Source organism: Chitinophaga dinghuensis (assembly GCF_003259435.1).
Classification (GTDB): domain Bacteria; phylum Bacteroidota; class Bacteroidia; order Chitinophagales; family Chitinophagaceae; genus Chitinophaga; species Chitinophaga dinghuensis.
The window spans coordinates 1,211,104-1,268,774 of sequence record NZ_QLMA01000001.1; the positions used below are offsets into that span (position 1 = coordinate 1,211,104).

At 43.2% G+C, this 57,671-nt stretch carries 41 protein-coding genes, 2 tRNA genes and 1 CRISPR repeat array (2 of these 44 only partly in view); of the genes, 27 read left to right on the forward strand and 16 right to left on the reverse strand.

Features of this window, described 5'->3' with window-relative positions; all coding sequences use genetic code 11:
* The 4 genes from CLV59_RS04995 to msrA form a co-directional block, all read right to left on the reverse strand.
* Positions 1-145: the 5' portion of a DsbA family protein gene (locus CLV59_RS04995; protein WP_111590888.1), read on the reverse strand. 500 nt of this gene lie to the left of the window's left edge; 145 of the gene's 645 nt are visible here — the first part of the coding sequence; the start codon lies at positions 143-145; its stop codon lies beyond the left edge, outside the window.
* 54 nt (positions 146-199) lie between these two features.
* A complete protein-coding gene (locus CLV59_RS05000; RefSeq protein ID WP_111590889.1) occupies positions 200-610 on the reverse strand; it encodes an Rrf2 family transcriptional regulator in 411 nt (136 codons plus the stop codon).
* 56 nt (positions 611-666) lie between these two features.
* Positions 667-1,101: a hypothetical protein gene (locus CLV59_RS05005; RefSeq protein WP_111590890.1), complete on the reverse strand. Its 435-nt coding sequence runs from the start codon at positions 1,099-1,101 to the stop codon at positions 667-669.
* A 68-nt stretch (positions 1,102-1,169) separates the two neighbouring features.
* Complete coding sequence (gene msrA, locus CLV59_RS05010) at positions 1,170-1,817, reverse strand: peptide-methionine (S)-S-oxide reductase MsrA (RefSeq protein WP_111590891.1); 648 nt, start codon at positions 1,815-1,817, stop codon at positions 1,170-1,172.
* Between the two features lie 263 nt (positions 1,818-2,080).
* Between msrA and CLV59_RS05015 the strand changes: the two genes are divergently transcribed.
* The 9 genes from CLV59_RS05015 (at position 2,081) to cas2 (ending at position 17,980) form a co-directional block, all read left to right on the forward strand.
* Positions 2,081-4,192 carry an endonuclease MutS2 gene (locus CLV59_RS05015; protein WP_111590892.1) on the forward strand — a complete coding sequence of 704 codons (2,112 nt, stop codon included), beginning with the start codon at positions 2,081-2,083 and terminating at the stop codon, positions 4,190-4,192.
* Between the two features lie 25 nt (positions 4,193-4,217).
* A complete protein-coding gene (locus tag CLV59_RS05020) occupies positions 4,218-5,102 on the forward strand; it encodes a helix-turn-helix domain-containing protein (protein ID WP_111590893.1) in 885 nt (294 codons plus the stop codon).
* 407 nt (positions 5,103-5,509) lie between these two features.
* Positions 5,510-6,688, forward strand: coding sequence for an efflux RND transporter periplasmic adaptor subunit (locus CLV59_RS05025; RefSeq protein ID WP_111590894.1), 1,179 nt, complete (start codon positions 5,510-5,512; stop codon positions 6,686-6,688).
* Between the two features lie 116 nt (positions 6,689-6,804).
* Positions 6,805-9,981 (forward strand): efflux RND transporter permease subunit, encoded by a 3,177-nt coding sequence (locus tag CLV59_RS05030; protein ID WP_111590895.1) that lies wholly within the window; start codon positions 6,805-6,807, stop codon positions 9,979-9,981.
* Between the two features lie 26 nt (positions 9,982-10,007).
* Positions 10,008-11,423: an efflux transporter outer membrane subunit gene (locus CLV59_RS05035; protein ID WP_111590896.1), complete on the forward strand. Its 1,416-nt coding sequence runs from the start codon at positions 10,008-10,010 to the stop codon at positions 11,421-11,423.
* Positions 11,424-11,614: 191 nt separating this feature from the next.
* Positions 11,615-11,699, forward strand: a tRNA-Ser gene (locus tag CLV59_RS05040).
* 698 nt (positions 11,700-12,397) lie between these two features.
* Complete coding sequence (gene cas9 / locus CLV59_RS05045; RefSeq protein ID WP_111590897.1) at positions 12,398-16,735, forward strand: type II CRISPR RNA-guided endonuclease Cas9; 4,338 nt, start codon at positions 12,398-12,400, stop codon at positions 16,733-16,735.
* The gene (gene cas1, locus CLV59_RS05050; protein WP_111590898.1) at positions 16,732-17,652 is read left to right on the forward strand and encodes a type II CRISPR-associated endonuclease Cas1; all 921 of its coding nucleotides are present in this window, start codon (positions 16,732-16,734) and stop codon (positions 17,650-17,652) included. The genes cas9 and cas1 overlap by 4 nt, the downstream gene beginning before the upstream one ends.
* A gap of 22 nt (positions 17,653-17,674) precedes the next feature.
* The gene (gene cas2 / locus CLV59_RS05055) at positions 17,675-17,980 is read left to right on the forward strand and encodes a CRISPR-associated endonuclease Cas2 (protein ID WP_262511894.1); all 306 of its coding nucleotides are present in this window, start codon (positions 17,675-17,677) and stop codon (positions 17,978-17,980) included.
* A gap of 111 nt (positions 17,981-18,091) precedes the next feature.
* Positions 18,092-18,722: a CRISPR direct-repeat array (repeat unit 36 nt; unit sequence GGTAAAGTTAATGAAAGAATGAAAGCAATTCACAAC).
* 48 nt (positions 18,723-18,770) lie between these two features.
* On the opposite strand, the gene CLV59_RS29550 is transcribed toward cas2, so the two are convergent.
* The gene (locus CLV59_RS29550) at positions 18,771-20,075 is read right to left on the reverse strand and encodes a hypothetical protein (RefSeq protein WP_449384896.1); all 1,305 of its coding nucleotides are present in this window, start codon (positions 20,073-20,075) and stop codon (positions 18,771-18,773) included.
* Positions 20,076-20,361: 286 nt separating this feature from the next.
* On the opposite strand from CLV59_RS29550, the gene CLV59_RS05060 reads away from it, so the two are divergent.
* Positions 20,362-21,336 (forward strand): hypothetical protein, encoded by a 975-nt coding sequence (locus CLV59_RS05060; RefSeq protein ID WP_111590900.1) that lies wholly within the window; start codon positions 20,362-20,364, stop codon positions 21,334-21,336.
* Between the two features lie 100 nt (positions 21,337-21,436).
* Here CLV59_RS05060 and nudK read toward each other — a convergent pair whose 3' ends face one another.
* Positions 21,437-22,015 carry a GDP-mannose pyrophosphatase NudK gene (gene nudK, locus CLV59_RS05065; protein WP_111590901.1) on the reverse strand — a complete coding sequence of 193 codons (579 nt, stop codon included), beginning with the start codon at positions 22,013-22,015 and terminating at the stop codon, positions 21,437-21,439.
* A 53-nt stretch (positions 22,016-22,068) separates the two neighbouring features.
* Here nudK and CLV59_RS05070 point away from each other — a divergent pair, with 53 nt between their 5' ends.
* Complete coding sequence (locus CLV59_RS05070) at positions 22,069-22,827, forward strand: DeoR/GlpR family DNA-binding transcription regulator (RefSeq protein ID WP_111590902.1); 759 nt, start codon at positions 22,069-22,071, stop codon at positions 22,825-22,827.
* 3 nt (positions 22,828-22,830) lie between these two features.
* Here CLV59_RS05070 and CLV59_RS05075 read toward each other — a convergent pair whose 3' ends face one another.
* The 3 genes from CLV59_RS05075 to CLV59_RS05085 all read right to left on the reverse strand — a co-directional run bounded on the left by CLV59_RS05075 (position 22,831) and on the right by CLV59_RS05085 (position 24,446).
* Positions 22,831-23,154, reverse strand: a complete 324-nt coding sequence (locus CLV59_RS05075) for an ArsR/SmtB family transcription factor (protein WP_111590903.1) — start codon at positions 23,152-23,154, stop codon at positions 22,831-22,833.
* Complete coding sequence (locus CLV59_RS05080) at positions 23,151-23,585, reverse strand: SRPBCC family protein (protein ID WP_111590904.1); 435 nt, start codon at positions 23,583-23,585, stop codon at positions 23,151-23,153. Before CLV59_RS05080 ends, CLV59_RS05075 begins: the two co-directional genes overlap by 4 nt.
* Positions 23,586-23,741: 156 nt before the next feature.
* Positions 23,742-24,446, reverse strand: coding sequence for a carboxypeptidase-like regulatory domain-containing protein (locus CLV59_RS05085; protein WP_111590905.1), 705 nt, complete (start codon positions 24,444-24,446; stop codon positions 23,742-23,744).
* Between the two features lie 127 nt (positions 24,447-24,573).
* Here CLV59_RS05085 and mqo point away from each other — a divergent pair, with 127 nt between their 5' ends.
* Both mqo and CLV59_RS05095 read left to right on the forward strand, forming a co-directional pair.
* Positions 24,574-26,118: a malate dehydrogenase (quinone) gene (gene mqo / locus CLV59_RS05090; protein WP_111590906.1), complete on the forward strand. Its 1,545-nt coding sequence runs from the start codon at positions 24,574-24,576 to the stop codon at positions 26,116-26,118.
* Complete coding sequence (locus CLV59_RS05095) at positions 26,087-26,935, forward strand: fumarylacetoacetate hydrolase family protein (RefSeq protein WP_111590907.1); 849 nt, start codon at positions 26,087-26,089, stop codon at positions 26,933-26,935. Before mqo ends, CLV59_RS05095 begins: the two co-directional genes overlap by 32 nt.
* A 71-nt stretch (positions 26,936-27,006) precedes the next feature.
* Here the strand turns inward: CLV59_RS05095 and CLV59_RS05100 are convergent, their stop codons facing one another.
* Positions 27,007-27,699 (reverse strand): HAD family hydrolase, encoded by a 693-nt coding sequence (locus CLV59_RS05100; protein ID WP_111590908.1) that lies wholly within the window; start codon positions 27,697-27,699, stop codon positions 27,007-27,009.
* Positions 27,700-27,780: 81 nt separating this feature from the next.
* Between CLV59_RS05100 and CLV59_RS05105 the strand changes: the two genes are divergently transcribed.
* Together CLV59_RS05105 and ligD are read left to right on the forward strand one after the other, a co-directional pair.
* On the forward strand, positions 27,781-28,341 hold the full coding sequence (locus tag CLV59_RS05105; RefSeq protein WP_111590909.1) for a Crp/Fnr family transcriptional regulator: 561 nt from the start codon (positions 27,781-27,783) through the stop codon (positions 28,339-28,341).
* A 67-nt stretch (positions 28,342-28,408) separates the two neighbouring features.
* Positions 28,409-31,096, forward strand: a complete 2,688-nt coding sequence (gene ligD / locus CLV59_RS05110) for a DNA ligase D (protein WP_111590910.1) — start codon at positions 28,409-28,411, stop codon at positions 31,094-31,096.
* A 1-nt stretch (position 31,097) separates the two neighbouring features.
* Here ligD and CLV59_RS05115 read toward each other — a convergent pair whose 3' ends face one another.
* Positions 31,098-31,658 (reverse strand): AAA family ATPase, encoded by a 561-nt coding sequence (locus tag CLV59_RS05115; RefSeq protein WP_111590911.1) that lies wholly within the window; start codon positions 31,656-31,658, stop codon positions 31,098-31,100.
* Between the two features lie 140 nt (positions 31,659-31,798).
* Positions 31,799-32,521 (reverse strand): phytanoyl-CoA dioxygenase family protein, encoded by a 723-nt coding sequence (locus tag CLV59_RS05120; protein ID WP_111590969.1) that lies wholly within the window; start codon positions 32,519-32,521, stop codon positions 31,799-31,801.
* A 79-nt stretch (positions 32,522-32,600) separates the two neighbouring features.
* Between CLV59_RS05120 and CLV59_RS05125 the strand changes: the two genes are divergently transcribed.
* Together CLV59_RS05125 and CLV59_RS05130 are read left to right on the forward strand one after the other, a co-directional pair.
* Positions 32,601-33,860, forward strand: coding sequence for a Na+/H+ antiporter (locus tag CLV59_RS05125; protein ID WP_111590912.1), 1,260 nt, complete (start codon positions 32,601-32,603; stop codon positions 33,858-33,860).
* A gap of 94 nt (positions 33,861-33,954) precedes the next feature.
* A tRNA-Ser gene (locus tag CLV59_RS05130) sits at positions 33,955-34,039 on the forward strand.
* Between the two features lie 223 nt (positions 34,040-34,262).
* Here the strand turns inward: CLV59_RS05130 and CLV59_RS05135 are convergent.
* A complete protein-coding gene (locus CLV59_RS05135) occupies positions 34,263-40,112 on the reverse strand; it encodes an MBG domain-containing protein (protein ID WP_111590913.1) in 5,850 nt (1,949 codons plus the stop codon).
* A gap of 650 nt (positions 40,113-40,762) precedes the next feature.
* Here CLV59_RS05135 and CLV59_RS05140 point away from each other — a divergent pair.
* Positions 40,763-41,689, forward strand: a complete 927-nt coding sequence (locus CLV59_RS05140; RefSeq protein WP_111590914.1) for a polysaccharide deacetylase family protein — start codon at positions 40,763-40,765, stop codon at positions 41,687-41,689.
* Positions 41,690-41,740: 51 nt separating this feature from the next.
* On the opposite strand, the gene CLV59_RS05145 is transcribed toward CLV59_RS05140, so the two are convergent.
* Positions 41,741-42,481 carry an SDR family oxidoreductase gene (locus tag CLV59_RS05145; RefSeq protein WP_245950782.1) on the reverse strand — a complete coding sequence of 247 codons (741 nt, stop codon included), beginning with the start codon at positions 42,479-42,481 and terminating at the stop codon, positions 41,741-41,743.
* Between the two features lie 294 nt (positions 42,482-42,775).
* Here CLV59_RS05145 and CLV59_RS05150 point away from each other — a divergent pair, with 294 nt between their 5' ends.
* Positions 42,776-43,789 (forward strand): hypothetical protein, encoded by a 1,014-nt coding sequence (locus tag CLV59_RS05150; protein WP_111590916.1) that lies wholly within the window; start codon positions 42,776-42,778, stop codon positions 43,787-43,789.
* Between the two features lie 231 nt (positions 43,790-44,020).
* A complete protein-coding gene (locus tag CLV59_RS05155; RefSeq protein WP_111590917.1) occupies positions 44,021-44,263 on the forward strand; it encodes a GlsB/YeaQ/YmgE family stress response membrane protein in 243 nt (80 codons plus the stop codon).
* A gap of 153 nt (positions 44,264-44,416) precedes the next feature.
* Here the strand turns inward: CLV59_RS05155 and bla are convergent, their stop codons facing one another.
* Positions 44,417-45,298, reverse strand: a complete 882-nt coding sequence (bla, locus tag CLV59_RS05160; RefSeq protein ID WP_111590918.1) for a class A beta-lactamase — start codon at positions 45,296-45,298, stop codon at positions 44,417-44,419.
* Positions 45,299-45,306: 8 nt separating this feature from the next.
* Positions 45,307-46,362: a serine hydrolase domain-containing protein gene (locus CLV59_RS05165; RefSeq protein WP_111590919.1), complete on the reverse strand. Its 1,056-nt coding sequence runs from the start codon at positions 46,360-46,362 to the stop codon at positions 45,307-45,309.
* 250 nt (positions 46,363-46,612) lie between these two features.
* On the opposite strand from CLV59_RS05165, the gene CLV59_RS05170 reads away from it, so the two are divergent.
* The 7 genes from CLV59_RS05170 to CLV59_RS05200 form a co-directional block, all read left to right on the forward strand.
* Entirely contained in the window at positions 46,613-47,245 is a 633-nt protein-coding gene (locus CLV59_RS05170; protein WP_111590920.1) for a TetR/AcrR family transcriptional regulator, read from the forward strand.
* Between the two features lie 260 nt (positions 47,246-47,505).
* Positions 47,506-48,264, forward strand: a complete 759-nt coding sequence (locus CLV59_RS05175; protein ID WP_111590921.1) for a hypothetical protein — start codon at positions 47,506-47,508, stop codon at positions 48,262-48,264.
* Positions 48,265-48,524: 260 nt separating this feature from the next.
* Positions 48,525-50,261 (forward strand): hypothetical protein, encoded by a 1,737-nt coding sequence (locus CLV59_RS05180; RefSeq protein ID WP_146616130.1) that lies wholly within the window; start codon positions 48,525-48,527, stop codon positions 50,259-50,261.
* Between the two features lie 9 nt (positions 50,262-50,270).
* Entirely contained in the window at positions 50,271-52,541 is a 2,271-nt protein-coding gene (locus tag CLV59_RS05185) for a fibronectin type III domain-containing protein (RefSeq protein WP_111590923.1), read from the forward strand.
* The gene (locus CLV59_RS05190) at positions 52,538-55,300 is read left to right on the forward strand and encodes a hypothetical protein (RefSeq protein ID WP_111590924.1); all 2,763 of its coding nucleotides are present in this window, start codon (positions 52,538-52,540) and stop codon (positions 55,298-55,300) included. The genes CLV59_RS05185 and CLV59_RS05190 overlap by 4 nt, the downstream gene beginning before the upstream one ends.
* Positions 55,301-55,310: 10 nt before the next feature.
* The gene (locus CLV59_RS05195; protein ID WP_111590925.1) at positions 55,311-55,949 is read left to right on the forward strand and encodes a hypothetical protein; all 639 of its coding nucleotides are present in this window, start codon (positions 55,311-55,313) and stop codon (positions 55,947-55,949) included.
* A 163-nt stretch (positions 55,950-56,112) separates the two neighbouring features.
* A protein-coding gene (locus CLV59_RS05200) for a hypothetical protein (RefSeq protein WP_111590926.1) crosses the window boundary here: on the forward strand, positions 56,113-57,671 show its beginning. Its footprint extends 2,911 nt past the window's final position; only the first 1,559 of its 4,470 coding nucleotides appear in the window; its start codon is at positions 56,113-56,115; its stop codon lies beyond the right edge, outside the window.

A 57,671-nucleotide genomic window follows, 5' to 3' on the forward strand; every position in this document is an offset into this window, starting at 1 on the left:
GTCTTGCATTTGAACCTGCCCACATTCCGGCAGGTAATACTTCCAGTTGGAGTTGATCTCCGTAGTGGGCCGCCAGTTTTTCCACCTGTTCACTGGCGCCATAGCACCATCCACAATAGGGGTCCATTACATAAATCAATTTCATATTTCGATATTTAGAAATGTAATTATTAATATTACAGTTTGGTGTAAAAAATTTTTAACCGAACTGTTGACTGAAATCAGCCAGGGTAACAAGTTGTAATTTACGGATTAAAGTGCCTTCTACCTCGGCATAGAGGTGATCCAGGTGTATATTTATCTGTTTGCCCACTTCGCAATCGGGGTTGGGAGTGTTTCGGCTGTTTCCTAGCAGGGAGGACTGTCGTACGGCCTGGTAGATATCTGACAGGAGGATATTAGCGGCTGGTTTGGCAAGGGTAGCGCCGCCATTTTTGCCTTCTTTACTTTCAATCAGGCCATGGTTGCGGAGATTACTGATTTCCTTGCGTACCAGCACTGGGTTACAGTTGATACTGCCGGCAATATGTTCTGAAGACAGCAATTCCCCTTCTGCCCTGGCCATCAGGGTCAGAATATGTAAAGAGATGGGAAATCTGCCGTTATTCATTCTGTAATTTATGTTGTTACAGTACAAAGGTACAATAAAGTCCTTAGAAAGAAAAATTATCGATGGTGGCTAAGGAAGAAATAGACCACAGAAGCGGCTATCAGCAGCATTACGATCAGCAGGATGACGCATCCGTTTTTATTAGGCTTTTTAATGGCGTGGGTGAGTCCTCTTGAAGCCAGGAGGGTATCTACATCCTGTTTGGCATGGAGGAGGGTCATCTCCTGGCCGCCAAGCTTGTTCATTTCAGTGTGGTAGTACCGGACGCCATGGATGAGGCCGTGGTTCAGACAGAGGTCTACCGCCTGATCGGCGATGGCCTTTTTTGCCTGGATCTGCGTTCTGGTGGAGGGGGAACCGGGCAGGACAGCTCTGTGGCAGTGGTTGCACACTACAATAACGTCGGAGGATTTTTTTTCAGGTACAGTGCGAATTACATCATTGCTGCCGCAAAAAGGGCAGACAGAGGCAAGGTCTTGTACAGTGCTCATTAATGGAATATCAGTTTTTATAACTGATGGAAGATAACAAAACATTTCGGGATTAGCTCCCGAAATGTTTATTGCTTTTTAAGATGGTCCTTGAAAACCTTCTTAAACTTATCCAGTTTGGGCTTGATAACGAAGTAGCAGTAAGGTTGGGAACCATTCTGGTTATAATAGTTCTGGTGATAGTCTTCCGCCTTATAAAATACCTTGAAAGGCGCGATTTCTGTCACGATAGGCTTATCATAAGCGCCAGATTCCTGCAGTTTCTTTTTGTAATATTCCGCTTTTTCTTTTTGTTCTTCGTTGTGATAGAAGATAACCGAACGGTACTGCGTACCAACGTCATTGCCCTGGCGATTCAGCTGGGTAGGGTCGTGGCTGATCCAGAAAGCCTGGAGCAGCTCATCGTAGCTCACTTTGGTGGTATCGTAAGTGACCTGGATAACTTCCGCATGACCGGTGGTGCCTTCACAAACCTGTTCGTAAGTGGGATTGGGAACGGAACCGCCGGAATAACCGGATTCCACTTTTACCACTCCGTCCAGGTATTGAAACTGCGCTTCTGTGCACCAGAAGCAGCCACCACCGAAGGTTGCCACCTGATAATTGCTGTTGTGCGTATTTACATCCATATCTTTTGGAACTTTTTCTTTTTTATTTTGAGCGCAGGCAAACAGCGCTAATGTTATCAGGAAAATAAATATTGAGTATTTTCGCATAAGAATCAGTTTTATCATTGGTATAGCCCGACAGTATTTGTTAGACCTGAATTATGCCCAAAATTTACATCGTCTAATATTATTTACGTGTAAAATGATACAACAGAGCAACAAGTTAAGTAACTTTAACATTCTTTTTTGCCCAGCAGCAGCGTTTTAACTTTAGCAAACAGAGAATTGTAAATGAAATTAGCGGCCATAACCAAACGTATAGCAGCACGTGCGGTGGGTGGCCTGGATTATTATTAAACACAGAAGAGAAATTGAAATATTTTCCTGAATCTGCGGTCATGCAGTTGGAATTTGATAAAGTACAGGAGCTTCTTGGCGAGCACTGTAAAACGGAGCTAGGTAAGCGAATGGCTGCAGAACTCCGTCTGCATACCCACATAGATTATGTAAAAACGGCCCTCCAACAGGCCCACGAATATAAACAGCTAACCCTCTTACAGGAACATTTTCCGAATGATTTTGTCCTGAATCTCAAAAGTGAACTGAGGCTATTAGCCATACAAGGCGCTGTTTTAGCTGGTGATCAGGCGATGCAGCTCCGCAAACTCGCGGAGAGCATGCATAGCATCACCCGTTTCTTTGATCATGACCGTAAAGCGCAGTATCCTGCTCTGCATGAAGTAATCAAAGACACTTATTATGAAAAGAAAATCACCGCTTTAATCGACGAAGTGCTGGATGAATTAGGTCAGGTAAAGGACAATGCCAGTCCTGAACTGTCTAAAATCCGCATGAATCTGTACCGCAAGCGGATGGAACTGCGCAAGGTATTCGAAAGAATCCTGCAGAAGTTACAGAAACTCAATTACCTGGCGGATCAGGAAGAAGCCTTCCTGAATGGTCGCAGGGTAGTGGCCATCTATGCGGAAAACAAGCGAATGGTGAAAGGGATCATTCATGGAGAATCCGATACCGGGAAGACGACCTTCCTCGAGCCGGACGACACCATTGAATTGAACAATGATATACAATCGCTCGAAAGGGAAGAAAGTAGGGAAGTCTATCGTATTCTGCGCCAGCTGACTAGTCAGCTCAGTCAGTACAGCGGGTTGCTCAACAGCTATCACGACGTACTGGGCATATACGATTTTATCCGTGCCAAAGCCAAACTGGCGCTGGACATGGATGGCAACTACCCGATGCTGGTGCCGCATGCGCAGGTGCATCTGGTACAGGCTTACCATCCTTTATTGTTGTTGTATAATCGCAAGAACAGTAAGCCTACCATTCCTGTAAACATTACGCTGGACAACGATAACCATATTCTTGTAATCAGCGGACCAAACGCAGGTGGTAAAACGGTGACCCTGAAAACCGTAGGTCTCATCCAACTGATGTTACAGGCGGGATTGCTGGTGCCGGTGCACCCCACCTCGCAGCTTGGCATCTTTAAACAGTTGATGATTCATATCGGGGATACGCAGTCCCTGGAGTTTGAGTTGAGTACCTACTCCTCTCATCTGAAAAATATGAAGTACTTCATGGAGAATGCCAATGGCAAGACTTTGTTCTTCATCGATGAGCTGGGAAGCGGTTCCGATCCTAACCTGGGTGGGGCCTTTGCAGAAGTCATCATGGAGGAACTGGCGAAGAAACATGCCTTTGGTATTGTAACGACCCACTATCTGAACCTGAAAGTGATGGCCAATAAGGTAAAAGGGATTATCAACGGAGCGATGGGCTTCGACGAACAAACCCTGATGCCGATGTACAAACTGATGGTTGGTAAGCCTGGGTCTTCCTATACCTTCTCTATAGCCCAACGTATAGGGCTGCATCCATCGCTGATTGCCCGTGCCAAGAAATTGGTGGATGAAGGGCATTTTCAGTTGGATAAGCTCCTGAACAAGGCGGAGCAGGATCTCCAGAAAGTGGAAACGGAAAAGAAAGATCTTCATAAACTCCTGAAGGAGAATGAACGGTTGAAGAAGGAATATGAGGAACTGGCTGATAAAGAGCGCAAAAATCAGCAGATAACATTCCTGAAATTGCAGAATAAGATTAAGGAAGACGACCTGCAATATCTGAAGGACATGGAACGTAAGCTCAAGCAAATCGTGGTGGAATGGAAACGTGCCGAGAAAAACGATGAGCGGGAGAAAGTGATGAAGCAGGCAGAGATCCTGCTGTTCCGTCGCAGAGAAAAGCAGGTGAATGAGAAGCTCGATAAAAAAGTAAACGACAAATTCCAGGAAGTGGGCGGCGCTGCCCAGGTAGGCGACCAGGTGAAAATTTTGACGAACCGTCAGGTAGGTAAACTGATTGAAATCCGCGATAAACGTGCGATTGTGCAGTTAGGAAAAGTACCTATCAACGTGAAGCTCAGTGATCTGGTGGTGGTCCAGGAAAAAGTAAACGAATAGTAATTGACGTTTAAAATTGACCCAGATGGAAGTAGCAAGCAAATCACCCATACCTGTATATCGACTGGAAGACTGTGCTGATGGTTTTCCGTTTCTGATAACGCGAATGAAAGGCTGTGAGCCGATGGTGAAGGATTTTGCCATTCCGCACCGGCATACAGGATATAGTATTGATATAGTGGTGAAAGGAAGTATTCATCAGTCGGTCGATTTCCGCCAGCACGAAGTGCAGGCGCCGGCTGTCATGCTGATGGAACCTGACCAGGTACATCTGCATGAGATGGCAGATGATTGTGAGATGATCAGTATTTATTTTACCGATCAGTTCCTGGTATCCGAACTGCAAGGAGTGGTAAGTTGCTGGCGTTGTATTTTTAATTCCGGAGTCATACCCTTAAATAATGACCAGCTGGATGAGTTACTCTCTTACGCACTGCTGATTGAGCGGGAGTATGAGAGTAACCGCATCCGCCGGGAGGAGATTATCCGTAATCTCCTGAATGCCTTTATAATTGCCTGTGGTCGTATATCTGAGCCTGTTACCCGCGATAATATCTGGTTACGTGTGGAGAGCTCACAATATAATATGGCGCGACAGTTCAAGGTCCTGGTGGATCAGCATTATCATGAAAAATCCCAGGTGTCGGATTATGCCGAAATGTTATATGTCACCCCTGGCCACTTGAATGATACGGTAAAAGCCCTGATGGGTAGAAATGCGAAGTTTGTGATTGACGAGAAACGTATCCTCGAAGCAAAACGGCTGCTGTATTGGGGGGAGCATTCTGTAAAACAGATTGCCTCGCACCTGAATTTTGAAGATGATGCTTATTTTAATCGGTTTTTTAAGAAGCATACCGGACAGACGCCGGCAGTGTTTCAACGAGAAAGCCGTGAAAAGTACAATTAAACCCGCAAAAATTTAAATCCATCATAAATAGAATTTTCTATTTTTGCATCGTGAATTTAATCAATGACGCTGCCCGTACGTCATGCTAAAATTGAAAGCCATGAAAATTTGTTAGCGGATAGCCGCACATCTGCTGAATTGCTTTAATTATTTTTTTACAGGAGTAACATATTGCTGCACTTGTACGTATAACATTGCTGAATTAGTTATACATGTGCCAGGTGCAATTCTATGGCTGCATAACACCCGCCCGTAATCGTTATGTAAGTACTTAGCGCACTGCCATGCAATATGGCCCTGTATCCTCACGCCCGAATGCTGTCACTGGAACTATTGCTGCGAAGCGAGATGAGTTGTATTGTCTTCGCACAGGGGATTCTATGCAGTATCACTAAAAACAACAACACATGAAACCATTGAGATCAATTTTTGCAAACCTGCCGTCAGGCTTACTCTATAGTGCAATAGTTCTTTCCGCCATGTATGGCTGTGGTACTTCACAGGCTACTCCAGGCGCAGAGAATCAGGCTGCACCATTACCGGTACTCCAGTTGAGCAATGTGCCAGCTACCACTTACCGGGAATACAACGCCGCCATTGAAGGGCGTGTAAACGTAGAAGTTCGTGCACAAGTGGACGGAATCCTGGAGAAAATATACGTAGATGAAGGAGCTTATGTGAAAGCTGGTCAGCCGTTGTTTAAAATAAACGACCGCTTATATAATGAACAGCTCAGCAATGCCAGTGCTACCCTGCAAGCTGCCCAGGCTAACCTGGAGAAAGCGCAGGTGGAAGTAGATCGCATCTCCCCACTGGTAAAAAATAATGTAGTATCCGATGTACAACTGAAAACGGCTCAATCTAACTACGCTGCCGCCAAAGCCGCTGTGGCACAGGCACAGGCAATGGTAGGTAATGCCCGCATCAACTCCGGATATACTCTCATCTCCGCTCCGGTAAGCGGTTATATCGGAAGGATTCCGTATAAAACCGGCGCCCTCGTTGGACGTGCGGAACCACAACCACTGACGGTACTCTCTGATGTGTCAGAAGTATATGCTTACTTCTCTATGAGTGAGCCCGACTTCCTGAAATTCAAGAACAATACAGAAGGAGCTACCATCGCGGATAAAGTGAAACACCTCCCGCAAGTAGAACTGCAACTGGCGGATAATTCCATCTATCCGCAGAAAGGAAAGATCGAAACCATGGAAGGCCAGTTTGATAAAACAATGGGCGCCGTAAGTTTCAGAGCTACTTTCCCGAATGCATCCGGACTTTTACGCAGTGGTAATACCGGTAAAATCAGGATTCCTGAACAGTTCGAACAGGCAGTGCTGGTTCCCGCAGAAGCAACCTACGAAATCCAGGATAAAGTAATGGTATTCGTGGTGGCCGACAGTAACAAAGTATCAGGCGTGCCTATCACCGTGTCTGGAAAAAGCGGTAACTACTACTTCGTGGAAAAAGGCGTGAAAGCCGGCCAACGTATCGTTTACACTGGTCTGGAACGCCTGCATGAAGGTGCAGTAGTGGCTCCGCAGATGATGTCGCTCGACAGTCTGCTGAAAGTGAAGCCGCTGTAATTAATAACATGTTATAACGGTAATGGATATCCGTAGTCTTTATTCGTATAGCCATTGCCGTAATTACATCTTTTCCCGCGTTGTCCGAATGGATAACACTTAAATTCTATTGCAAAATGTTCAGAAAATTTATAGAACGGCCGGTATTAGCCACCGTTATATCTATCATACTGGTGTTACTGGGTATACTGTCTCTCTTTCAGTTGCCAATGACACAGTTTCCTGATATTGCGCCACCCAGCGTAGCTGTAACTGCTTCCTATCCGGGAGCGAATGCGGAAGTGGTGGCTCGTTCAGTAGCAACGCCTATTGAGGAAGCCGTTAACGGTGTGGAAAACATGACCTACATGACGTCCACTTCCAATAACGACGGTTCCATGACCCTCACTGTTTACTTTAAACTGGGTACTGACCCTGATAAAGCGGCTGTAAACGTACAAAACCGCGTAGCCAAAGCTACTCCGCTGTTACCAGCAGAGGTGGTGCAGGCGGGCGTTAGTACGCAGAAACAGCAGAACAGTATGATCATGGTGGTGAACCTCATGAGCGACAAGGAAGAGTATAATGAGACCTTCCTTCAGAACTACGCCAAGATCAATATCATCCCTGAAATTCAGCGTGTGACCGGGGTAGGTCAGGCAATGGTGTTCGGCGCCAAAGACTACTCCATGCGTATCTGGCTGAAACCTGACCGTCTGGCTGCCTATAATATGGCGCCACAGGAAGTACTGGGCGCTATCCACGACCAGAACCTGGAAGCGGCTCCTGGTCGCTTTGGGGAAGGTAGTAAGGAGTCTTTTGAATATGTGATCAAATACAAAGGAAAGCTGAATAAGAACGATCAGTACGAAGATATCATTCTGCGCGCCAATGCAGATGGTTCTGTGATCCGACTGAAAGATGTGGCCAGAGTAGAATTCGGCTCCTTTAGCTATGGTAGCGATACCCGCGTGAACAGTAAGTATGGTATCGGGATTGCCATCTTCCAGACAGCCGGTTCAAACGCTAATGAAATTCAGGAGAATATCAACAAGCTGATGGCGAAAGCGAAAACTGTTTTCCCAGCAGGCATTGAGACCTTCAATATTTATAGTACTAAAGAATACCTGGACGAGTCGATCGACCAGGTGAAACACACGCTGATAGAGGCATTTATCCTCGTATTCATCGTGGTGTTTATCTTCCTGCAAGATTTCCGTTCTACCTTGATTCCTGCTATCGCAGTGCCGGTAGCAATCATTGGTACGTTCTTCTTCATGCAGTTATTTGGATTCTCTATCAACCTCCTGACCCTGTTCGCACTGATTCTGGCGATTGGTATCGTGGTGGATGACGCCATTGTGGTGGTGGAGGCAGTCCATGCCAAGATGGAGCGAGGTAAAGACCCGAGATCGGCGACGATTACTTCCATGCAGGAGATTTCCGGCGCCATCATTTCCATTACATTGGTGATGTCGGCCGTATTTATTCCGGTTGGTTTCATGCAAGGTCCGGTAGGGGTATTTTACCGTCAGTTTGCATTCACCCTGGCTATCGCGATCCTGATTTCGGCCTTGAACGCATTGACATTGAGTCCTGCACTTTGCGCACTGTTGTTGAAAAACAATCATGCGGGCGGACATGGACATGATGCGCAGGAGAAAGCAGCGCCAAAAGGCTTTGGCAAACGCTTCTTTGCAGCATTCAATACCGGTTTCACCGCAATGACCAATAAATACACCCGCAGCCTGCAATTCCTCATTAAACATAAATGGATCACCATCGGTGGACTCATGATCATCGGCGCCGCTACCTTCTTTATGATGCGTAAAACGCCGACTGGATTCATTCCTACGGAAGATCAGGGATTTGCGGTATATGCGGTAACCATGCCTCCAGGATCTTCTCTGGAACGTACCCGTCAGGTAGTGGATAAGGTGGAAAAGATTATGAAGAATATGGAAGCTACACATAATTACCTGAGCGTATCCGGCTTCAACTTCCTGTCTAACTCCAGCAGTTCCACATCCGGCGTAGGTTTCGTGAAAATGAAACCATATAAAGATCGTGGTAAGGTGAAAGATATGAATGCCATTATGGCGATGATGCAGCAACAGCTGTTTGGTATCCCTGAAGCGAGCGTATTCGTATTCAGTATGCCAACGGTACCAGGTTTCAGTAACGTGGCTGGTTTCGAAATGATCTTGCAGGATCGTAGTAACGGTCCGCTGGACAAACTCGCCACTACTGCATATGGCCTGATTGGAGAGCTGATGAAACGTAAAGAAATCGCATTCGCATTCACTACGTTCAATACAGGGCATCCGCAATATGAAGTGGAAGTAGACGACAGAAAAGCTAAACAGCTGGGTATTTCTGTATCAGATATTCTCCAGACACTCCAGGTGTATTATGGTAGTATGTTTGCGTCCGACTTTAACCGTTTTGGTAAGTACTATCGTGTGATTGTGCAGGCAGACGCGAATCTTCGTAAAGAACCGTCTTCACTGGATGGCGTGTTTGTGAAAAACCAAAGCGGACAGATGGTGCCTATCAATACAGTGGTATCACTGAAACGCGTATACGGTCCAGAAACGGTAACCCGTAATAACCTCTTTAATGCGGTGACCATCAATGGTCAGACTAAACCTGGTTATAGTAGTGGTGATGCGATTAAAGCAGTTCAGGAAGTAGCGGATAAGTATCTGCCAAGAGGATATGCGTACGAGTGGGTAGGTATGTCTAAAGAGGAGATCAGCGCTGGTAGCCAGACTACCGTCATCTTTGTACTGTGTCTGATCTTCGTATACTTCCTGCTTGCCGCACAATATGAAAGTTATATTCTGCCACTGGCGGTTATCTTGTCTATCCCACTGGGTATTTTCGGGGTATTTGCTTTCATCAATATGTTTGGTATCGACAACAACATCTATGTACAGGTAGGTTTGATCATGCTGATTGGATTGTTGGCGAAGAATGCCATCCTTATTGTGGAATATGCCGTACAGCGGCGGAAAGGTGGAATGGGTCTGGTAGCTTCTGCTATACGCGCTGCCAGTCTGCGTTTACGTCCTATTCTGATGACCTCCTTCGCGTTTATTGCGGGGCTGCTGCCGCTGATGCGTGCAACTGGTTCTTCCGCATTGGGTAACAGGTCTATAAGTACAGGCGCTGCCGGCGGTATGTTGACAGGCGTGGTGTTAGGGGTATTTGCTGTCCCTGTGTTATACGTGATTTTCCAGTATCTGCAAGAGAAAGTAGGCCGTAAGAAGCCGGTGGTAGTAGAGGAAGAAGAAGCAGAGCTGGTACATTAATCGACATTCATTGAAAGAATAGAAAAATGAAAAGAAGATATCATACAACTTATTTCATCGTGTTGTCTTTAGTTGTAGGGCTTGCAGCTTGTCGGGTTGGTCGCAATTATGAGCGACCCCCGATGGCGCTGCCCGCCCAGTTCAACAATGCTGCGCCTTCAGACAGCAGTATTGCAGCGATGGAATGGAGAAAGTTTTTTACAGACCCCACTTTACAGCAGCTGATCGATAAAGCCATTACCGGCAATATGGATTTACAGCTGGCCGTTAAGCGTGCCGATGCTGCCCAGCAATACCTGAAACAGGCCAAATTAGCCTGGTTGCCAGGGTTTAATGGTCAGGTGAGCGCTGGTACTACCTTCCCTAGTAAAAACAGTCTGAATGGGATGAATATGAGTCAATTTGGTATGGGAGATCATATCGAAGACTACAATGCATCTATCAGCATGGGTTGGGAAATAGACATCTGGGGTAAGATACGTCGTCAGAAAGAGGCAGCGTTGGCTACTTATTTGCAGACTTACGAAGGCGCACATGCGGTGCAGACTTCCATTGTATCTGCGGTAGCGAACAGCTATTATAACCTCCTGATGCTGGACAACCAGTTAGAGATTGCCCGTAAGAACGTGGCATTGAGCGATACCATTGTACAGGTAATGCGTTTGCAGAAAGCAGCCGGCGAGGTGACCGAACTGGCTATCCAGCAGGCCATTACCCAGCAGCAATCAGCCCAGTTACTGGTGCCGCAGCTGGAACAGGGCATTGCCATCCAGGAAAACGCGCTGCAGATTCTGACAGGCGAATTACCAGGACCAATTGCGCGTCATGCACATCTGCACGACTTTGTGGTAAGCGATAATCTGCCGGTAGGTATTCCTGCGGAGATGGTGAGTCGCCGCCCAGATGTACGCGCAAGCGAAATGGGCTTGGTAGCAGCCAATGCCAAAGTAGGCGTGGCGCAGGCCAGCATGTATCCATCCCTGAATATTACTGCCAGCGGCGGATTGAATTCCTTCAAAGCCAGCAACTGGTTTAATATCCCGGCTTCTTTATTTGGAATGGCAGCAGGAAGTATTGCACAGCCTATATTCCAGAAGAGAGCGCTGAAAACGCAGCTGGAAGTGGCTCGCATTACCAGAGAGGAAGCGGTGATTCAGTTCAGACAATCTACCCTCTATGCCATTGGAGAGGTAAGTGATGCGCTGGTAAAACTGGACAAGCTGAAAACTCGTCAGGAGCTGGCTGGTAAGCAGGTAGCTACTTCCCAGTTGGCCATCCAGCAGGCGCAACTGCTGTTCAAGAGCGGTATGGCCAACTACCTGGAAGTGATCACTGCCCAGAGCAGGTCACTGGAATCAGAGCTGAACCAGGCAAACATCGACAGAGAACGCCTGTCCGCTATGGTAGATCTTTACAGGTCTCTCGGCGGCGGCTGGAAATAAAGATATAGGAAGTACGGACCAGGTAAAGAGAGATGAATCAGCGATATCTATGAAACCATGGCCAACAGACAGGAAAAATAAACGGCCTGGTTCGTACATCCTTCGTTAAACGTAAGCCAGGAGCGGAAAGGGAAGAAATTTTAAATTTATTTTGGAAATTTGAAATCCTTTTATACCTTTGCGCTCCACTAGGAGAGTTGGCAGAGCGGTCGATTGCGGCAGTCTTGAAAACTGTTGACTGTAACAGGTCCCGGGGTTCGAATCCCTGACTCTCCGCACTTTAAGCCTTCGAATATTATTCGAAGGCTTTTTTGTTTTTGGAATATCTAGAAGGTGGCACATACCTTTTGAGCTGTAAAGTGTAATTCCATCCTCAGTAATAATCCTGGTGTCAATTAGCCATTAATATATTTAAGGCGGATTGACACTATGCAAATCTTCTGTTCAAAATCATTGTAACTATTTCTACCTAAGAAGTTAAACGCCTTTAGAAGATTTCTGAAGCTATAATCTCCTTATTTCGAATCCCTAAACGTACTGTTCTTCCTGTTTTTACATTCCTATAGGCATAAGCTCCTCTTCAAATGAATAGAAATGCTATTCAACTTGTCTAGTTTTTCAACTTTTTTATTTTACAATGGTTTATTGTGTTCTAAGAGCGCTGACTTTTAGATATATTTATTAGAAGTAGTTGTATGTTCGCTTGAATGGATTGTACTGTCTGTTGATTTATCGTAAAAGAAGTTTTCCCTGAAAGGGTTCCCCAAATTTTTGAAATATGAGCAAGAAATATCAACCCCAACTTGGTTAAATGGGGCATAAAAATTCCAATGTTATTTAAGGTGCTGGAGAAGGAGAAAAGGAACTGAAATAAAATAAAAAAAGGCGAGTTGCCCCACCTTGAATGTTTTCACAACGGAATAATCCTTATTGTGAATTGCTTTCGTTAACGAATATACTTTTTTTATTCAAACATGAAAAATATTTTAGGTTTAGATCTTGGTCCTAACTCAATCGGTTGGGCTTTACTCCATTTGGACTGTAATTCCAGGTATGGTAACATCGTTGATTGCGGCGTACGTATTATTCCCATGTCCCAGGATATCCTGGGTGACTATAATAAAGGGATTAAGGTGTCTCAGACTGCGGAGCGGACCAAATACAGGAGTATGAGGAGATTACGTGAACGTTATTTGCTCCGGAGAGAACGCCTGCACCGTGTTTTATATCTCCTTAAATTTTTGCCCTCCCATTATGCAGATGAAATAGATTTTCAGAAGCGCTTAGGTAAGTTTAAGGAAGGGAGAGAACCCAAGATTGCTTATGATAAAAATGGGTTCATTTTTATGTCATCCTTCTTAGAAATGATGGAAGACTTTCGAATTCATCAACCCGCATTGCTGATAAATGAAAAAGGAGAACCAAAGTCCATTCCTTATGACTGGACTTTGTACTACCTACGTAAAAAAGCGCTTACAGCCCCAATTAGAAAAGAAGAATTGGCGTGGCTACTCTTGAATTTTAACCAAAAACGCGGTTATTATCAGCTTGGAGGTGACGAGGAAGAAAGTTCCCTGGAGAAGAATACAGCTTTATATACGTTAAAAGTGGTAGATGTAATAGCTGAGGAATCGAAAAAGGGTGGTGATCAGTGGTATTCTCTTACATTGGAGAATGGATGGGTGTACAGGCGTTCCAGCAAATTACCCTTATTTGATTTGAAAGGTAAGATTCGAGATTTTATAGTAACAACAGATTTAAATGCAGATGGGAGTGTAAAGAAAGATAAGAAGGGCGGGGACAAAAGAAGTCTTCGGATTCCTGAGGATAAGGACTGGATTTTGTTGAAAAAGCAAACGGAGCAGGAGATTGGTAAATTTGGAAGTACTGTAGGAGCATATATCTATGAAAATTTATTAAAAGATCCATATCAAAGAATAAATGGAAAGTTGGTAGGGACCATTGAACGTGAATTCTACAAATCAGAGCTGAAGCAAATACTGGAGAAACAGATGGAGTTTCATACGGAATTGCAAAGTGAAGAAATGTATAGTACCTGTATAAGAGAGCTGTATAAACAGAATGATGGACATCATTTGAATTTGAGCAGGAAAGACTTTGTACATTTTTTTGTTGACGATATTATTTTTTACCAACGTCAGGTAAAAAGTCAAAGGTCTATGGTTAGTAATTGCCCCCTGGAATTCCGCTATTACAAAGATAAGGATGGAGTTGTGCAGAAAGTGTATTTGAAAGCAATTCCTAAATCTAATCCTTATTATCAGGAATTCAGGTTATGGCAATGGATACATAACCTTTTTATCTATAGAAAGGAAGATGATGTAGATGTTACAGCAACCTTTCTGAATGATTTTAAGGAACTCGAAAATCTATTCATATTTCTTAATGGAAGGGCAGAAATAGAGCAGCGGCACTTGCTGGGATTTTTGTTAGGCCCAAAAGGATTCAAAGGAAAATTACTGAATAAAGAAGTGGACAAATACCGTTGGAATTACGGAGAGAAGTCATTTCCATGTAATGAAACAAGGACATTGATATGTAAAAGATTAGAAAAGATAAATAATGTGCCAGCCGATTTTCTCACAAAGGAGATTGAAATGCATTTATGGCATATCAATTACTCAGTATCTGATAGAATCGATCGTGAGAAAGCATTTACACGGTTTGCAACGAACAATAATCTGGATGTAAATGAGGTGGTAAATGCTTTTAAAGTGGTTCCTCCTTTAAAAAGCGATTTTGGTGCATTTTCTGAAAAAGCCATAAAAAAGCTGTTACCATTAATGCGGGTCGGTAGTTACTGGAATTGGGAAGCAATGGATGTAAGGACAAGGGAAAGAATCGGAAAAATTATAACCGGGGAGTATGATGAACGTATTGGAGATCGGTTAAGGAAGCAAGCCATCCACCTTAAAAAGGAGACAGATTTTCAGAGAGTACCAGTATGGCTTGCTCAGTATATTATATATGGTTTTCATTCCGAATCCCAAATGGCGGATAAATGGACCTCCATACAGGATCTGGAGAGTTATTTAAAGTGTTTTAAACAGCATTCTTTACGTAACCCAATTGTGGAACAGGTGGTATTGGAAGCGCTGAGATTGGTGAAAGATATCTGGAAAGAACATGGCAAAGGAGCAAATAACTTCTTCGATGAAATTCATATAGAATTAAGTAGAGAGATGAAATCTCCTGCTGAGGAGCGAAAATCTATGTCTCTTAAGGCGTTGCAAAATGAAAACACGAATTTACGAATTAAGGCGTTATTGTCTGAATTGGCAAATGATCAAAATGTTGAAAATGTACGTGCTTATTCTCCATCGCAACAGGAGATATTAAAGATTTATGAAGAAGGCGTATTAAATACTGAAAGTGAAATCGGTGAGGATATACTGAAGATAAGCAAAATGGCGCAACCTTCTCCAGCTGATTTAAGAAAGTATAAACTGTGGTTAGAACAAAAGTACCGATCTCCATATACAGGCGCTATTATACCACTAAACAAACTTTTTACTACCGAATATGAAATTGAGCATATCATACCGCAAAGTCGGTATTTCGATGATGGATTTTCTAATAAGGTAATCTGTGAAGCAGCCGTGAACAAATTGAAAGATAACCAGTTGGGGATGGAGTTTATTAAGAATCATCATGGTGAAATTGTGCAACTGGGATTTGGTAAAACAATACAAATATTAGCAGTTGAACAGTATGAGAAGCTAGTTAAGGAGAATTACGTTAATAATAGCAGCAAGCGAAATAAGTTATTATTAGAAGAAATTCCCGAGAAAATGATAGAACGTCAGTTAAATGATACCCGTTATATCAGTAGCTATATCTCAGGATTATTGTCAAATATTGTTCGCCAGGATACTGATGATAATGGTTTTAACTCAAAGAACCTCATACAAACCAATGGTAGAATAACGGGAATTCTGAGGCAGGACTGGGGGCTGAATGATGTTTGGAACAGTTTGATATTGCCAAGGTTTGAACGAATGAACAAAATTACTAATTCTTCACAATACGTAGCATGGAGCGAAACTCATCAGAAAAATCTTCCGACGGTACCATTGACATTGAAGAACTTTTCCAAAAAACGAATTGATCATCGACACCATGCCTTGGATGCAATAGTGACAGCTTGTGTTACGAGAGATCATATTAATTTGTTGAACAATTTGCATGCTAAATCCCCGATTCGTCATGACTTAAACAGAAAGCTAAGACATCATAAGTCAATCGTTCTGAATCATCATAAAACGGGAGAGAAAATAGAACGGCAAATTCCGGTAGATTTCCGCAAACCCTGGGAGGATTTTACCTTGGATGTGAAATCCTCACTAGAAAATATTATAGTAAGTTTCAAGCTAAACCTCCGTGTTATTAACAAAACAATTAATAACTATTATGTCTGGGAAGTGAAGGATGGGGTGAAGCAAAAGGTGAGAATCAGGCAATCTGGAGAAAATTGGGCTATACGAAAGCCACTACATAAAGAAACTGTATACGGAATAGTGAATTTACCGCATGTCAAAGTCAAAATAGGACAGATTACGACTGCTTCCCGTAAAAATATTGATGTGACTTTTGACTTGAGTGTGATAGAAAATTCTATTACTGATACGGGAATTCAACGAATATTGAAGAATTATCTTGAGTTCAAAAACGGAGATCCAGAAATCGCATTTTCACCTGAAGGGTTGGAAGAGTTAAATCAGAACCTCAGAAAATTTAATGAAGGAAAATTTCATCACCCCATTTATAAGGTAAGAAAATACGAAAAAGGGTATCGGTTTGTTCTAGGGGAAGTAGGTTATAAGTCAACAAAATATGTAGAAGCAGAGCGGGGAACGAATTTATTTTGTGCAATTTATTGTAATACGGCTGGAGCGCGTAGTTATGAGACCATTCCTCTCAATATAATCATAGAGCGGCAAAAGCAAGGTTTGCCTTCTGTGCCTCAGGAAAATAGTAAAGGCGAGAAATTATTATTCCATCTTTCACCCAATGATCTGGTTTATATACCTGACGAAGAAGAGCTTTCCAGCCATTCAGTACCTAAGTTTGAAATTAATAATAAGAAGCATATAGGCAGGATTTATAAGGTAGTGAATTTTAGTGATAACCAAATCTTTTTTATCAAGCATGAAGTTGCCACTAGTATTCTGCATAAGCAGGAGTTTTCTACTTCGAACAAAATGGAGCGATCAATTGATGGCATCATGATAAAGGAACATTGTATAAAGTTGAACATTAGTAGGATAGGGAAATTAATATCTGACAAATGATTAAACGTACACTTTATTTTGGTAATCCTGCTTATCTGAAAACTAGGGACAATCAACTGGTGATTGAACTGCCTGGAACCGGGGAAGTAAAGCAAGCGGTAATAGAGGATATCGGTATTTTGATATTGGATAATCGTCAAATAACGGTTACCCTGTCTGTTCTTGCGAAGTTGTTGGCCAATAATGTTGCGGTTATTACCTGTAATGACGTACATCATCCTGTGGGAATGATGCTAAATTTAGATGGAAATACTTTGCAAAACCAGCGATATCAGTATCAGGTTAATGCTTCTGCACCATTAAAGAAACAATTATGGCAGCAGACAATCGCAGCAAAAATCACAAATCAGGCTAATCTATTCGAACAGAAACGCTTAGTCAATAAATCATTATTGAACTTGGCAACAAGTGTAAAAAGTGGGGATAGTGATAATAATGAGGCCCGGGCTGCAATTTACTATTGGAGGAACCTCTTTCCCAATAATTTGAATTTTAAGCGATCACGAGAGGGAGACCCTCCCAATAATCTACTTAATTATGGATATTCAATTTTAAGGGCCGTAGTAGCGCGGAGTTTAGTTGGCTCTGGATTACTTCCAACTTTGGGTATATTCCATCGGAATCAATACAATGCATACTGCCTGGCTGATGATATCATGGAACCATATCGCCCATATGTCGATATGATAGTTGAAGACATTGTTCGCATGAATGGGAAGTATCTTGATATGACTCCATCTATGAAAGAGCAGTTATTAAACATACCTGCAATGGATGTTATCCTAGATGATGAAAGAAGCCCTTTAATGAATGCCGTGCAGCGAACAACTGCAAGCCTTGCTAAATGCTTTGAAGGGACATCCAGAAAACTACTCTATCCGGTTATGCATACATCATATATAAAACATGAACTTTGAACGTTTAAATGCCTATCGTATTATGTGGGTTATTGTAATGTTCGATTTGCCTACAACTACAAAGGAAGATCGAAGGATATATACGAAGTTTCGTAAAGATATCCTTTCTGATGGGTTTTCTATGTTTCAATTTAGTATGTATTTACGGCATTGCAGCAGTAGTGAAAATGCCAATGTCCATATTCAAAGGGTAAAGAAAATCCTCCCATCCAAAGGACATGTAGGGATATTGAATATAACCGATAAACAATTTGGGATGATTGAGATTTTTAATGGGAGAAGCCAGGTTAAAAGCCCTGAGGCCGTACAACAGTTAGAATTATTTTAGGATCAGGTTTGTATTTTTCCTTAATATAAATAAAAAAACGGGTTTTGAACCCGTTTTTTTATTTTAAGATTGCATGTAAATGCAATGTGGTAAAGAATTCTGTTGGATTCTGGTAAAGTTAATGAAAGAATGAAAGCAATTCACAACTAAAACGTCCAATATATGGCAATTGATCTAGGTAAAGTTAATGAAAGAATGAAAGCAATTCACAACCGCTTGAACGGCTCAACGGTTTTCCAGATGGGTAAAGTTAATGAAAGAATGAAAGCAATTCACAACATTGCTGGATATGATATGGTAAAGGAACGTGGTAAAGTTAATGAAAGAATGAAAGCAATTCACAACTGGTTTGTTTCATTGTTCACCGGTTTTGATGGTAAAGTTAATGAAAGAATGAAAGCAATTCACAACGGGCTCGAAAGAGGAGTTGAAAGAGCAGTTGGGTAAAGTTAATGAAAGAATGAAAGCAATTCACAACTTAATCCCTTCTGATAAACATTCACACTGTGGTAAAGTTAATAAAAGAATGAAAGCAATTCACAACATTCCTTCGGGTCTAGGTATCTGCCACAGGGGTAAAGTTAATGAAAGAATGAAAGCAATTCACAACTAATTAATGATGGCACACTCGCCGGGTGACGGTAAAGTTAATGAAAGAATGAAAGCAATTCACAACACAAATTCTAGCCCATGCATTGCTACTCGCGGTAAAGTTAATGAAAAACTGAAAGCAATTCGCAACAGGATGCCCAATAATGTCAATCAGAAAGGTGGGTAAAGTTAATCCCCTCTAAAAATCCTCTGTCGCATACCGCACCTCCATCTTCGGCACCATCAATACAGGCGTCTGGCCCGGCATCACCAATACCTGATCTATTGGGCGGGCATCGGCAGGCGAATTTGCAAGGAATACTTGCACGAGACGAATACCTGATGCTGGCAGCAGATTGGAAGGAATTGGTGTAGGAGAACGGTGCATTTTCAACATCCAGTCTGGCCGCCCATTTATGAGTTTAAGTGGCGGGTGAACTACCTGTAAATCCACTGCATTCGCTAAAAGTCCGGTGGTGAAAGGCTTTCCTTGCCGGAATAATACCACGGATGTTTTTGATGCCTTCGATGCAGCGATTTTGTACAGGTCTGTGTCGGGCCTGTTCATGGGAATGGACGACAGTCCTGCCTGATCGATCGTTAAAGGATCAATACCTGTTTTCGCTTTAAGGATGGCGGCCATTTTCAGGTAAGGCTTTTCTTCAGTTGCAATGGTGCTCTCCGCTGCATGGCGCTCGCCTACATAAACAAGTATTTTACTGTCAGGGTAGGGTTGCACACCGCGACGAATAAGATTGTCGGCCTGCGCCTGTTCGCGCTCCTGATCTGTATATCCGCGACCAGCTGTTTCATAAGACACCGGGCGGTATCCCATCGCAAGCGATTGCCTGATGAAATCAGCGAATACAGGATCATCAAAATAATATCCACTATAGTAGTCTCCCGCCGCTCTGACAACGCCATCTGCCATTAGTTGTTCCATTTTATGGCTGGCCTCCTGGTCATCTGCAGTTGGTCGGAGCGCTTCCACCGCCAGAATGGTATACCCAAGCGGTTTTAATGCCTGGGCCACTTCAAGGCCGAAGGCACGGCAACGCGGGTCCAAATGATTTTCATTAAGAATAACGATGCGCGTTTTACGTGCACGTCGCACTATTTCCTCGATGGCAGGAACTGCATTGGCCAACTGAAGATCGGCAATCTGCTCTTTGGGAACATGGAAGTCGGCCCCTTTAGCCTTGTTGAAGGTAGGTATGCCAGTCATGGTAGACATCACCTGCGCCCATTGATCTACCACATCAGGATCATCCAACTGATCTGCACTTTCTATACCCAACCTTTTAAGCATACCAAATGAAGCATTCAGATAAAGTCCATGCGATACATCACTGATAGATTGCTTGTAGGCTTCCAGGAGCGTATCATTATCTATCTTCTTTATTGGTAATGCAATACTGGTGGACTGCGCGGAGGCCCTCATGGAAGATGTAGGTGCAATCAAAATTGTAAATACACTGATGGAAAGGAATATGGCAATTTTCATTTAAATCGGTATGAATAATTTTATGTACAATGATAGTCAAAACAATTTATTAATAGTAGCATATTATACGCGTTATTGATTCTACTATTCAGCGCCAATAAACGCAATGGCTTCACTTTTTTCAGATGTTGCAACACTTAACATAAACCGCTCTTATATTGAATACTACAAGATAATTCTACTGCGGCGATTATTAGTTTGGACGACTATATATTTACATCGTAGACCATATTCCGGAATAGGTATGCCACTATATTCATAACATTAACCATCTTATCTCTCAAAAATGAAAAAAACTACTTCTCGGTTCGCTATGATGGCCATAGCGCTAAGCCTCTTTTTTGTTGCTTGTAAGAAAAATGACGTAACCCAGCCATCACATCCTGATGAAAACCTTAAAACATCGTCGCAGAGAATTAAAGAACAATTGGATTCTGTAGTCAAAATTTGGAATACCAATGCTATAGTGGATCTGAAGTTGAAAGGATATACACTCGATGAATCGAATATCACCGACAATAATATTGCTAACATCAGACAGCAACTATTAAATGGGAATAATATTGTCCCATATTTTGATGGAAAAAATGCGGCTTCATTTAGGTTAAATACCTTACAACAAAGCATCGCTTTGCAGAAATCTGCCCAGCCTACCGGTTTGGATAAGCTGGATCAGGATGCAGGCGACCGTTTCTCAAGAACTATTAACAGTGTTATTCAGCCAGGACAACACGTTGCTACCTTGCAATGGCAGGTGAATGGTCAAACGCTTACTTCTACCTGTATTTATGATAATAAAGGGCTGGTATATGATAACGTATTGACTAATATGTTCGTGGTAAACGATAACACACAACCTGAACAGAGCAATTTAAACAAACTATCTGCGCAGAATGTGAGCGCGGCATCTAACCAGGCATACACAGCACAAGTGGTGGATGTTACTATCAAATGGGTTTGGGGCAGTGAAAGAGGCAAGGTGAGAGTCTACCACAGCATTTTAGTTGATTGGAGCAAGTACAAAATTATTAGTAACTGGGGCTCCAGTAATAACTATATGAGCGTGGGTTCTGCTGATTCAAGACAGAGCGACTACGGTAACCATGGCACCTATGCACTGCTTTCCTGGGCCTATGGATGGGCAACGCCTACAGCAGATTTCAGTTTTTCACATGATGGAAATTTCAAATGGTCCGTGTCTTTGAGTGGGGTAGGTTCTAAAGGAGGTGGACAAGGCATACACAACTATTATTTGCAATAGTAAGAGCTGAACTATCAGTGAATCCCCTTTAATGAAAACATACCATCTGTCAACCTACGCCAATATGTTGCCAGATGGTATGTTTTTGAATAGTATCAACTCATAAAATCCCCTTCAGTCTCACCCATTGCAATAACATAATCGTCTTCCCATCTTTAATCTCCCCGGTTTCTACCATTTCCAGCGCCTGGTTAAACGGTACTTCCATCACTTCTATTTCTTCCTGCTCTTGCGCTAATCCGCCGCCATCATTCACTCTCATCTGATGATCGTAGGCGGCTACGAAGAAGTGCAGCATTTCTGTTACAGAGCCGGGCGACATATACACCTCAAATACTTTTTTTACATCCTGGATACGATAACCCGTTTCTTCCTCAGCTTCTCTGCGAATACATTCTTCCGGGTTGTTTTCGTCGAGAAGTCCGGCGCAGGCTTCTATGAGCATGCCGCTGCTGTTCCCATTGATATAAGAGGGGAGACGGAACTGCCGGGTGAGTATCACCTTCCCGGTGATTGGATTATACAGCAATATAACAGCGCCATTCCCTCTGTCGTACGCTTCGCGGGATTGTGTCTGCCAGTCGCCGTTGCGCAGCTTGTACTCATAAGTTACTTTTTTCAAAGTATACCAGTTGTCCGAGAGAATCTCCGTTGACATGATTTTAACTTCCGGTTGCATAGAAATGATTATATTTGATCGAAAATGATAGTTTTGATCAAATATACAGAGAAATGGGATTCCAGGAAAGAAAGCGACAAATATTAAAACTGCTGGATAAGCAGGAAAGTATGGAAGTGCAGGAAATCGCAGACGCACTGGGAATTTCAGCGATCACTATCCGCAGGGATCTGCAGCAGCTGTCGGAAGAAGAGCTCCTCATCCGTACCCATGGAGGGGCTATGAAAGCGCCGCCGAAAAGTCCTTTCACTGCTTTTGCTGATAAGGAGAATGTGGCCGTTGCCAGGAAAAAACAAATAGGTAAACTGGCGGCTACACTGGTGAAACCCGGCGACACTATTTTCATGGACTGTGGCAGCACCGTTTTTACGATGTGTCCTCATCTTAAACATATAACGCCATTGCGCATTATCACGAACTCATTGCCCATTGTGGCGGCATTTATGGAGGTAGAGGATATCCATGTAAACCTGATCGGAGGAGAACTGGATAAACAACGGAAAGCCATACACGGAGAAAGAGCCGTCAAACATATAGAGAGCTACCATGCGGCAAAAGCGTTTATCGGTGCGGATGGATTGTCGGCCAGGAACGGATTGACGGCCTTCAGCGAAACGGAAGCTGGCATCAGCAGGGCGATGATAGCCAGCGCAAATGCCGTGTATCTGCTATGCGATTCTACTAAAATCGGGAAAGACAGCTACCTGAAATTTGCGCCACTATCAGATATTACAGCCCTGGTAACAGACCCGGAATTGCCTGCCACACAAGCTGCGGCATTGAAAAAGAAAGAATTGAAAATCTATTCCTGACGCTTAGGCATTAGCCTTGTTGTTCAGAACAGTCTCCAGTTTCTTCAGTTTATTACTCCAGAATTTATCGAAGTAACTGATCCATTCCTGCAACCGGGTAAACCCATCCTGACTGAGTAAACAGTATCGCTCCCTGCCTATATCCCGAATCGTGATAAACCCTGCCTGATGCAGGATTTTCACATGTTTGGATACGGCAGGGCGACTCATATCAAAATTCTCTGCCAGGGCATTGATCGTCAAACTCTCTTTGGATAACAAATGCAACATTTCCCGGCGACTAGGATCTGCCAGCGTCTGGAAAATATCTAACTGCGCAGTCGTCATGATGCAGGTGCATTTAAAAGATCTGCAATTTTCGTGATGTTCTTTAACCATCCTTCTGTCATGATACCGAAAATCATCGCCTGATTAGCCGAGAAACCGCTGTGCAACAATGAAAGGGCCGTACCATTGCCTTTCTCCTGTAATTCCCAGGTGACAACAGTATCCAGATTAATAACGCCCGGCTCAGGACCGCCTTTCCAACTATATACCAGCTTTTGCATCGGTACAATCTCTAACACCTTACAATAAATTGTACCATCAAAACCGAAGTTAGGCATGGGCCTGGTATGAAACTGGAACTCGTGGCCCACTGCTGCCTTGAAATCATTCGGCATCAACCATTGCGCAATCAACTCAGACTCCGTTAAAAATGCCCATACTTCAGCCACCGGCTGCTGATAAAAGTAATTGTGTTGAATCTTGTCTTGCATGATATGTAACTTTTAAGTTACCCAAAAGTATATGTAACTTTTGAGTTACCCAAATTAATTTTTAGGGAGACGACAACTGCACTGCACAGTCATCCCTCACCAAGCGAAGCTCCAAGAGGCGCTGTTGTGCCGACGGCTGGCTGTCTCCCTAAAAAATCATTTGGAAATAAAATCCTGGTAACGCTGTTTGATATATACATATACATCATATGTGGAAGCGTCTTGCAGAAACGCTTTCCCAGGACGGTACCGCTGCATAAACAAGGTAAGGCTGTCTCCCCGCAGCGGTATTACCTGACTTACCATATCCGCGGTAAAATGTTGGTCAATATAATTCTCCGTTTCCTTTGCCAGCAAGACTTTCCGAAACTGCTTTTTCTTGTGAATCGTTTTGAACTGCGTTGCCTTAAAGAGATTGTTGACGTTGACGGCGAAAGGCATCAGCTCTTTGATTTTCCAGACTTCATCCAAACGCGGAGGATGATAAGTAAACTCGCGGGCATATTCCTGCCGCAATCGTAGCGAATCGCGCTGAAAATTATAACGGATAATATTAATGCCGTTCAGTTCTACGATATCTCTTTTCATGTAACGTACAATCCTCTCCTGACGACGATCGCAGAGATACATCAATGGAAGATACCCCAGCATTTTTATCAAGATGGTGTCTCCTTGTCGGACATTAATGGTGAAAGCGCCGCTGGCATCGGTAATTGTGCCGGAATTACTTCTCTTATTGAGGATAGTTGCACCTGGTAATGGCAAACTATCGGCGTCCATAATTTGCCCCTGTAGCGGATGCTGGGCGAAAGCTGGTAATCCATACCAGCAGAAAAGGATAATAACAATCATTTGGCGCATGCCGAAAGATAAATATGGAATTCAATGATTCGTCGCATACAATTTGTTAAATTTATAGGATAACCCTCCCCAATAAACTTTTTCTAAACAAACGCATTTATATAGCGTGATCACAAACTGAATATTTATGCAAAAGGAGAAAATTCATACGGATGTACTACTGATAGGTGCTGGTATCATGAGCGCTACACTGGGCACTTTTCTGAAATATCTCAACCCGGACTGGTCCATTCATATCTACGAAAGACTGGACCGCGTGGCAGGAGAAAGCTCTGATGCCTGGAATAATGCAGGTACCGGACACTCCGCGCTCTGTGAACTGAATTATACTCCTGAACTGGAAGATGGCACCATCGATACCAGTAAAGCCCTGCATATTATTGAGGAATTTGAAGCTACCAAACAGTTCTGGTCTACATTGGTGGAAAAAGGCATCATCCCGGACCCTGCTGCATTCATCCGCAGTGTTCCTCATATGAGCTTCGTTCATGGCGAAACGGATGTTACCTATCTCCAAAAACGTTTTAACGCATTACAGCAATATCAACTCTACCAGGGAATGGAATATTCCGAAGATCCGGATGTACTGAAACAATGGATTCCCTTAGTGATGGAAGGACGCGATCTGTCGGAAAAAGCAGCGGCTACTCATATGGAATTGGGAACGGACGTGAATTATGGCGAACTAACACGCATCTTCATACAGCATCTGCAAAATCAACCTGGTGTAAAGTTACATCTGCAACATGACGTCAAAGACCTGAAACAGTTGACAGACGGACGTTGGGAAGCCAGGATCAAAAATGCTAAAGTAAAAGATTCCTTCTATGTGACGGCGGATTTCGTATTCATCGGCGCCGGTGGAGGAGCCCTGGAATTATTACAAGGTTCCAATATTCCTGAAGCGCGTGCCTATGGCGGATTTCCTGTAGGCGGCGAATGGCTGATATGCCGTAATCCAGATGTGGTAAACCGCCATCATGCAAAGGTCTACGGACAAGCATCTGTTGGCGCTCCGCCAATGAGCGTCCCGCATTTGGATACCCGTATCATCAACGGCGAAAAAGCGATTCTTTTCGGGCCTTTCGCCACTTTTTCCACCAAATTCCTGAAAGAAGGGTCTCACCTGGACCTCTTCGAATCTATTAAATACTGGAATATCCTGCCCATGCTGGAAGTGGGATTGAAAAACTTTGACCTGGAAAAATACCTGGTGCAGCAACTTCGTTTATCCTTCCAGGATCGCATTGACGCACTACGCGTATTCTATCCGAATGTCTATGATAAGGATTGGATATTGCAGGAAGCGGGGCAGCGGGTACAAGTGATTTACAATAATCCTGGGAAAGGAGGCGAACTGCGCTTCGGCACGGAAACGGTTACCAGCAAAGACGGTACGGTCGCGGCATTGCTGGGAGCTTCTCCTGGCGCATCTACAGCAGTTTCCATCATGCTGACCATCATGGAAAAATGTTTTCCGGATAAGATGTCCGGCGAATGGCGGGAAGACCTGCTGGAACTGATTCCTACTTATGGTACCTTACTGGAAGGGAACACAGAACTTTGCTATAAAATCAGGAACTGGACCAGTAAAACACTTAAATTGGACTGGAAACAACCTGCGATTAAAAAGACAGTAGATGAAACTAATTCGATACGGAAATCCCGGTGAAGAGAAACCGGGGATCATGCTGAATGACACTTATTACGATACTGCTGCACTCGGAGAAGATTATACCAATGATTTTCTCAGTAATGGCGGTCTGGAAAGACTCGCCACATTTATCAGAAAAGAGCAGCTACAACCAATTCCTGCGGACGCCAGACTAGGCGTGCCACTGGCGAATCCTGGCAAAATCGTTTGCGTAGGATTAAATTACAGGGACCATATTGCAGAAACAGGATTTATTCCGGAATCAGAGCCTATTCTGTTTCTGAAAGCTATGAGTGCATTGAATGGCCCATTTGACGGCGTTACAATTCCTAAGAACAGTCAGGAAACAGACTGGGAAACGGAACTGGGCGTGGTGATTGGTAAGAAAGGAACGAATATCAACCCGGAAGAATCGATGGATTATATCGCGGGTTATATTTTACATAACGATATCAGCGAACGTGCCTATATGAAAAAACGCGGAGGTACCTGGGATAAGGGAAAAGGTTGCAACACCTTTGCGCCGCTGGGGCCTTGGTTCGTGACCAAAGATGAAATCCCTGATCCTGGTCAGTTAAGCATATGGCTGAAATTGAACGGAGAACTAATGCAGAATGGACATACCTCTGACCTGATATGCAATGTACCCAATCTGATAGCGTACATCAGCGAATTTTTCGGATTGTTTCCGGGAGATATCATCTCCACCGGATCGCCGGCCGGAAGCGGTACGGGACGTATGCCGCAACGCTTTTTGCAACCGGGAGATATCATTGAATACGGCATTGACGGCCTGGGCACTGCCCGGCAACAGATGCGGGAATATCAGTCCTGAACGACGGCTGGCCTGCGATTATCCCGGAAGGATATACGCAGGCCTCAGCCGCCGGTTTTGTACATACTATGCTAATCCAGATGTCCCAGGATTTCTTTGATAGTTGTCAGTTTGATATAGTTGGGATGTTGTGGCTCCTCTTCATGTACTTCATGTAACCAGGTGGTATGATAAGGAATATGGGAAGCATATCCCTGTAATTCCAATACTGGCAATACATCTGATTTCATGGAGTTGCCCAGCATCAGGAAGTTGTCCGGGTTGCAGTTGAGTTTCTTCAGCAGGTGGGAGTAATCAGCCGCTTTCTTGTCGCTCATAATCTCAACGTGCTGGAAATAGGCTTCCAGGCCTGAAATTTTCACTTTCCGCTGTTGGTCCAGCAAATCCCCTTTAGTGGCTACAACCAGCTGGAATTTTCCTTGCAGGCGCTGTAATACTTCTTCAACGCCGTCCAGTAATTCCACTGGTTTCTGTAATTGTGCCTGACCCAGTGCAATGATATTGTTGATCAGCGCTGCACTGGCTTGGCCGTTGGTGATCAGATTCGCCGCTTCAATCATGCTGAGCATAAAACCCTTTACGCCATAACCATAGAGCTGTAGATTCTTCATCTCTGTAGCAAATAAGGTTTTCAGGATTTCATCTTTGGGCATATAATCGGCCAGTAAATCGGCAAATAACAACTCATTTTCACGGAAATAGGGCTCATTTACCCATAATGTATCATCAGCGTCAAAAGCAATGACTTTTAATTTGTCTTTCATCTTATTTTTGTTTTTCAACAGGGCACAAAATTCCTGATTACTATTTATTCAAAAAAGGACAATTGTCCCGGATTCCGATTTATGTTCCGAACGAATGAATCTTTTTACGACTTCATTGAAGATCTCTACAGCCAGGAGACCCTGAGAGATCAAATTTCCCTGAAGGTATACGAAAAGGGCGATTTCCTATTGCAGCAGGGAGAGAACCTTGCAAGAGTACTGATTATCAGAGACGGAATCGCCAAATGTTTTATCAATGAAGATAATGGGAAAGACTTCATTCTCCAGTTTATGGGCAGAGGGCAGTTGTTTGGGGAACTGGAAGTGATCAAAGGAATTAAATGCCTCAATAATATCCAGGCCATTACTCCTTTGACAGCCTTTGCAGTGGCGGTTCCGTACTTCCGGCATTTGATGACTACCAATGCCAGATTCAATGGTATTCTGATGGAAGAACTGGCCGACAGACTCATTGTCACCAGTACCCGCGCGTCTTTGCAACAACTCTATACGCTGGAGCACAGTCTGCGGAAACTGCAGGAATTAATGGAAATACAACAATTAAAGATCTCCAAAGAAGATATGGCATCTTACCTGGGCATTTCTGTTCGCAGTCTTAACCGAATCCTGAAAACCCTTTAGCTGACAGGGTCTGCCGCGTGAACTATTCTACTTGTTCGTGTATTATACCTAATAAACGATTAGTGGAATGAGCCTTGCGAAATACCGTCAGAAAAGGACTTTTGCCCATACGCCTGAGCCTGAAGGCGGAAAGAATCGCACCAAATCCCTGCATTTTGTGGTGCAAAAGCATGATGCGTCCCATTTGCATTATGATTTCAGACTGGAAATGGAGGGTGTATTGAAAAGCTGGGCGGTACCTAAAGGGCCATCCCTGGACCCCAATGTGAAACGACTGGCCATGATGGTAGAAGACCATCCCTATGACTACCGCCAATTTGAAGGCATCATTCCTGAAGGCAATTATGGCGCCGGCACCGTGATCGTTTGGGACGAAGGCGGCTATGAACCCGAAGAACTGCCAGCAGCCAGGAAGTCCGCCGAAAAAGAACTGTTACATGAACTGCATAGTGGAAAGATCAAATTTGTACTGCATGGCCACAAGCTGAAAGGCGTATTTTTCCTCGTGAAAGCGCCCGGCCGTGGAGAAAATGCCTGGCTCCTGATGAAAGGTAAAGATAAATATGCCAGGACAACCGATATTACCACCCGCAATAAATCCGTTATTTCCGGCAAGACCATTGAGCAAGTTGCTAAAAAACCGGATAAAGTGTGGAAGAGCAACAAAGCAAGCAAAGTAACAGTATCGGATATACGTAAAAAAAAGAATGTCAGGGAGACGAAAGGCACACCGGCCACCACGGCTACACCTGGCAAAAAGGCGCCCATGCCGAGTAAAGTTTCCCCCATGTTGGCCACCCTCACCAAAGGTCCCTTTGATAACCCCGAATGGCTATACGAAATCAAATGGGATGGCTACAGAGCCGTTGGCTATCTTAATAAAAATAAGGTAGAGCTCCTTTCCCGAAACCAGATCAGTTTCAATGATAAATTCGGAATAATTGTTGACGCCCTGAAAAAGTGGAACATAAAAGCCGTCACCGATGGGGAAATTGTAGCCCTGGATGAACACGGCGATCCCGATTTTCAGCAACTACAGAACTTCCTGAAAGAGGGCAGGAGTGCACACCTGGCGTACTATATTTTTGATTTGCTATGGTATGAAGGTAAAGACTTAAGGCGCCTGCCGCTCATTGAAAGAAAGGAGTTACTCCAACAGATCATGCCATCGGATCATTCCTTGTTACGTTATAGCGATCATATCACGGAAGCCGGGACAGCCTTTTATAAAGTGGCAGTGGAACGTGGACTGGAAGGCATTATGGCTAAGAAGATGGATAGTGTTTATAGTACAGGAAGAAGATCAGATACCTGGCTGAAAGTGAAGAATAATCATCAGACAGAAGCTATCATCTGCGGCTATACGAAAGGACGTAACAGCAGAAAATATTTCGGGGCAGTAGTGCTGGGGAAATACATTGGCGGTAAGCTGACTTATATTGGTCATACCGGAGGCGGCTTTAATGAAGAACTGTTGAAGCAGCTGTATGGAATGTTTCAGCCACTGGTATCGGCTGTCTCCCCATTTCATCCTGTTCCCAAAACGAACATGCCTGTTACCTGGTTAAAACCTGCATTGGTATGTACGGTTAAATATGCACAGATAACGGCAGAAGGGATACTGCGACAGCCCATATTTCTGGGACTGCGGGAAGATAAAAAAGGGCCCAAAGAAAAACAGGAGAAAGTAGTAGCCCAACCTGCGGATAAACTCACCTCAAAAACGACAGCTATGACCTCAGCAGCTAAGAGTACTACGAGGAAGAATGTGGCCGCCACCAATGCGAAGAAGGCTACAGGTGGCAAAAAGAAAGCGATGGCCAGCGGTTTTCTGCCAGCTGATGAACCGGAAGTAGAAATCAAGGTAGATGGACAATTGCTGAAATTTACCAATTTGGATAAAGTGTATTGGCCGGTAGAGAAAATCACGAAACGAGATATGATCAATTACTATGCGGCCGTCTCGGAGGTGATCCTGCCCTATTTGAAAGACCGGCCACAGTCGCTCAACCGCTTCCCGGAAGGAATTGATGGTTTCCACTTTTACCAGAAAAATGTAGAGGATAAGGTGGCCGACTGGATACCTACTTTCCCTTATAAGAGTGAATCGGATGGTGAAACGAAAATGTTTTTAGTCTGTAAGAATAAGGCTACGCTGTTGTATATGGCTAATCTGGGTTGTATAGAATTGAATCCCTGGCATAGCCGGATCAGTAAGCCGGATTATCCGGATTATTGTCTGATAGACCTTGATCCGGATACGAATCCTTTTAGTCAGGTAGTGGAAACAGCGTTGGTGGTAAAAGAGGTATTGGATGAGATTGGAGCGGATGGATTTGTAAAGACTTCCGGGTCTACGGGAATGCATATATTAATTCCTCTGGGTGGGAAATATGATTATGATCAGTCGCGCATGCTGGCTGAATTAATTGTGGGCATTGTGAACAAGCGTTTGCCAAAAACGACCAGCGTGGTGCGTACGCCGGCGAAGCGGAAAGGCTTGATATACCTGGATTTTCTGCAAAACAGGCAGATACAGACGATGGCATCTGCTTATTCGCTGCGGCCTAAGCCTGGCGCCACTGTTTCAGCGCCATTGGAATGGAGTGAGCTGAAGAAAGGGGTGAACATGAAAGATTTTAATATTTACACTATGCCAGAACGCATGGCCGCTAAGGGCGATCTGCTGAAAGGCGTGCTGGGTAAAGGTATTAATCTGCGTGTGGTGTTGGAAAAACTGAAAGCGTTGTTATAGTTTAATAGTTGGCATTCTTCTCGTAGAGATAATTTAAAATCCAGGTGGATCTGGCGGTTACGACATCTTTTGGTACTTTAATAATTTCATAACCCAGGCTGGTATAGGTTTCTTGCATTTGATGATAGGTATCTACGGCTAATTGAAAATCCTGTTTTCTTTCCGCATCTGTTGCATAAATTTCTTCCCATGGCGGTAGCATGAAAACGTCCGTATTGTAGCGGTAAGTAGCTGCTGCTTGTTGGTAAATTTCGATAGAAGGACCTTTGATCAATGATACGTAGCCTAATACGTCTGGTACTCCTCTGTCAAAAAAACAAGTATTCGTTGACGTTAGGTAGTGTTGATAGTCTTTAACCGACTGTTGTAGCATCAGGCGGGAATAGGCATCAGTGTCGTCCCAGGGGAGGGCATTCCCATGATGTTTTAATTGTTCCTGGATTATTTTTCTGCCGGCTTCCGGAACCGCATTGTATCCGCGCTGTTGCAGATCGGCTAGTAGCGTACTTTTTCCTGAACCTGGACCACCTGTCAGGATATAGAAATTATATTTATGAAACATACTGCAAGAATTTTAGGTTTTGGGTTAATATGGTTTGGGAAAAGGGAGTAGTTTATAAAATGGAGGCCTCGTTGGCTTTACCAAAGATAAGCAATCCGGCGGAAATTGGAGCAGTTCGCTAAAAAATCCGCCGTCATTGCTTACTGTATAGATAGTCGTTCTGCCCATTGGAGCGGGGTGGGAAGTTCCATGTTGGCCAGTTCTATATGAATCACTCTTCTGGGTTGGCCGTTGGTAGTGCGGGAGGAGCTATGGAGGAGTAGTGGTTTCATTAGCATAACGCCGCCGGCAGGCACTTCGCAGGTTACTTCTTTTTCAATGGTCCAGTCGATAGTTTCAGGCCGGTAGACGCGCTTCAGGTGAGAGCCTGGAATCACTTTCAGAGCGCCGTTTTCGGCGGTCGTCTGATCCAGGTGTATACGAATGGTAGTGATATTTTCCAGGTATGGAACCGGAGGTTGAACGGCGAATTGGTTCATTTTAACGGTCCATGGGCCGAAGCCGGGAATGTCTGTTTTTTGATCTGCCGAGATGGTCAGGTCCTGGTGCCAGGACACGTACCAGTTTGATCCCGGCGGTTTGTCGAAATAGATACTTTTCACGACAAATGGATAACTACCGGGGAGTTGAGAGATGATGTCCTGCAAATTTTTGTTAAAAATTAAGGGAACCGCTTCCGGTATTTCGCGGAGGAATTGCCGTATGGCAAAGAGATCTGCCGATTTTCGGAAAGTGCTTTTCGAGGTATCTGCCTGATGAATAACCTGGGAGATCCGGGTAATTTCGTCTTCCGTATATATATTGCTAATGGTGGCGAAACCGTTGGTGGTCAGCAACTGTAGCCCGTTAGAGGTATCGTTCATAGTTACAGAAATAAGGTTAAATATAGCGTAGTGTAAAGGTACGCTGACTTTTTTTCTAACTTGTGTTAAAAGCATCCGCATGGAGAATTATAGTATAGTCTTGTTTTTGTTGGGAGTAATGATTGCCTTATCAGCCATGGCGGATAAGATACGGCTGCCTTATCCCGTGTTATTGATTGTGGCAGGTATTGCCATTGGGTTTATTCCTTCCTTGCCACAGATAGAGTTGAATCCGGAAATTGTTTTCCTGCTGTTCCTGCCACCGTTGTTGTATGATGCGGCTTTTAATATTTCCTTTGAAGAATTTAAGGTGAATATCAATACCATTAGTACCCTGGCGATATCGTTGGTGTTTATAACGGCAACGGGTATAGCGGTGATGGCACATTATATTATCCCTGGAATGACCTGGCCACTGGCATTTGTACTGGGTTCGGTGTTGTCTGCTACAGATGCGGTGGCAGCGATGAGTATAACGAAGGGGCTGGGGCTTACACATAAAACCATGACGATTCTGGAAGGAGAGAGTTTAGTGAATGATGCCAGTGCGTTGGTGGCGTATCGCTTTGCTGTAGCGGCTGTTACCGGTACGGCCTTTGTGTTTTGGAAAGCTTCACTGGAGTTTATCGTGTTGATGGCGGGCGGAGTATTGGTGGGTTTTGTGATGGGAAAGATATTGGCGTTCCTGTTATATCGGCTACGGGAAAATTATCTGGTGACGATTAGTTTTATGCTGCTGATGCCTTTCATTACTTATTTGTTGGCCGAAGAGTTGCATGTTTCCGGAGTGATAGCAGTGGTTATACTTGGATTAGGCATTGCCCGTTTCAGTAAAAAAATCTTTCCTGAAAATCTGAAGCATCAGTCGAAGTCCATCTGGGATATTATTATTTTCCTGTTGAATGGTCTCATATTTATCCTGATAGGATTGGAGTTACCGTATGTACTGCGGGGGATAGATGCGGAACATGTATGGCTATACGTTTTTTATGCTTTTTTAGCTGTAGTGGTCGCATTTGTACTCCGAATGGTGCGTGTGTTTATGCAAAAAAATACGCTGCAGCGGGCTTTCAGTAAGAAGTCGAAGCGCGTAAGCGAAGGGGCATTGCTGGATTGGAAGACCAGTCTGATCATCACTTGGTCGGGGATGAGAGGTATTGTATCGCTGGCTACTGCGCTGGCTTTGCCGCGGAATCTGGAGGATGGTACGCCGTTCCCGGAGCGGAATATTATTATTTTTATTGCGGTGGTAGCAGTGCTGATAACGTTGATAGGACAGGGGCTTACGCTGCCATGGCTGGTGAGAACGATAGAAAAACGTCCTGTAAAAGCAGCATAGGGGCGGTTCGCGTGAGTATACGTCAAAAAAAGTTAAAAAAAATGTCTCTGTAAATTTTTTATAATCAATTCGTTTTATACATTTGTGGCCTGTTGGAGAGTTGGCAGAGCGGTCGATTGCGGCAGTCTTGAAAACTGTTGACTGTAACAGGTCCCGGGGTTCGAATCCCTGACTCTCCGCTAAAGGAAGCACTTCTGAAAAGAGGTGCTTTTTTCGTTTAAGGGATAAACGATTTTTAAATGAACAGGATTAGATTCCCATTCTGTCCATAAAAGAACTTCTACACTGTAGTAAAATATTAAAGGCCTTCAGACGTAACATCTAAAGGCCTTCTTTGTAGTTGGAAAGTTTGAGACCGAAATTGGTCCTGTATCAAAAGATTGGTGTTTGTAACTTTCGCGTTTAACGCAATAATGTTACTGCCCCCTCCCTGTGAATCACGCGCCCATCTTTATCCACTCCTTCTGCGATCCATAAATAAGTACCCAGCGGTTGCAGTTCATGATTAAAGTAACCATTCCAACCCTGTGTAGCATCGCGGGTTTCAAAGACTTTACTTCCCCAGCGTGTAAAGATGCGCAGATAGTTAAATTTGATAATATCACGTAGTTTGACATTCAAAATATCATTCCGTCCGTCGCCATTGGGAGTAAATGCATTTGCCACGAAGATCTCGCTGCCTATAACTACGTTGACGGCAAGCGTATCTGTAGTAACACAACCAGAAGGGAAAGTCATGGCAATCTGATAGGTCTCGCTGTTGTTGATGGTAGCCATTGGATTGTAGACGGTCGTAGTATTGAGACCAGTGGACGGTGTCCAGGCGTAACCAGCGGTGGTAAAATTACGGCCTGTTATCTTCTGTGGAATACCAGCGGATGCATATATCGCTGCTAATTTTTTCCCTGGTTGTGCAGCCTCTATGGTGATAGGGTGTACTATAGTGGAAGTTAAGTTGGGGCACTCCTCCATTGAGACCTTTAATTGTACATTATAAGTACCTGTGGTGCTATAGATAAACTGTGGTTCGGCAGTTGTACTCGTTTGACCATCGCCGCTATCCCAGGTGTAATTTACTGTACCGGCGTTATTAATTTGAGAAGTATTGGCAAGTACCACCGCTACATCTTTACAGTAACCGTTGAAACTAAACGCTGCCTTCGGCGGGACAACTTGTGTGACAACCAGATTGTTCGTTGCCATTGCGCTACAACCATATCCATCGGTAGCCTTAGCAGTGTAAGTTCCCACGACAGTAGCTGTAAGCGTAGGGTTAATGCCGTCTGGTATTATTGAATTATTCAAATACCAATTAAAGGAATAATTACCTGAGGCCAGTAATAGACGGCTATCGTCCGTATCGCACAGTATCAGGCCTTCGCTGGCTGATAAGGAACTCGCAGGTGGCGATGGAATTGTTAAGTGGCCATTTACATACGTAAATACATAGTCATCCGCTGTAGCACCAGAAGGCACAATGGCGTAATCGCCAGCAGAAGATTGGATGGTAGCAGTTGATGTTGCAGTTGGCTGTGCAGTAAGTACTGTCATCGTTTCGTTATTCACCCAGCCGTTATAGCTGATGTGGAAGGCAGGATTGGGCAATCCATAACAACGTAAAGCGTCATTGGCGGTAACAATCACCGTAGCAGGTTGAATATTTAATACGCCATCTACAAAGCTGATCGAATAGTTATCAGCTGTTACACCACCGGGGATGATGATATATGTGTTTACATGTGTTGCATTTTGAGAATTCCCAGTGTAGGTTAATGTCCCACCTAGAATAGTCGGTTGCTCGTTGTTTACTAAACCGGTATAAGTTACTCCATTACCACCAGTGAAGGCTACGCCATCATAGGTTTTGGTGATGTTGTTGGCCGTAATGGTTAAAGGGGCTTTGTTCACAGTAAGCTGGCCATCCAGGTAATTGATAGCGTAGTTATCGGAAGTAGCTCCGCTGACAGTAATAACATAAACACCGGCATCTACTGCCCCCTGGGCGGCGCCACTGTAGGCGAGCGTGCCATTCAACACAGATTTATTTTCGTTATTCACAAAACCACTGTATGTAACCCCATTACCGCCACTGAAAGCTAATCCGTCGTAGGTTTTAGTGGCGTCTGTTGCCGTAATCGTTAAACTTGCTTTTGTTATGGATAAAGTGCCACTCACATAACTGATATCGTAATTAACAGCAGCTAATCCTCCGGGCGTAATCACATATGTGCCCACGTTTACAGCACTTTGTGATGTGCCAGTGTAGGTGACAGCTCCTGTTAAAGCGTTGTTGTTATCGTCGCCAGCCACAAAACCACTGTAAGTAATGCCATTACCACCATTGAAAGCTAATCCGTCGTAGGTTTTAGTGGCGTCTATAGCGGTAATCGTTAAACCTGCTTTTGTTATGGATAAAGTGCCACTCACATAACTGATATCATAGTTAACAGCAGATAATCCTCCAGGCGTAATCACATACAGGCCAGCGTTTACAGCACTTTGAGAAGTACCGCTGTAGGTGAGCGTCCCTGTTAAAGCGTTGTTGTTGTCGTCGCCGGCAACAAAGCCACTGTAAGAAATACCATTACCACCACTAAAAGCTGTTCCGTCGTAGGTTTTAGTGGCGCCTATTGCCGTAATCGTTAAATCTGCTTTTGTAATGGATAATGCATCACTCACATAATTGATATCGTAGTTGACAGCAGATAATCCTCCAGGCGTAATCACATATGTGCCCACACTTACAGCACTTTGTGATGTACCAGTATAGGTGAGAGTCCCTGTTAAAGCGTTGTTGTTATCGTCGCCTGTAACAAAACCACTGTAAGTGATTCCATTACCGCCACTGAAAGCTATTCCGTCGTAGGTTTTAGTAGCGCCTATTGCCGTAATCGTTAAATCCGCTTTTATAATGGATAAGGCACCATTCACATAATTGATATCGTAGTTCACAGCAGATAATCCTCCAGGCGTAATCACATATGTGCCCACGTTTACAGCACTTTGAGATGTACCTGTGTAGGTGATAGTCCCCGTTAAAGCGTTGTTGTTATCGTCGCCTGTAACAAAACCACTGTAAGTGATTCCATTACCACCAATGAAAGCTAATCCGTCGTAGGTTTTAGTAGTACTTTTAGCCGTAATTGTTAAATCCGCTTTTGTTATGGATAAAGCGCCACTCACATAACTGATATCATAGTTAACAGCAGCTAATCCTCCAGGCGTGATCACATATGTGCCCACGTTTACAGCACTTTGTGATGTACCAGTGTAGGTGAGAGTCCCCGTTAAAGCGTTGTTGTTATCGTCGCCTGTAACAAAACCACTGTAAGAAATACCATTACCGCTACTGAAAGCTATTCCGTCGTAGGTTTTAGTAGCGTCTTTAGCAGTAATCGTTAAATCTGCTTTTGTAATGGATAAAGTGCCACTCACATAACTGATATCATAGTTGACAGCAGATAACCCTCCAGGCGTAATCACATACTGGCCAGCGTTTACAGCACTTTGAGAAGTACCGCTGTAGGTGAGCGTCCCTGTTAAAGCGTTGTTGTTGTCGTCGCCGGCAACAAAGCCACTGTAAGAAATACCATTACCACCACTAAAAGCTGTTCCGTCGTAGGTTTTAGTGGCGCCTATTGCCGTAATCGTTAAATCTGCTTTTGTAATGGATAATGCATCACTCACATAATTGATATCATAGTTCACAGCAGATAATCCTCCTGGTGTAATTACATATGTGCCCACATTTACTGCACTTTGAGATGTACCAGTGAAGGTGATAGTCCCTGTTAAAGCGTTGTTGTTATCGTCGCCAGCCACAAAACCACTGTATGTAACCCCATTGCCGCCACTGAAAGCTAATCCGTCGTAGGTTTTAGTAGCGCCTATAGCAGTAATTGTTAAATCTGCTTTAGTAATGGATAAAGTGCCACTCACATAACTGATATCATAGTTGACAGCAGATAACCCTCCAGGCGTAATCACATACTGGCCTACGTTTACTGCACTTTGAGAAGTACCACTGTAGGTGATAGTCCCTGTTAAAGCGTTGTTGTTATCGTCGCCTGTAACAAAACCACTGTAAGAAATACCATTACCACTACTGAAAGCTAATCCGTCGTAGGTTTTAGTAGCGTCTTTAGCAGTAATCGTTAAATCTGCTTTTGTAATGGATAAAGCGCCACTCACATAACTGATATCGTAGTTCACAGCAGCTAATCCTCCAGGCGTAATCACATATGTGCCCGCATTTACTGCACTTTGTGATGTACCAGTGTAGGTGATAGTCCCTGTTAAAGCATTGTTGTTATCGTCGTCGGCAACAAAACCAGTGTAAGTAAGGCCATTACCGCGACTGAAAGCTAATCCGTCGTAGGTTTTAGTGGCGTCTTTAGCGGTTACAGTCAGAGAAGCTTTATTAACAGTTAAAACAAACACAACTGGGGGTGCCTTTGCAAAAGTAGCATCCCCTTCCTGACTCATAGTAATATTTACAACACCTGCTTTATTTGCCTTTATTTTCCAGGTATTGCCATCAGCTGCATCCTGAAAAACTGATGCAATGCTGGCATCAGAAGAACTCAATGATACGGTAAGGCCCGAGCTGGCGGCAAACGCTCTCGTAAAGACATCTCCATATACCACCGCTGTATCAGGCAGCGCAGTAATGGTTTGTGAGGCTAACAGCCGTTCAAATGCCCCCAGGTCAATAGCTGGTCCCATAAAGCGATCATTGCCTGCAAGATCGACAGTAACGGTATCATTGGCATGGTAAAGGTTATCATTACCAGCATGCACACAGGGGCTGGTAGCCTGTAAGCTATAATCCCCACCCGTAAAGGGTGCTGACGTGAATGCAGGACTGTTCACGAATAATGGATTATTTGGAGTAACGTGGGTAGCGGTGTTTTCAGCAGCCCCCTGGATAACGCTATAGCTGGCATTATAACTATTAATAATACCGCCATTGTTATCGTAAATAATACTGTTGATTACATTTAAATTGCCACTGAAAACAAAAACGGCACTTTTGTTGTTTCCGCTGATGGTACTATTGATCAACTTCAATGCACCACCACCTATGCGTATGGTGCCATAATCAGTACCATTACTACTATAATTACCTGTTACCTGCGTATTAACCAGGGTTACATTAGAGCTGGAGCCATTGATATATCCCCCAGATCCAAGAGTAGTGGCAATGCATCCTTTCATGGAACAGTTTTCAAACAATATATTAGCAGCGCCATTCGTCGTAAAAACGGCGCCTGATGCCGCAGTATCCTTTATAAAATTACATTTATAAAATGTGGCAACTGCATTACCATTGCAAAAGACAGCACCTCCGTTGGAAGTAGCTCTATTTTCATTAACAGATGATAGCCTGCAGGAAACGATGGCTGACTGGGCAAATGAAAACATCCCTCCATTGTTGGTTCCTGAAGTTGTATTAAAGCTACCAGTCGCATTTTCTATCTCTACGTCCGCATAAGTAGCATAAATACCTCCGCCACCTCCTGATGCTACATTTTTCAACACACTCACACGCCTGAAGATAGCATTCGCTCTGGCATCTCCTGATGCCGAATAACAAGCAGCTCCTGCACCATACTTACTGTAATTATTGGTAAGGATTACATCTTCTATCAAAAGCGCAGCACTTCTTACTGTTATCCCTCCTCCATATTCAAGACTGGAATTCACTCCATTTATAACATTACTACCGGTTATTTCACAATAAGCGCCGGAAATAGTAAATCCGCTAATTAATGCGTCGCCCATCTCGCCAGCAGCCACCACTACACGGTAAGCATTGTCTGTATTGATTCCCGGAGTACCTATGTCCCCACTTAATATAGTCGTGTTAGTTATGAAGTTCCTACCGGTTATATCTGTTTCGTAACCTGCAAAACCGCCATATACCTTTACATCTGGTACCAGTACAAAGGAATTATTGCGATCGGTATTCGTAGCAGTGCCTGTAGTCACTGCGGTGGCGGGATATTGGGGCTTATAAGTACCTGCAGCTACCCATATTTGTTTCACCGTGCCGGCGGTGACAGTATTTAATGCAGTAGCTGTACGTAAGGCATCTGCCAGTTCGGCTATTGCATTATTCCAGCTATCACCCGAACCTGTACCGGCGCCGCCGGATTTTACGTAAAGGATACCTTGTGCATCCTGTGCCTGTGTGGTGGCACTTAATAAGGCAAATGCACACACCAGGCTTACATAAATAAATTTTTTCATAGCAGAGGGGATGTTATCAGCGTAAAGGATGTCATATAGTGGCAGTTAGGCTGTAATTACTGTGATGATCAGGTATAGGTTGATCAAACCTGCACGTCAACATCTACCCCTTTGCCGGTTAAAGCGGGGTTTATAAACACGAAGGCTGTAAAATATTGTGAAGAATGTGAATCCCGGGTCTGTAAGACTTCGGTTATAGACATTACATTATATAACTACACAGAAGCAAAACTTTCAATTGTTTCATGCATATTTAGCGCTGATTAATGGCGTTTACAATAGAATTGTTTATTATAAGAGCCGAGATAATATACAAATATAATAAATGTATTATATTTATATGAGAAAAACTTGCCAACCAATTTGGATGAATCATCTAAAAATTGAGTTGGATGTCTAAAATTCTCCCAAAAGCTCAATTCCGCCTGCTTATCTGTAAAAATATTCTAGTTATTTGCAGTAGTTTTGTCCTTCAATAAAAATTATTTCTTCCTAAATAAGATTAACAATAGGCGCTGGGATTTTAGATAAATCACCTATAAGCAGGTTCGAAACTTATCTCTCGTAGCTCGCCAGGATGCAGAAAAGTCTTTAAGTCTTTTGATTTTTAATACTATGAATGCTCCTTTGTTAATCGTCAATCATACCGGATGAAGAGAACCATTATACTGCTACCCGTTTTATTGCTATGCTTCCAGGCGTTTTCCCAGAAAAAAATTGCCATTACCTTAGATGATCCTAACACTTATCCATCCGTAAAACTAAGTTGGCAGGAAAGAAATACCGCTATACTTCAGACGCTGTCGAAGCATAAGATCAAAGCGGCTTTATTTGTCTGTGGGATGAGAGTGGACGATACTAATGGGAAAACCTTGCTGACTGCATGGGACAGCGCCGGACACCTGATCTGTAATCATTCTTATTCTCACTTGTATTATAACTCCAAAGCTATTTCGGCAGAAAAGTATATAGCTGATTTTAGGAGAGGAGATGCTGTCATTCGTTCTTTCAGCCATTATACAAAGCTGTTCCGCTTTCCATTTCTGAAAGAAGGTAATACTGCGGAGAAAATTGACAGTATGAGAGCTGCGCTGAAAGATGCCGGATATAGGACTGGGCATGTTTCTGTGGATGCATCGGATTGGTATATAGATGCGGAAATGATAAAGGCATTAACAGCAGATGCAGCAACGGATCTTCGACCATACCGTGATTATTATGTGCAGCATATTTTAAACCGTGCGGCATATTATGATTCCTTAGCCCAGCAAGTGTATAAGAAACCGGTTAAACATACGCTATTACTGCATCATTCATTGTTGAATGCCTTATTCCTGGATGATGTGATCAATGCCTTGAAGCAGCACGGATGGGTATTGGTGGATGCAGGGAAAGCTTTTGCTGATCCGTTATTTAATGAGCAACCTCATAATATTCCTTCTGGAGAAAGTATCATCTGGCAGCTGGCAAAAGAGAATGTGAAAACTGCGGGTAGTTTAAGATATCCTGCAGAGGATGAAGAATATGAAAAGGTGCCACTGGAGCAGTTTATAAGAAAATATACATCACATAAATAAATGAATGAAATGGGGCAATAAATTATTGCCCCATTTTTATTTTTCTCCGCATTATTTGATCCTCGGAAACCCGCCATCAACGAACAATTCTGTTCCATGCATAAATGATGCATCTCCTGATGCTAAGAAGGTGATTACTTTTGCGACTTCCCGGGCTTCTCCGAAACGGGCCAGTGGAACTTGCTGCATGACGGCATCGGTCATGGCATGTACCTGATCTGCAGAGAGGTTGGACCGGTCAAAATAATTCGTTTTAATAGGACCGGGACTTACCGCATTCACACTGATTTTTTTAGGAGCCAATTCTGAAGCGAAGGTTTTAGTAAAGGATTGTACAGCCGCTTTTGCCGCTGAGTATACAGCAGAATTGGGCATGCCGACTTCCGTTACGATGGAGGTATTCAAAATAATTGATCCGCCTTCTTTCATTAAAGGTATCATCTGTTGCACCGTAAACAATGTACCTTTTACGATCACATCAAACTGTTCATTGAAGTGGTTTTCGTCTATCAGTTCTATTGGCGCATATTTGCCAAAGCCGGCATTTATATAAAGAATATCTATTTGCGGTGAAATCAATTTTACTTTCTCTGCTAAACTCAGAATGTCTTGCATTTTTCCCGCATCAGAAACAATTCCCTGTGCTTTTGCGCCAAGTTCGCTGACAGTGCTGTCCACTGTGTTTTGGAAACGTCCTGTAATGATGACGGAAGCTCCATTTTCAATAAAGTCTATAGCTGTCGCTTTGCCGATTCCACTCGTACCGCCGGTAATTAAAGCGGTTTTATTCATTAATCGTTGCATCTTAAATAGTTTTATACTGCAAAATTATTGGGCCGCTATCACCTCTGAAATCCGATTCTTGCTAATTTCTGTTTTATTTTTTTGCTGATATCTGTTGTAAGAAAATCGCTTCTTTTTATGGTTAATGAACAATTCGAAGACCTATTTTGTAATAGGCATATCGAATTTGACGGTCATTATTCAATTGACTGACCAACTCCAAAATACCATTATCGAATTATTCGCGGTTCACTCCTATGTGGATAAAGCTGCATTATTCAACCCTAAATAAGAATAAATTTTATGAGTTCTAATCAGTATTCCAACATTCCTCCGGGATGGGTAGGGGGCTTTGCTCAGTCTAATCCTCAGTTTGAGTATCCTAACCCTGATCTTTCATCGTTACCGATGTTAGATAATATGGCCAACATTAATTTGCTCGAACGTCAGCAAAAAGTAACATGGCCGGAATTTAGCTGGGAAGCTGAAAAAGACGCCCCAGATCCCAAGAGATGTTTTGTGATGTTCTCTCCTGATATTTCCAGGATAGGGTACGACAATTCAGGAAGAGTATACTCTATTATTTGTCCACAACAAGGAACCTGGATTCCTGGTGTAGGCTGTATGAATGTGGAAGTGACGGTGACCGGACAAGGTGGCTGGGTGGATGAATCGAGTAAGGAGAATACCCTTGCTGCAGATATGATGGTGATGGGTAAGGTTTGGTTTAGTCCGAGCGCTAAACAAAGTCCATTCGTACAGAATATATGGTCTAAGTTTAGTAACAGTAATCTACCTTTCCCTTCAGACAAAGCGAATGCGATAAAAGTAACCACTCACAAACCACAAAATCCTGCACAGCCAATCTTTCCAGTGCGAAAAGGGGAGACTACATTATTTGAGAGTCCGACTTTTGCAAAGCATCCGGAAGCATGGGGAGTAGGGAATGTGGAAGTACAAATGGGTCCGATCCTAAAAACGAACAATGACTATGTAGATCATTTTAACCAGCTGGTATTGGATCTTCACAATATATGTTCCGGAAATATGCTGCAGAATGGAAACATACTGAGTTGGAATGTATGGTTCGAAGGCCCTACATTGGTGGATCAGAATGAATGGAGGTCACATGCAGAATTATGGCGAGATTCCATTGATGCGGATCATGGTAGTCCTACCGGAGAGGGAAGGCCTCCGCAACATTTTGATGGGACGCCTTTTCATCCTGTTCAGGAGTTGGTAGACGAAAAACTCAAAGAAATTGCGGATTGGGTGGCCAAACATCATCCAACTATAGTGGATGGAGGTAGTCATTAATTTGAAAATAAATCGTCTTTAAAATTTTTTAAAGACGGTTTTATATTTACAAAAAACATGCAGATGTGAATGCCAGCATGGTACAAACAGCGATAGCGATTCGATGAGAATTTGTATCGCTGTTTTTTTATGTACGTCGAGGCAATTGGAAATAATTCTCAGGGCGTTAAAAAAATATGAGTGAAATTGCTAATTTATTGTTATATTCAATAGTCTCAAAATTATCTCTTTATGTTATGGACTTTACTCATCGGCGGCATTGCAGGCTGGTTGGCCGGTAAATTAATGCGTGGTGAAGGGTTTGGTGTGATCGTAGACATCATCGTGGGTATTATAGGTGGCTGGCTGGGAGGCTGGATATTCGGCAAACTGGGTATCCATATGGGAAATGGCCTGGTTGGTTCCCTGATTGTGGCACTGGTGGGGTCTGTGATCCTTATCTGGTTAGTGCATCTTATCAAAGGAAAAAAATAGCAGGCTAACTTGAAATGAATGTTAATACACAACGCTGCGATTGATTCAGTCGCAGCGCGGTGTATTTTTTTGTAATCACCTTATGAGAATTGTTTAAGGTGAATCTTCAGCTGGAATGCCAACTGATGATTGGTAAGAAGAGAAATAGATATTTTATTTCTTCTGGCAATAGTAGTCGAATGCCGCTTTTGAGATATCCGCAATGATCGCTTCTGTATTGTTGAAGGTTTCATAACTATCGTGTACAAAAACAGCCACTATAATTTTTTTGTGATTGGGTAACTCAATGATACCATAGCTGTTGACTGCCCCCGTCATTCCTGCCTCATTCGTAAAGGAGGTACCACTTCTATGCGCCACTTTAATATTTGCCGGCAGCTTTCCTTTAAGGCGTTTTAAACCTGTTTGATTATTGACCATGGCATCATACAGCCATTTTGTATGCACGGCATTCAGGATTTTTCCTTTGTTAAATTTATCTAATAGTTGGGCGGCTTCGTTGGGAGTGATTTTATTAATGAACTGTGCATCCCAATTTTTATGCATATCTTCTTCATCATTCCTGATAATAAAGTTTTTGCTGCCAATGAATTGTTGTACAGGCATAGCCCCACCAATTAAACGAAGGATAATATCGGTGAGATTATTGTCGCTGTAACAGAGCATCCATCTCATCGCGTCAGCCAAAGTGAGACTGGTATCGCCTTTCGGATGTTCATCTTTGAAAGGGCTCCAGGTACCGTCTAATAATTCCGCTTCCCGGATGAGGACTTTCTGCTCCAGGTTCAGTTCTCCTTTTTCTACCTTGTGTAATACTGTAAGTGCAATAGGAAATTTAAAGGTGCTGAGCATAGGATACAACTGGTTTCCATTAAACTGAACGGTATCGTTTTTTTGAAACCCTATAACGGAGACGCCTATATCTGCTTTTTTGCCGGCAATGATTTGTGCTATTTTGTCCCGCAGTACTGCATTTTGGGCGAACAACTGCATTGCCACCAGTTGTATGCAGAGTAATATTGCAATTCTTTTCATTTCAGATATTATTTCAACAGATCAGAGGTGAGTACGATTTTTCTTACCGCTTCCTCAAAGAAGTAGGCGATATCAAAGTTCTCGTTAGCTTGATTTTCCATTACTACCACGCTGGTATTACTTTTGGGATAATACAGGTTCACGGCAGTAAAGCCTTCTGCCGGATGGAAGCCGGTATGCCCGAATTCTTTTATGGCCGCCTTATCATTAATACGTAATCCGTAACCATACCCAATTGGGTATGCACTGAAAAGTGGATGTTGGGCAGTGATGACATAGGATGTCATGAGTTGGTAGGTAGCAGGTTTCAGTAATTTGCCATTATGCAGCTGTTCGTTCCATTTCGCTAAGTCGGGCGCCGTAACGATTAAATGACTACTGAAATATTGAGCTGGTTGCAGACTAATCTTCTGATTTACTGTAACAGTACCATCTGTTTTTACGCAATGGCCTTTGGTGATGTAAGGCTGACTGTTGGCTGATGGGTAGTAACTGTGATGCATACCGCATTTTTTGAATAATGCAGTTACCAGTTGGTCAAAGGTTTGATGGGTTTGTTTTTCCAGTATTTGTCCTAACAGGGAGTAGCCCACATTGGAATAGCTGAAAGCTGTGCCAACAGGGAATTTTAAAGGGTTATCCAGGCTCTCGCTGGTCAGCCCTGAAGTATTGTTCAGTAAATGGTGAAGCGTAACCGTGTCTGCCCAACTATATTTAAAATCGGGCAAATACTTACGAATAGGCGTATGCAAGTCAAGGTTTCCTTTTTCAACTTCCATCAAAATTAAGGTAGCTGTAAATTGTTTGGCGATGGACATGGTGGAAAATCCGGCTGTAATTTTCAGGGGCGTCTTCTTATTGAAATCGGCGTACCCATAAGATTTCGCATATTTAATTTTTCCATTCTGTTGAATGAAAACAACGCCATTAAAACTCCTGGGATGTACAGCTTTAATCAGGCTGTCGATAATAGCGGAATAGTTGTCCTTTTTTTGTCCGAACAACAAGCAGGAAATGCAGCATACGGCTACAAGCATGGCTGCAAATCGAATGAGATGGCGCATTGAATTAAAATATATTTTTTTAGTGTGAATAGAGACGCTGAAGAATGGCGAAAGCGGTTAATAACTTAATGTAGTTTTTTTCTTGAATCCTTGTCTGATTGGGTTTTTACATGCTATTGGATCAAACAAATACAAGATGGAACCAGGATTTTTTTCATAATTTAGACGTTACACAAATATAATTTAAAATATCACCATTGGGTGATGAGTAAAAACTTTATTTATCTAAACTTTTATTTCATTCAGCAGTATGCCGGAAAAGACAACGAAACCGAGGGAGAAGAGTAAGGAAAAGAGCAAGCAGGCGTTTATGGAGGCGGTAGGGGAGATACTTAAAACCAAAGGTCATGAAGCGCTTAAAGTGAATGATATTGCCGCTATGGCTGGATTGAGTAAGAAGCTGATCTATAATTATTTTGGCGGAACGGAGCAATTGTTGGATGAATACCTTCATTCGCAGGATTTCTGGACAAAGCTTAATCATGAGGAACTGATTGGAGAGACGACCAATGGGGGAAGGGAAATCACTAAGCAAGTGCTGGCAGATCAATTTGACTTTGTAGCGAATCATATGGCCTTTCAGAAGATATTACTCTGGCAGCTTTCAGAAGAAAGACCATCTCTCCGTAAGATGATAGAAGACCAGGAAGCGACAGGAGAGTTACTGTTTAATGGAATATCGGACCCTTATTTTGGTGAGAAGGCTACTGATTTCCGGGCTATCATGGCCATCCTGATTTCCGGCATTTATTATCTCAATCTGTTTACTAAGGTGAATGGAAGTATGTTTTGTGGAATTGATTTGAATACGCCGGAGGGAGAGTCAAAGATCAGAGAAGCCTTGAATTTCCTGGTGGATAAAACTTATGAGGGCCTGAAGTGAACTAATTGATATGAATACACCCGCATCATCTGTTGTTATTCCCACCCTGGATGCAGCTAGTCCTACTGAAAAATTCTAAAATAATGATTGTGAGGGATAGGAAAGCCCATCATAAAGGTTACAAGACAAGTATAAATACATAAATTTTGTTATCTGTAAAATAATCATATATATTTGTATCGTCATACAAAAACTCAAACAGCAATTTAACCCGTCAATCAAATACACTTTTACTTCAATTATTCATATCCCTTTTAACTATGAAAGCTAAAAAAATCGGCTTTGTAATGGCGATGTGTGCCATTTTTTCTGTAACTGTTCTGCGTGTTCATGCTCAGGATGACAAAAAGAAAGTAGCGATTGTCACTTTCTTCGTGAACAAACAAATTGGTTTAGGTGATGGTAGCGCTCAGCTGGCATCCCGGGTTACAGACCTGGCAGATAACCCTAACTTCAACCTGCAACCAGTACTGGATTCTTTCTATTCCAAGTTCTTCCACAATTTTGCACAGAAATTCCCTTTTGACCTGATGCCGGAAGATTATGTGATCAAGAACCCAACTTACAAAGCATATGATACCAGCTCTGTTGGAATCGTGGTGTTAGTATCCGGTCGTGAACTGAATCCTAATGGATACAAAACGATCTACCCTGGCGGTTTCTTACAGAAAAGTGAAAACCGTAACCAGAATAAATTACTGGAAGTATTCCCGGAAGCTGATGGCGTAATGTTCGTTTGGATGGATTATGAATTCGTACCAAAGAAAGGCTTTGCTGGTATGGGTACCTGCGGTATGAAAGCAACGATCAATATGTGGTTATATAATAAAGAAGCGAAGAAAGTATTCCGCATTTCTGAATACGCTACATCTAAGAAACAAGTAGCCATGGTGGGCGGTATTCCAGTAACGGCCTTCGATAAAGTACTGCCTATGTGTGAAGATGCTTCTGAAAGACTGCTGGTAGAACTGGAAGATAAACTGGATAAGATCAGCCGTAAAGTAGATGCGAAACTGTAGTCGTACTACTAACCATATTGGATATACGTTCTAAGCAGGAATAATCAGGCCTAAAACAACAGTATATAAAAGAATTGGGCTCCCCTGGGGAGCCCAATTCTTTTATATACCAACTATTCGAATGTGAAAAAAAAGGTTATGTATGATATAATTTTTAATTTATACTTATTAAATATATAAAGGATGCTATATATTGCAGTCGCAAAAAAATGAAACCAGATCCCTAATTGAAGTAAGCCTATCACCAAAAACGTTATCGTTTGCGTCGACCCATTTTGAACAAAGCCTATACCTATTATTCGGCAGTCCTATTGACGACCTTATTTTGTCTGCTGACATCTGACCTCCAAGCGCAGCGCCTGGATGCTATTGGAAAGGAAAAGCCACTGAAAGTAACTGGTGGTATTGGATTGGAACAAGTAGCCTATCTCTCTTCCGGACTGGATGCCGGTCGAAGAGACCCGTACAATTTCTTTCTGACAGGAAACCTGAATTTCGACCTCTATGGTTGGGCGGTACCTTTTACCTTTTCCTATACCAACCAGGGAAGAATGGCTTTCTCTCAGCCATTTAACCAGTATGGTCTAACGCCTACGTATAAATGGATTACCGGTCATATTGGCTATTCCAGTATGAACTTTTCCAGTTATACCCTCAGCGGTCACTTATTTAATGGAGTAGGTGTAGATCTCGCACCAGCAGGCCGTTTCAAATTCAGCGCCATGTATGGCCGACTACAACAGGCCGTAGCGCCGGATACCACCCGCCCGGAAGTCGTTCCAGCGTACAGGCGTATGGGTTATGGCTTTAAAGCGAGCTATGGTACCGGAAAAGATAATATTGATCTGATCCTTTTCAGAGGAAAAGATGAGGAAGGCTCTATTCCGGCATTATCTTCTTCCTATAATCTTACGCCAAAAGAAAACCTGGTGCTGGGCGTAAATGTGAGCAAACAAATATTCAGTCGCCTCCTCGTGAACGCAGAAGTAGCCTGGAGCGCACTGACAAGAGACTCCCGCGCAGAAAACGATACGGTGGCTCATGTTAAGTTCCCAAGTCTGGGTATGCTGACTAAAAACAGTTCTACTGCTTTATATACTGCCTATAAAACTGGTATTACCTACGCTGCCAATAAATACTCCGTGGGAGTAGGCTATGAGTGGGTGGCGCCTGAATATAAAACCCTCGGCGCTTATTATTTTACCAATGACTTCGAAAACATCACTGGTAACTTCCAGTTCCGCATGCTGAAAGATAAAATCACCGGCGGTATCAACGCGGGGGTACAGCATAATAACCTCAATAAAGATAAGATTAGTACGATGAGTCGCATGGTGGGGGCCTTGAACCTGTCATGGGTCGCCACTAAGAAACTGAACCTGAATTTCAGCTACAGCAACTTCCAGTCATACGTCAACATAAAATCTGATTTTGATTATATCAACCAGGTATCTCCTTATCAGAACCTGGATACGCTCAACTATACGCAGATCTCCAGGAATGCGTCTGTTAGCATGAACTACAACATTGCCCGCACGAAGGAAAAAACACAGATGCTGATCTGTAACGTTTCGTATATGCAGAGCAGTGATTTGCAAGGAGGCGTGAAACAGCCTACCGGAGCCACTTTCTACAACCTGAATACTGCTTATAGTATGCAAATGGTACCTCAGAATATGTCGCTCAACTTTGGCTTTAATGCCAACCGGAATACTACCATGAACATGGAAAACTTTACCCTCGGCCCTACGCTGGGACTGACTAAATCGCTGTTCGATAAAAAGCTGAGAACTTCTGGTAGTCTCTCCTGGAATGGCAGCTTTAATAACGGAACGTCTACCAGTAAGGTATTGGCAGGCCGACTTTCAGGCGCGTATTCCATCAAGAAAGTGCATAGTCTGAACTTGGGTATCACAGGGTTGAACCGTAGTGGAAGTAGCAAGACACGTAGTATTTCTGAGTTGACTACTACCCTGGGCTATAATTATAATTTTTAAAATCTCCCGATGAACGTCTGTAAACGTTTTATATATACGCTGTTTTTGCTGTTGACAGGAATGCAGGTCATGGCCCAAACTAATCACCCGGTGATGGTCAATGTCCAGTTGAATCCGCCGTACAGTCTCTATTTGAGCGATTATGCTGCGCCGGATGTACAGCGGATGCAGGTACATATATTATTAAAGGATTTAACAGAAACCAATTATAAATGCCGCCTTCGTCTAAAAATTGAAGGACCAGGCATTACGCTGCAAAGCAGAACCGGGTTCTATGTTTCCCCCATTCTTATCAATGGAGGAGAAATGCTGACGTTGAGCGGACCTGATCTCGCCCCCTACTTCAATCCGCAGAACCTTTTCATTCAGGGGTTGGATAATAACGCCTTTACAAAAAATGGGGCCAAACTGCCGGAAGGCATCTATAAGTTTACTATAGAAGTATTGGATTATCTCCGCAATACCACAGTGTCTAACCAAGGAACCGCTATGGTAGCCGGTTTTCTTAGTTACCCGCCTATCATCAACCTGCCGATGGCGAATACGAAAGTAGATGCGATGGACCCTCAGAATGTGGTTTTTCAATGGATGCCCCGACATACGGCCTCCATCAATGCTGCATTTAATGTAGTGTACAAATTTAGGCTGGTGGAACTGATTCCGGAAAACAGAGATCCCAATGACGCCATGCGCTCACTGCGACCCATATACGAAAACATGACGGAGCAAACCATGATGGTATATGGCCCCGGCGAACCGGCACTTACGCCAGGAAACAACTATGCCGTGCAGGTCCAGGCAGTGGAAGCAGATGGGAAAGATATGTTTGTGAACGATGGATTCAGTGAAGTGGTAAAATTCACCTATGGTGAGAAATGTAGTGTGCCCCAACAGATTGTGGCTGCCTTTGCAGGAAAGAATGATCTGAAGCTCACCTGGAATGCCACTACTTCCCAACAGGGCTTTACAGTAAGGTATAGGGAGTCGGGAGACACGCCTTCTCAATGGTATGAAGACAACACTTATCTGCCACAGGCAGTTATTTCCGGGCTGAAGCCAGGTAAAAAATATGAGTACCAGGTGAAAGGGCAGTGTATCTGGGGATATGGAGATTACTCAGCAGTGCAGGATTTCACCATGCCGAATGAAACCATGACGAAAGGGGATTTCGTCTGCGGTCGTGATCCTAATCTTAGTAGAATTGAGAACACCAAAGGATTAGAGAAGCTTAAAGCGCAGGATACTATTTACGCTGGTGATTTTAAAGTGATTATCCTGCAGGCTACCGGAAGCAATGGGAATTTCAGTGGAGAAGGACAAGTGATGGTGCCGTTGCTCAATTTCGCAGACCTCGGCGTTACATTTAATAATATCAGTGTCAATACAGATAAACGTATGTACGCCGGCGTTATAGAACTGGCACAGGATAACAGAGAGCAGGTATCAAAAGACCTGAGCCAGGCATTGAAAGATTATATTAACAAACTGGATGGTTTGCTGAGCGAAGGTACGACACCGAAAGATTTGATGACAATTGATGCGCTTCAGGAAATGTCAATCATAGATAAGCTGAAAGGTTGGGATGAGCTGGATGCCAAGACAAAAGAAGCATTGGATGAGATTCAGGACAAGCTAAAAGATCTGAAGGCTTATCAGGATCAATATCCGGACATGACGCCGGAGCAGCGAGAAACAAGCGGTCAGCAAATAGCCAAAGATCTGAATAAAGCGAAGAACGCCTTGGCAGATGCTGCCAAAGCTATTGGCGAAGCGCTGAAAGAGTTGTTTAACCTATTCCGTCGTGCACAGAAAAAGGTAAGAGAGTCATATACCGAATCTGAGTTGGCGAAATTGAAATCTACCCTTGATATTAATGAAGCATCATTGGATCGGGTGATATCCAGACAACGATCCAATTACGCATCTACTGCCACAACAGATAATACACAAGAAGTTATTCTATTAGGTAAGGTGACAATCACGGAAACTATACCAGATGCGGGAATGCAGGCAAATATTGCCTATGTAGACGCAATGGCATCTTATTATAAACAACTGGTCATACTTACACTGGCTAAGGAGAATTTAAGTGAGACCCAGTTAAAGACCATCACTAATAATCTGAAGGTGGAAGGTTATAAGACAGTGAGTGAAATGGAGACGGTGGCAACGAATAAAGATGACGCTGCCAAAGATAAGCTTGTCGATAGTTTATCGAAGGCGCTGGTAGAATTAGGAAACAAATTATTTGAATTAAAGATCTCAAACGGTAAGCAATGAGAACGGTGAAGCATATATTAATCAGGATATTCTTTCTATGTTGTAGCCTGCTGCTGTTGAATACTTCAGTATCCCTTGCAGCGGAGATAGACTCTGCATGGTTCCATCAATTAGTGGATAAGGCATCCGTTTCTCTGAGGAATACTGTTCTCCGGAATGAGGCGCTGAAAGCACAGGGCCGTGAACGGGAAATGAGTTTTGTAGTGACAGTGACAGACGGAGAAAAGGTAGGACCTCCCTATCTGATGGACAATGGCATTGATGGTAATAAAAGCGCTTTAACAACATTTGAGAAAGAGAGGGTAGAACTGGAGGATCGTTTAAAGAAAATATACACTGCTGAGAATGTAGAGGCATATGTGTTAATGTTGAACTGCTTTGATGTAAAATTAAAGCGGTTATTGGCGGATTCCATTTCTGTAGAATGGCTCTTCAATAAGGCCTCCTCTGATTATTCCGATATTCCTGACCTTAAGGCATTGCATGATCGATTTACGCAGGCCGTATTGATTTCCAGACAAATATTCAAAGATTCTGCTCCCCGAATCCTATTGAGTACTGGTGTGTATCGTATTGCACGCAGAGACAATGAAGGTAGACCTGTCAGCGATAATTATTACTATTTCAAGCCGACACCCAATCCTTCTAATAAGCTCGCCACAGAGGATATTACACCGTTATTATACAGATACCTTAGAGAGAATAATCCCAAGGATGGAAGCGCACTGGAGTACGCTAACTTTCAGGTTGCGGCTCTTGAAAAGGCGATTCATAGTTCAAAATATAAGGCAAGTATCCTGAGTACTTTCGATGTGTCTGATATGATTGCCATCCTGAATAATTTCAGCTCGGCGGTGGACTATAAAGGGTTGTCGTTGGAAGAACGGGTTCATATTATTAGTGTATTGCTGACAGAGCATCTGAAGGGAAATTATGGATTGTTCCAAAATGGAGAAGGCGCCGTGATGAAGATTTTCAATACGGTCCCCCCAGAGCAAACTGAAGGATTCTTTACTGCGTTGGAAGCTCCCACTAGGATAGTGAAAGATGCATCAAACCACTATCCACTGATTTATCGTTTGTTGGATGAAATGGACGATGCGTTATTATTCGCGGGGGGGAATAATTATACAAATTTGATTGTTGCTGTAAAAAACTTGCTGATTCAATCTCCTAAGTTTGGTGCTCGGGCGCAAGCAATTTCCTCTACCCCAGAGAAATTACTGCAACATTGCATTCGCTGGAAAGGGGATGGGGCATATTTGCCGGGTGACCGTAAATATACTGTGAAGTTACTGGAAAGTGGTCAGGTTCAGATTGATACGCGTATTGTGCTGGAAACGCATGCCATAACAGCTGGAGAGGACCAGGAATTGGCCGGTGCTACGTGGACAAACTATGTACCTGGATCTGACCAAACGAATATTTTTTCGCCTTTTGAGCTAATTGGCTTTACAAACTTAAGCAAGCAGTCCTTCTTAAATCCGCTAAGTGGTGCCAAGAATGACAGTATGGCTTTCATGCCTGCCATTTTCCTGGATTATGCCATTAAGAAGAAGGCCAATATGGACCTGCAGAAGGCCGGCTTTATGTTATTGGATTTGGCAACACTCGCCACCGGTTATGGCGGAATCATAGCAGCAGCCAGCGATATAAGGAAGGCAATCGTTATATTTAACATGGGTACCGCTACCCTTAATATAACTGCCAATACTTTTGAAGAACAACTAGAAGGGACCCGATTCCATGAAGTGGTGGATGCTGCTAATATGCTCATGTTAGCGGTAGGTGTGGCCGAGTTGGGGCGGTCCGGTCCCAGAACAATGGCAACGGCGTTGAAGGTAGGTATGAAAGTATCCGGAACTGTCTCGAAGGAAGTCGCCTTACGATTTATAGCGGCGGTGATGAGGGCTGAGATAGAACTGAAAAATGTTCGACTGGGCACCAGAGCTGCTGATGAGTTGTTGGCCTTAAAGAACGAATTAGTGATAGAGTGGCCTGAGACTTACAAAACAGATCTGGCGGAAGATCTTAAGGAGTTCGATGCTAAAGCTAAGCCGGAGTTGGAGGCGCCGAAAGTCATAGAGGAAGCTCCGAAGGCAGGAGAGGAAGCACCGAAACCTAAGGAAGAGGCGATTAACACCGGGGGAGTTGAAGGTTCGATTGATAAAGTTATCAAAAAAACATACCCTTTTGCTGAGTACTTGGATATATCAGGTGACGTTAAACAATGTGTATATGAGCTTAATGGCAAACAAATTGTGGCGGACCATGTTTTTGTTGGTGAAGGGGTCAATAAAGTCTGGGTTCTACCAGATGATGTAAAAGAGGTTGTGCATGCAGAGAAAATTGCCAAATATGTTGGAGATGATATAATTATGCCAAGAGAGAAGTTTCCTGCAGTAGATGGTATTAAAGCGAGCAATGGACAGGGGGTATCATTTAAAAAACCGAATGGTACTACTATGAAAAATGTCAAAGACCAAATTAATAAAGCATATAATAGGATAAAGAGTAATAATGGGAAAGGGGATGATTTTATTCAGGAAGGATATAAATTACGTAAATGGGAAGGTGTTGAACTTCATATTGAATGTATGAATATTGATGCGACATGGTCAGAGTACGAGCAAATGTGGGATTACCATTGTAGAAATCCTCAAACCGGTTTGAGAAATGATGGGCTTATCACCCGGATTGTAATTTATTTAAAAGATGGGACGATAAAAGAGTTGGATTTAAATAAACTTAAAAAGTAAGAAGTGTAATATGACACAGAATTCGAGGCTGCAAGTTTCAGAGAAATTCTATTTTGAACAGGAACTTATACCAGGTTTATATATAATCGGTAATTGGGGCATACAGTCAAGGAATACATATGAAGGGATGATACCAACTCATTTCTATGAAATACTACAACATTTCCTTTCTTTTTTTCCATGGTTAGAAATATTAAAGGTAAGTATGGCTTGTATTGATGATGTTTGGGAAAGCAAAAGTTCAGCATATTCCTTGAAAGAGTGGTGTATACAAAAAGATCAATTCTTCGCAGAAAACAAATTGCTCATTACTAGTGGGATGGATATTGCTACAGTAGATCTTAACTATAGAATGTCCTACAATGATATCCCATTCAGTTTTAATGAACAGGGGACTGGCTATGTCTATATCATGTTAGATGATAATGGGGGTGTTTATGCTTCGCTGAACTTAATAGTCGATGTATTTCATAAAGAACCCAAGGATACAAGCAAGTTGAAACTAACTCAGCATCAGGCTGAACATAATAATAACCTGCTGACTCACTCCCTAAGAGAAATCGAAGCGAGTGGATTATATGAAATTGAGGTGTTTGAAAGCGATTTATATAGCCAAGAAATTCATAAGTACGGCTTTCAATGCGAGTAATATCTGAGAAGTCATATTGTAATTTATGGTTATGATAACCCAGGAAGAATGGAATGGATATAATGCCGAGGTTAAAGTTAACTTTAACCTCGGTATTACTGAACTGACTATCCGATGAATTAAATTAGGAGCCCCTCATCCTGGGCTCCACACCTATGAAACTATGATCCGACACCTATACCTTACCATCCTATGTCTGTTTGCGGTTGTTGCCGCATTTGCTCAGGAACAGCCGCGCCCGCGAACTCCGCTGGAGCAGCACATTCATGATGTAAACAAACTCATTCAGGAACGTCGTGCTACTAAGCTACTGAAGAATGAAACGCTTTATAGTCAACTACAAGATACTACACAGTTTAAACTCCCTGTGGGTATTGGTGGTACAGGGAATGGTAACCCTCCCGTTATCATCGACAGTATCCGCTTCCTCCCTGATCACGCTGAAATCACTGTCTATATAGTGGTTCCCACCCCTAACGGAGAACTGATGTTCGCCGCCAGCAGCGTTCCTATCAGCATGAACGGCGGACTAGTAGGAACAGCCAGACTGGAACTCGTGAACGATCCCAAGCTGAATCTCTTCGGTGATAAATCGGAGTTCCGCTTTTTACATGGTAAAACATTTGTGGAGTTCGACTGTGATGGGTTTAAAAGATTAGGTATAGGTGCAGAAGTGAATCTGCCGGAATATATCGTTCCTGCAGGGTTAGATGCTACGCAGCCCACCAATCAGCGGGTGAAAGCCACCTTTGAGGCGGCTGCTTCCGATATCAACGATATCATTGCCGGTGTTTCTATTCAGCCATTCCAGATTCGTGGAGTGAAGAATGTCACCATTACCGTACAGGATGCAATCATAGATCTGAGTGATGCCAATAATAGTCCGGATGTAGTATTCCCTAAAGAATACAACACAGATGATAAAACCTTCTGGAGAGGATTCTTCCTGCGCAAATTTGAAGTGCAACTGCCACCTGAATTAAGAAAGCGCAGTTCGAAAAAACCATTAACCTTTACCGTTAGAAACGCCTTGATCGATGATAAAGGCTTCTCCGGGGCAATGGCCATCACGAACCTGCTTCCATTGGAAGATGGTGACATGGGTGGATGGCAGTTCTCTGTAGACAAGCTGGGGCTGGACTTTGTAGCGAATCAGCTCAAAGGCGGCGAACTGACTGGTGAATTGATTCTCCCTATCACAGCAAAAGAAAATCATTTCGGCTATTCTGCGGTATTCCGTCCGGGCAGCGAATATGTATTTAAGGTGAAAATGAAGGACACGGTGTCTGTCCCTATCTTCATCGGTAAGGGTACGCTGCTGCCCAACTCCTCTATACAAGTGGCCGTAAAAGATGGCAACTTCCAGGCGATGGCTGTTTTAAACGGTTCCTTGTCGATCACCGGTGGCAATGGAGGAGAAGGCATTTCCTCCCTGGCGAAAAAATTCAATGTGCCAGACCTGCAGTTTGAAAGACTGACTATATCCACTGAAGCGCCTTATTTCCACGAAGGGATATTTTCTTTCTCTAATGATTTGAAAATGCCTACCATCGCTGGTTATGGCTTCTCTATCGATGAAATTGGCCTGGTGAAAAAAGGAGAGAAAAGAGGGCTGGCTTTAGGCGTGAAATTGAATGTCAGTGGAACCGGTACCAACGGATTCGCCGCTGATGCGAAGTTCGCGCTGATGAGTACCATGGATAAAGATGAGGATGGAAAAAT

Excerpts from the sequence above, each read along its gene's own strand:
- CLV59_RS05000 (WP_111590889.1), bottom strand. The coding sequence starts at position 610 with ATGAATAACGGCAGATTTCCCATCTCTTTACATATTCTGACCCTGATG.
- CLV59_RS05005 (WP_111590890.1), bottom strand. The coding sequence starts at position 1,101 with ATGAGCACTGTACAAGACCTTGCCTCTGTCTGCCCTTTTTGCGGCAGC.
- msrA (WP_111590891.1), bottom strand. The coding sequence starts at position 1,817 with ATGCGAAAATACTCAATATTTATTTTCCTGATAACATTAGCGCTGTTT.
- CLV59_RS05020 (WP_111590893.1), top strand. The coding sequence starts at position 4,218 with ATGGAAGTAGCAAGCAAATCACCCATACCTGTATATCGACTGGAAGAC.
- CLV59_RS05025 (WP_111590894.1), top strand. The coding sequence starts at position 5,510 with ATGAAACCATTGAGATCAATTTTTGCAAACCTGCCGTCAGGCTTACTC.
- CLV59_RS05030 (WP_111590895.1), top strand. The coding sequence starts at position 6,805 with ATGTTCAGAAAATTTATAGAACGGCCGGTATTAGCCACCGTTATATCT.
- CLV59_RS05035 (WP_111590896.1), top strand. The coding sequence starts at position 10,008 with ATGAAAAGAAGATATCATACAACTTATTTCATCGTGTTGTCTTTAGTT.
- cas9 (WP_111590897.1), top strand. The coding sequence starts at position 12,398 with ATGAAAAATATTTTAGGTTTAGATCTTGGTCCTAACTCAATCGGTTGG.
- cas1 (WP_111590898.1), top strand. The coding sequence starts at position 16,732 with ATGATTAAACGTACACTTTATTTTGGTAATCCTGCTTATCTGAAAACT.
- cas2 (WP_262511894.1), top strand. The coding sequence starts at position 17,675 with ATGTGGGTTATTGTAATGTTCGATTTGCCTACAACTACAAAGGAAGAT.
- CLV59_RS29550 (WP_449384896.1), bottom strand. The coding sequence starts at position 20,075 with ATGAAAATTGCCATATTCCTTTCCATCAGTGTATTTACAATTTTGATT.
- CLV59_RS05060 (WP_111590900.1), top strand. The coding sequence starts at position 20,362 with ATGAAAAAAACTACTTCTCGGTTCGCTATGATGGCCATAGCGCTAAGC.
- nudK (WP_111590901.1), bottom strand. The coding sequence starts at position 22,015 with ATGCAACCGGAAGTTAAAATCATGTCAACGGAGATTCTCTCGGACAAC.
- CLV59_RS05070 (WP_111590902.1), top strand. The coding sequence starts at position 22,069 with ATGGGATTCCAGGAAAGAAAGCGACAAATATTAAAACTGCTGGATAAG.
- CLV59_RS05075 (WP_111590903.1), bottom strand. The coding sequence starts at position 23,154 with ATGACGACTGCGCAGTTAGATATTTTCCAGACGCTGGCAGATCCTAGT.
- CLV59_RS05080 (WP_111590904.1), bottom strand. The coding sequence starts at position 23,585 with ATGCAAGACAAGATTCAACACAATTACTTTTATCAGCAGCCGGTGGCT.
- CLV59_RS05085 (WP_111590905.1), bottom strand. The coding sequence starts at position 24,446 with ATGCGCCAAATGATTGTTATTATCCTTTTCTGCTGGTATGGATTACCA.
- mqo (WP_111590906.1), top strand. The coding sequence starts at position 24,574 with ATGCAAAAGGAGAAAATTCATACGGATGTACTACTGATAGGTGCTGGT.
- CLV59_RS05095 (WP_111590907.1), top strand. The coding sequence starts at position 26,087 with ATGAAACTAATTCGATACGGAAATCCCGGTGAAGAGAAACCGGGGATC.
- CLV59_RS05100 (WP_111590908.1), bottom strand. The coding sequence starts at position 27,699 with ATGAAAGACAAATTAAAAGTCATTGCTTTTGACGCTGATGATACATTA.
- CLV59_RS05105 (WP_111590909.1), top strand. The coding sequence starts at position 27,781 with ATGTTCCGAACGAATGAATCTTTTTACGACTTCATTGAAGATCTCTAC.
- ligD (WP_111590910.1), top strand. The coding sequence starts at position 28,409 with ATGAGCCTTGCGAAATACCGTCAGAAAAGGACTTTTGCCCATACGCCT.
- CLV59_RS05115 (WP_111590911.1), bottom strand. The coding sequence starts at position 31,658 with ATGTTTCATAAATATAATTTCTATATCCTGACAGGTGGTCCAGGTTCA.
- CLV59_RS05120 (WP_111590969.1), bottom strand. The coding sequence starts at position 32,521 with ATGAACGATACCTCTAACGGGCTACAGTTGCTGACCACCAACGGTTTC.
- CLV59_RS05125 (WP_111590912.1), top strand. The coding sequence starts at position 32,601 with ATGGAGAATTATAGTATAGTCTTGTTTTTGTTGGGAGTAATGATTGCC.
- CLV59_RS05135 (WP_111590913.1), bottom strand. The coding sequence starts at position 40,112 with ATGAAAAAATTTATTTATGTAAGCCTGGTGTGTGCATTTGCCTTATTA.
- CLV59_RS05140 (WP_111590914.1), top strand. The coding sequence starts at position 40,763 with ATGAAGAGAACCATTATACTGCTACCCGTTTTATTGCTATGCTTCCAG.
- CLV59_RS05145 (WP_245950782.1), bottom strand. The coding sequence starts at position 42,481 with ATGAATAAAACCGCTTTAATTACCGGCGGTACGAGTGGAATCGGCAAA.
- CLV59_RS05150 (WP_111590916.1), top strand. The coding sequence starts at position 42,776 with ATGAGTTCTAATCAGTATTCCAACATTCCTCCGGGATGGGTAGGGGGC.
- CLV59_RS05155 (WP_111590917.1), top strand. The coding sequence starts at position 44,021 with ATGTTATGGACTTTACTCATCGGCGGCATTGCAGGCTGGTTGGCCGGT.
- bla (WP_111590918.1), bottom strand. The coding sequence starts at position 45,298 with ATGAAAAGAATTGCAATATTACTCTGCATACAACTGGTGGCAATGCAG.
- CLV59_RS05165 (WP_111590919.1), bottom strand. The coding sequence starts at position 46,362 with ATGCGCCATCTCATTCGATTTGCAGCCATGCTTGTAGCCGTATGCTGC.
- CLV59_RS05170 (WP_111590920.1), top strand. The coding sequence starts at position 46,613 with ATGCCGGAAAAGACAACGAAACCGAGGGAGAAGAGTAAGGAAAAGAGC.
- CLV59_RS05175 (WP_111590921.1), top strand. The coding sequence starts at position 47,506 with ATGAAAGCTAAAAAAATCGGCTTTGTAATGGCGATGTGTGCCATTTTT.
- CLV59_RS05185 (WP_111590923.1), top strand. The coding sequence starts at position 50,271 with ATGAACGTCTGTAAACGTTTTATATATACGCTGTTTTTGCTGTTGACA.
- CLV59_RS05190 (WP_111590924.1), top strand. The coding sequence starts at position 52,538 with ATGAGAACGGTGAAGCATATATTAATCAGGATATTCTTTCTATGTTGT.
- CLV59_RS05195 (WP_111590925.1), top strand. The coding sequence starts at position 55,311 with ATGACACAGAATTCGAGGCTGCAAGTTTCAGAGAAATTCTATTTTGAA.